The following is a 48064-nucleotide window of genomic DNA, read 5'->3' on the forward strand; positions in this document are numbered from 1 at the left end:
CCCCCCCCCCCCCCCCCCCCCCCCCCCCCCCCCCCCCCCCCCCCCCCCCCCCCCCCCCCCCCCCCCCCCCCCCCCCCGCTCCTACAGGGATTTTGGGGATGGCGGGGATTGCAGCGCCCACAAAAAAAGGCGACGCCCCTCACAGGGCGTCGCCTTTGTTTTAACTGCCGCTACCGCTTATTCCGACAGTTTGTACGCAATCACATAGTCACCTTGCTTGGTGCCCAGCGAGCCGTGACCACCCGCAACAACGAGCACGTATTGCTTGCCGTCCTTGCCGGTGTAGGTCATCGGTGTGGTTTGCGCGCCGGCTGGCAGGCGGCCTTCCCACAGCTGCTTGCCGTTTTTCACGTCGTAGGCGCGCAGGTACTGGTCGAGGGTGCCGCTCAGGAAGGCCACGCCACCGGCAGTGGTGAAGGTCCCGCCCAGGCTCGGTACGCCCATGCTCAGAGGGATCGGAACCGGCGAGCTGTCGCGCACGGTGCCGTTCTTGTGCTTCCAGATGGTTTTGTGGGTGGTCAGGTCGACCGCCGCCACGTAACCCCACGCCGGTGCCTGGCACGGCAGGCCCATTGGCGACAGCAGGGCTTCGAGGATCACGCCGTATGGCGCGCCTTTGTTGGGCTGTACGCCTTGGGTTTCGCTGACGCGAGGGCCTTGTTTGGCGATTTCGGCGGCCGGGATCAGTTTCGATTTGAACGCCATGTAGCTCGGGTTCACGAAAGCAATCTGACGCACCGGGTCAACCGACATGCCGCCCCAGTCGAACACGCCGAAGTTACCCGGATAAACGATCGAGCCTTGCAGCGACGGCGGCGTGAACATGCCGTCGTAACGCAGGGATTTGAAGTCGATCCGGCACAGCATCTGATCGAACGGGGTCACGCCCCACATGTCGCGTTCCTTGAGGGTCGGCGGCACGAAGTTCAGGTCGGACATCGGTTGGGTCGGCGAAGTGTGGTCGCCTTCCACCGCGCCTTGCGGCACCGGGATTTCATTGATTGGCACGATCGGTTGGCCGTTGCTGCGGTCCAGCACGTAAATGCTGCCTTGCTTGGTGGACGCAAGCACCGCCTGCTTCACACCGTCTGCGGTTTTCAGGTCCATCAGGGTTGGCTGGCCACCGACGTCCATGTCCCACAGGTCATGGTGAGTGAACTGGAAGTGCCAGCGCACTTTGCCGGTGGCGATGTCCAGCGCGGTCAGGCCGGCGGAGTGCAGTTCCGATTCAGGGGTACGCGCGCCACCGAACTGATCCGGGGTCTGGTTGCCCATCGGCAGGTACAGCATGCCGAGTTTTTCGTCGACGGCGAACATGGACCACATGTTCGGTGAGTTGCGGGTGTAGACCTTGCCTTCGGCAATCGGCGTGGTGTCGTCCGGATTGCCGCTGTCCCAGTTCCACACCAGTTTGCCGGTGTGCACGTCGAACGCGCGGATGACGCCGCTTGGCTCGTCGGTGGAAACGTTGTCGGTGACGTGGCCGCCAATCACCACCAGGTCTTTGGTGACCGCCGGTGGCGAAGTGGAGTAGTAACCACCAGGGGTGAAGCTGCCGATGTTGGCGGTCAGGTCGACCTGGCCACCGCTACCGAAGTCTTCGCACATCTTGCCGGTGTCGGCGTTCAGGGCGATCAGGCGGGTGTCGGCGGTCGGCAGGAAGATCCGGCGCGGGCAGACGCTGGTCACTGGCGCGTTGGCAGTGCCGGTCGGGCTCTGCTCGGACGCGTAGGCGGCATCATCGTGATAGGTCACGCCACGGCAGGTCATGTGCGCCCAACCCTTGAAGTTCGCCGCGTTCTGCGTGGAGAGCTTCGGATCGAAACGCCAGATTTCCTTGCCGGTGTCCGGGTCCAGTGCGATCACCTGGCTGTGCGGCGTGCAGACATAGAGCATGCCGTTGGCTTTGAGCGGGGTGTTTTCGGCGGTGGTTTCGCCCGGGTCGTTCGGGCCAGGCAAGTCACCGGTGCGGAAAGTCCAGGCGGGAACCAGTTTGCTGACGTTCTGCGGGGTGATTTGCGCCAGTGGCGAGTAGCGATCGCCATGGGCACTGCGGCCGTAGGAGTTCCAGTCGCCATCCGGCATGGCCGGGGCGGTGTTGCTCATGCCAGGCACGGCGTCACGGTCCAGTTGGCCTTTGATTTCACCGGGGTTGGTGAACAGGCTGGCCAGCGCGGCGATACCGGCGATGACCACGGCAGCACTCAGCACACCGGTGCCGACCGGGTTGAAGTCGCCGCGACGCAACGGGCGACGAAACCATGGCAGCAGCATGACGATGCCGAGGGTAAAGAGCAGCGCCAGACGCGGCACCAGTTGCCACCAGTCCAGACCGACTTCCCACAGTGCCCAGACGGTACTGGCGAACAGCACCATAGCGTACACGCTCAGCGCCGCATAACGGTCGGCCAGCAGCAGCCCACCGGCCACCATCAGGCCGATACCGGCCAGCAGGTAATACAGCGAGCCGCCGAGCATGCTCAGCTTGATCCCCCCGGCCAGCAAGGCCAGGCCCATTAGTAGAAGCAGAATGCCGAGCAGGGTCGGCAATAAACGGCTTCGACTCAAAGCACCATCAGTGCTCATAGTGTGGTTCTCCGTGACGTTTTAAGTAGTCCCGCGCAAGTTCACTGTAGATGACGATCTGGCGCGGGCATGGTTCATCGAAAAAGTGTTTGGTTGATGCGGTCCTGATGGGAGCAGGCTTGCCAGTTCCCACAGGTTTTATGCGTTTGATCAGAACGATGACTGGATCTTGATCCCGCCAATCAGCGCGTCGTCGACCTTGTCCACGCCACCGGGATGGCGGATGTATTGCAGGTTCGGGCGCACGGTCAGCCAGTTGGTGACGTGCACGCCGTAATAGAGCTCGCTGCTGTATTCGGTGTCTTGCGGGGGCAGGAACGACGGATCGTCGAAGTCGAAGGCGGCGCGGGCCTGGTTGGTGGCCTCGGCGTTTTTGCGGTAGGCCGGGTTGACGTGGACACGGGCCAGCGCGAAGCCGATATCGTCTTTGGCGCGGGCATCGAACAGGCCTTTGTAGACGACACCGGCCTGGACATAGTTGTCGATGGCGTTGGTCTTCTTGTCGTGCATCGTGGCGTTGGCGAACACACTCAGGCCGCGTGAATTGTCGCTGGCGCGGCTGGTCAGTTGCTGCTGAATACCGAGCCATACGCCATGTTTGCTCGATGCACTGCGGTAAGCCTCGCCGCTCAGGGCGGCCGGCTGGCCATTGCCGTCCTTATAAACGTCGCTGGCCTTGGCGCTGCTGTAGTAGTAACCGGCGCGGTATTCACCCGGCAGGCCGTTGAGCTTCGGGGTCCAGACCAGTTCTACCGGCAGGATTGCGCCCTGAGTGCCGCTGCCGCTGAGCTTGAAACCGTTGCCGCGATCCAGATTGGACGGGTTTTGCTCGTAAGCCCCGACTTGTGCGTAAAGCTCGGGCGTCAGGTGATATTTGACGCGCATGGCCCACTGGCTGACGGGCCAGTTGTACCAGATGCCACCGACCCAGTTACCGACCTGGGAGCCGCAGAACGCCAGGTTCTGGAAGTCGCAGGGGAAGCTGTTGAAGTCTTCACCCTCGCCGAAGCGGCCGACCTTGATGTCGAGCTTCTGGTCGAAGAATTTCTGCTGATACCACATCTGCGTCAGGCGCCAGGTCTGGCCACGGCCCCAGACTTCTTGCGCCGAGGTGAAACCGCCGACACGCGGGTCGTTGATCCGGTCGTTGCTGATGTTGTTGCCATTGCGTTCGGTGATGGTCAGCTGAAATTCAGCGTCGTCCCAACCCAGAATCTTCTGCAAGTCCAGGTGAGTGCCCAAGGCAAACTGATCGCTGTAGCGCGCGGTACGGTCATGGTCGTAGCCGCCGTGCAAATTGCTGCCCATTTCACCGGTGTAATCGACTTTGAAGTCGTAGCCTTTTTCCGAAAGTTCGGTGCGAGTGCCGTTCCAGTCACCCAGCATCCATGGCGAGTCGCTATCGAAAGCTGGCGCGGCCTGGGTGCAAGTGGCAAGGCCCAGTGCGGTGAACCCGCTGATCAGGGCTTTTCGGCTGGACACGGCGGGAGAGACAGCGCTGTCTCGCGGAGTTTGAAAATAAGGCATAGAGAAGGAATTCTTGATCTTTTTCTAAAGGGGATGCGCTGAACGCAGCAGGAATGCAGCAGGGGAGAAGCGTTTCAGCAGGACGGGCGTAAGGATAATGTTCTGTAACACATTGAGAAAGGGCTTTTACTGACATGGATCATTTCGGATTTGGTAACAGTCGGCTGCGACCGGTCGCCGCAGTGCCAGGTGGCGCAAAAAAAGGCGGACTGAATAGTCCGCCTCGCCATGTTTCAGGGCCGTTAATTCAACAGATAGACCGGGAAACATTCACACAAATGCATCACCCGTCGACGGACATTGTCCAGCAGTGCCGCATTGGTCGGTTGCTCAAGCAGGTCGGCAATCAGGTTGGCCACTTCGGCGCATTCGGCTTCACCGAAGCCCCGCGTGGTCAGGGCGGGTGTACCAATGCGGATGCCGCTGGTGATCGCAGGTTTTTGCGGATCGTCGGGGATCGCGTTCTTGTTCAAGGTGATGTGGGCGCTCTCGAGCAACGCCTCGGCATCTTTTCCGGTGATGTTCTTCGCGCGCAGATCGAGCAGGAACATGTGGCAGTCGGTGCCCCCTGACACCACCCGCAGGCCGCGTCGAGTAAGGATATTCGCCATGGTCCTGGCGTTGTCGATGACGCGTTGCTGATAGTGCTTGAACTCATCGCCGAGGGCTTCGTTGAGCGCTACGGCCTTGGCGGCGATGACGTGCATCAGAGGTCCGCCCTGATAGACCGGGAATATCGTCTTGTCGAGCAACGCCGCATGTTCGCGTTTGGCCAGGATCAGACCGCCCCGTGGGCCGCGCAGCGTTTTATGAGTGGTCGAGGTGACGAAGTCGGCAATGCCGACCGGCGAGGGGTACAGGCCGGCTGCGATGAGTCCGGCGTAGTGCGCCATGTCGACCATCAGGTACGCCCCGATTTCATCGCAGATGTTGCGAAAACGCTGGAAGTCGATGGTCCTTGAATACGCCGAGGCACCGGCAATGATCATTTTCGGTCGGTGTTCCCGGGCCAGGGCTTCCATCTCGGCGTAGTCGAGGGTTTCGCTGTGTTTTTCCAGGCCGTAAGAATAGGCGGTGTAGAACTTGCCGGAGAAGTTTACCGAGGCACCATGGGTCAAGTGGCCGCCATCGGCCAGGGACATTCCCAGAATCGTGTCGCCAGGGTTGAGCACGGCGAGAAACACGGCCTGGTTGGCCTGGGAGCCGGAGTGCGGCTGGACGTTGGCATATTCGCTACCAAACAGTTTGCAGGCACGTTCGATGGCGAGGCTTTCAATCTCGTCGACCACTTTACAGCCACCGTAATAGCGCTTGCCTGGGTAGCCTTCGGCGTACTTGTTGGTCAGCACCGAACCTTGGGCTTCCAGCACTTCTTCGCTGACGTAGTTTTCCGAGGCGATCAACTCCAGGTGGGTTTCCTGGCGGTTGCGTTCGCGGCCGATCAGGCGAGCGAGGGTGGGGTCTAGATTCTGCAGGCTCATGGAGGGCATTCCTTTAAATGAGTGCTTCAGCCAAGGGGGCTGGCGCGTGACGCGGCAACACCCGTGACTGGCTTTTGCTGGTATCGGAAAGAAAAATGGACGTGTCTTTCAGACCGCTGCCGGTGATCAGCACCACGGCGGTTTGCGGCGTGTCGGGGTGTTCTTCGGCGTACTTGAGCAGACCGGCGAAGGCGCTGGCTGCCCCGGCTTCGGGGAAAATGTGCAACATTGATTACTCAGATGACTCGACGTTATCCAATGCCTGATTCACCGCCAGTTCCCCCAGCATGACCACTTGCGCGATGCCCAGCAGGGTTTTGCGGTGTGTCCCTTCCAGCAGCGCTGCAAAATCATTGAGCATGACCGTGGCCGAGCCTAATGACTCGCAGGCGTTGGCCAGCAAGGATTCGGTGTTGTATGCCGGGTTGGCGAGGAACATGCGTTCGGGTTCGTTGGCCGTGGTCATGATTTCAGCGGCCGGTTTGAGGTCGTGGTCGAGGGCGGGCTCGACGGCAGCGTGGAGTTTTTTTGAATCGAGTGATTCGTAGGGGGATGCCGGGTCTGTGACCGGCGAATTAGGTGTAAGTTTGAACATCTGCTGTATTCCTAAGTTGAGTGCCAACCCTTTTGCTGGAATTGATGCCGGTGGTGCGGTTGTACCAGCCATGGGTTTCGCAGGCGTCGAGGCATTGTTCGAGCGCTTCGTCGTAAGTCAGCGAGCGGATCTGCTGGTTGCCGTAGCTTTTCATGGAGATTGCCGCCGAACGCCCGGTGGTGTGATAGGCCAGTTGTTGTTCGCGTTCAAGCAGGCACACGCTGCCGTGAGCCGCCAGTTCATAGGCGGCGGATACTCCGGCAATCCCGCCGCCGACCACGATGAAGTCGTAACGAGCGGTCATGGTCGGCTGCCCTCGACGACGGTGCCGGCTTTGCTTTCCCGGGTGTAGGTCAGTACGAAATGTGCCACGAGCCCGAAGATCAGCCCCCAGAATGCAGCGGCCAGCCCCAGGAAGCTCATGCCCGAGGCGGTGACCAGGAAGGTGATCAGCGCCGCTTCACGTTGTTTCTCGTCAGCCATGGCTCCGGTCAGCCCGGCGCTGATCGCCCCGAACAGGGCCAGGCCGGCGAGGGAGGCGATCAGCTCTTTGGGCAAGGCAGAAAACACCGAAGCGAGGGTCGCGCCGAAGATGCCCATCAGAATGTAGAACACCCCGCAGGCGATCCCGGCGATGTAGCGCTTGTCGCGATCCTCATGGGCTTCGCGGCCGGTGCAGATAGCGGCGGTGATGGCCGCCAGGTTTAAGCCATGGGAGCCGAATGGCGCCATCAAAATCGAGCCGATGGCCGTGACCGAAATGATCGAACGCGCCGGGGTGTTGTAGCCCGAGGTGCGCAACACCGCCATGCCCGGCACGTACTGCCCGGTCAGGGTGACGAGGGCCAGCGGCAGGCCGATATTGATGATCGCGTGCCAGCTCCACTGCGGGGCAATGAAGATCGGGTGAGCGACATCGACGGTGATCGAACCTGTGTTGAGTCCACCGAACGAGGCGGCCACGGCGCAGCCGACAATCAATACCGACAGGATGGCGTAGCGCGGTGAGAAGCGTTTGAAGATCAGGTACGCCGCGATCATTGACAGCACCATGCTCGGCTGCAGCTTGATCGAGGTGAACAGTTCGGCGCCGAAACGAAACAGGATGCCGGCGAGCATGGCGGCGGCGATGGCTTTGGGCAGGCGATTCATCAGTTTGTCGAACGCACCGGACAAGCCGACCACCGCGATAATCACCGAAGCCACCACATAGGCGCCGATGGCCTCAGGCAGGGAGACCGTGGGCAGCATCGACACCAGCAACGCCGCACCCGGTGTCGACCAAGCCGTAATCACCGGAATCCGCAAACGCCAGCTCAATAACAGACCGGTAATGCCGCTGCCGATGGATATGGCCCAGATCCAGGACGACACTTGATCATTGGGCAGATGCGCCTCCCGGGCCGCCTGAAACACGATGATCAGCGGGCCGGCATACGAAATGATCACGGCGATGAAGCCTGCAATGACCGCTGACAGGGATAGATCCTTTCTGAGAGTGTCCATGATGTCTCGACTTGGCGTGGCGGGCACGCGGTGATTCAGAATTGAGATTGAGTCGATTGCTTCGATTCGAGATGAGTGTATTTGAATGAATTGAGTTGATTCAATAGGTGGGTGAGTTGTTACGAGATGCTTTTTGGTTATTAAGGTGTATTTGTCAGGTTTTTTTTAAATAACTAATTGATTTGTAAATATATTTATTGGTTTGAAAATATTTTGCGTGAAAGATGCTTTTCGATTCGTTCGCCGAATCAATCGACTCAATTTATTGATTGAGTCCATTTATTAGTTGCCTGACCACCCTGTGATATGCTCGGATATTCATCATTTCTACGATGGTAGCGGTCATTCATGTGGGTTCCTCAGCTAAGCGAATTCAACCAGCCGATGTATTTGTCGATTGCCGATGCGTTGGCGCGCGATATCAGCAACGGCGTGTTGAACGAAGGTGATCGTCTGCCGACCCTGCGGGAGCTGGCCACCACGCTGAATGTCACGCCCGGTACCATCAGCCGTGCCTATAGCGAAGCCCATCGGCGGCGTCTGGTGCAGGGGGAAGTAGGGCGGGGCACTTATGTGCTCAACCAGAAACAGTTGGAACTGCCGGCCAGCAACAGTGCCGTTTCGCTGAATCTTGGGCAGTCTGAGTTATTGGACCTTTCGATCATCAAGCCTTACAGCGAAACCCTGGAATACTGGTTGCGCGGAGCCTTGGTGGGCATGGCCAAAAGCACGGATTTTGCCGATGCCCTCGATTACGCACCCGATGGCGGTCATCCGGCTCATCGCGAGGCGGGCGCGCAATGGCTGCGCCATTCGTTGCCCGATGCACAATGGCAGCAAGTGGTGATCACCGCCGGCGCCCAGCATGGTTTGATGGTCGCGATGAGTGCGTTGACCAACGCCGGTGATCTGGTGCTCTGCGAGGAGCTCTGCTACCCCGGCATCATTTCCCTTGCCCATGGACTCGAACGACGCCTGCGTGGCGTACCAATGGACGATGAAGGGATCATTCCCGAAGCTCTGCGCGAACTGTGCCTGCGTGAGAAACCGGCGATGCTGGTCTGCGTGGCGACGTGCCAGAACCCAACGGCGGCGATCATGTCGCAAAAACGTCGGGCACAAATCGCGGCGTTGGCCGAGGAGTTCGACTTCATTATCCTGGACGATGACATCTACGGTTTTCTGGCCACCGACCCGTCGATCAAGCCGCTGTCGGCGTTTGCCCCGGATCGTTCGGTGTACCTGACCAGTCTGTCGAAGTCGATCATGCCGGCCTTGCGGATTGGCTATCTCTACAGCCCGCCGAAACTGCTGTCGCGCCTGACCTCCATGGTGCGCAGCAGCGTCTGGATGCCGTCGCCATTGACCGCTCAGTTGGCCAGCAACGTGATCACCGAGGGGCTGGATAAAAAGCTGATCCGTATTCAGCGCAACGAAGCCGCCGGGCGGCAGGCGATCGCTCAGGAAATCTTCGCCAATTTCGAACTCAAGACCCAGCCGTATGCCTACCACGTCTGGTTGACGTTGCCCGAGCCCTGGACCAGCGACGAATTCACCATGCTGGCCCGTGCCAACGGTGTTCTGGTCCTCAGCGGCACCCAGTTCCAGGCCGAGCGTAACGGCATTACGCGCTGCGTGCGACTGGTGTTGATGTCGCCCACCAGCCAGGACGAATTGCGGTTTGCCCTGACCAAGCTGGCCAGCCTGATCGATTCGGATCCGCGTCGTTATTACTGAGCCGGGCGCTATCTCCTGACGTTTGTCCCTCGGATGATGGCCAACTCACCTACAGTTAATTCAGTCTCTGACGAATGCCTCTGTCCGGAGCCCTTCCACCGGACGAAAGCCTCCGTTAAGGTGCGCGGCTTCCCATCCTTTCATCGTTCGAAGGCCCGGCATGACCGAACACAACCCTGATCCCCTGCACGGCGTGACGCTGGAGCAAATCCTCAACGCCCTGGTTGCGCACTACGAATGGTCTGGGCTGGCCGAGCGTATCGATATCCGCTGCTTCAAGAGCGACCCAAGCATCAAGTCGAGCCTGACCTTTTTGCGCAAAACTCCGTGGGCGCGGGAGAAGGTCGAGCGTCTGTACGTGAAACTGATGCGCACCAAGCGCCCGGTCTGAGCATGGTCATACCCTCGACCGCGAGGCGTCGTTGTGTGGTCGTGGCGGCGATTCTGGGCTGGGCGGGCTTGAGCATTCAGATGTACCTGATTCTCTATGCCCGCTGGAGTATCGCGGCCAGTCTGCTGGGTGGGCTGGTGAGTTTTTTCAGCTTTTTCACCGTGCTGACCAACACGCTGGTGGCGGTGGTGCTGACCTGCGAACTGACGTCCCGCGAGTCAGCGGCGCGACGCTGGTTTTTGCAGCCGTGGGTGAGCAGTGCCATTGCGGTGAGTATCGCGGTGGTCGGCGTGGCGTACAGCCTGTTGTTGCGCCATTTATGGCATCCCGAAGGCTGGCAATGGCTGGCCGATGAGTTGATGCATGACGTCATGCCGTTGCTGTTCCTGGTGTATTGGTGGTTCTGTGTACCCAAGGGGACGTTGCGGCTGCGGCACATTGCCTTGTGGGTAATCTATCCGCTGGTGTACTTCGGCTATACGTTGTGGCGCGGGCATCTGCTGGCGGTTTATCCCTACCCGTTCATTGATGTCGACAAGCTGGGTTATCCACAGGTGTTCGTGAATGCCGGAGGATTGTTGGCGGGGTTTGTGCTGATTTCACTGCTGGTGATCGGGTTGGATCGGTGGCGCACGGATCGCAAGTGAACACTGACTGTGGCGAGGGAGCTTTTGTGGCGAGGGGGCTTGCCCCCGTTCGGCTGCAAAGCAGTCGCAAAATCAGCAAATATGCTGTGCCGGTTAAAACTCCGTTGCAGGTTTTAGCGCCGCTGCGCGACGCAACGGGGGCAAGCCCCCTCGCCACAGAAAGCATGCACAGCGTTTATTCCTCGTCGCTGTCTTCCAGCCGCCAGTAGCCGACAGCCTTCACAAACTGCTCGTCCAGCCCGTGCTCATCGAGCAATGCCCGGCGGATCTGCCGCGACACTTTGGTTTCGGTCGCCACCCACGCATACAGATTGCCAGCGGGCACTTTGATCTGTTGCACGGTGGTCAGCAGGTTGTTTTTGCCTCCTTCGCGCAGCACCCAGATCACATCGACCTGCGCGGCGCTTTCCAGGCGTTGTTGTTCGGCGCCGTTTTCCACTTCCACGATCACCAGTGCGCGTCGATTGGCCGCCAGGCCTTCGAGGCGGCGGGCGATGGCGGGCAGGGCGGTTTCGTCGCCGATCAGCAGGTAGCTGTCGAAGATGTCCGGCACGATCATCGAGCCACGCGGCCCGCCGATGTGCAGGAACTGGCCGGGTTTGGCCTGCTCGGCCCAGGTCGAGGCAGGGCCGTCGCCGTGCAGCACGAAGTCGATGTCCAGTTCCAGCGTGTCCAGGTCGTAACGACGGGGCGTGTAGTCGCGCATTGCGGGCATCGGCCCGTTGTCCTTGCCGGCGCCGAGTACCAGGGTTTCCAGCGCTGCCTGTTCCGCTGCGTTTTGCGGGAACAACAGTTTGACGTGGTCATCCGTGCCGAGGCTGACGAAGCCTGCGAGTTCCGGGCCGCCCAGGGTGATCCTGCGCATGCGCGGCGTCAGGTCGACCACCCGCAGCACTTGCAGGCGACGGCGTTTGATCTCGTGGCTGACACGGTGAATGGTTTGGGATGGCACGATAACGTCGGTCATTCGACTTTCTCCGAAACGGGTTGAACGGTGGGGCCGTCGACGATGGCTTTGGCCGTGTTGTTGAGCAGGTCGCGCACCCGCAGGATTTCTTCCGGGCTCCAGCGACCATGGTGCATTTGCAAGGCATGACGCAGGTTGTGCACCGCTTCATGGATCTCGGCCGGGCGGTCCTGGCCGCGCAATGAGCGCTTGCTGACTTCGATGCGCATGCGCACACCGTCCAGGGCAATCGCTTGCTCGCTTAATGACAGACGTCCGGCGTCGGTGATGCTGTAGCGTTTTTTGCCACCCTCGGCGTCGCCCAGGATCAATTCGCTTTCTTCAAGGAAGGTCAGGGTCGGGTAGATCACGCCAGGGCTGGGGCTGTAGGCGCCGTCGAACATGCTTTCGATCTGGCGGATCAGGTCATAGCCGTGGCACGGCTGCTCGGCGATCAGCGCCAGCAGCAGCAATTTCAGGTCGCCAGGGGCGAATACGCGTGGGCCGCGACCGCCGCGCTCGCGGCCGGGACCCGGGCGTTTCTCGAAGCCGTCGCGGCCGTCGCCGTGTTCGCGGTGGGGGGAATGATGGTCTCTCATTTTTGCTTTCTCTCGTCGTGTTTAGATACAACTTAAGATATATCTTTAGGCTGGCGCAAGCGTTCTTGACCAACGGTCGAGACTGGAGGGCTTGGGGAAAGGCGCGAGTGGGGAGCGCACGGGAGTGACGAGGATGCTACGAAGGTTTGATTTTTAGAGTAATTGAACTAATTATGAAGTTCTTCCGTTTAGTGCTGGTCTATTCGTGTGCGAACAGTAGTATTGGTCTTACGGAAGTTTAAATCAGTTCTTGTCTGTGTGTTTTTTCATTTAAAACTGTGTGTAGTATTTCTCTGAGGGCAAAACAATAAAGTTACTGTTTCTTTAACTTTTTTCCTGCTGTTCGAGAGCCGTTGTTACTACATGTTCTTCGGAAGTTACGTACTTACTTTCTCAAGCGATTGGTCGATCATTCTCCGGCGTCGAAAGTTAAGCCAAAACGCCATGCTTCGTGCCGGGTGTTGGCTTGTTGTGACTTTCCACGGTCCGATCCTTTGAAAAAGACAGGTACTCAACAATGTTCAAGAAGTTTGCAATCGCCGTTCCGATGACCCTGCTGGCCCTGAGCTCTTCGGTAGCGTTCGCTGCGGAAGAATCGCGCACCTCCATCAACATCAGCGCCACCATTCCAAGCAAGGTATTCCATGCTCAGCCGCGGGACCCGAACTTCGGTAAAGATGAAAAAATGGCCTACGTACTGGGGGCCGGTACGCTGACTCCAATCCGTGCGACTTATGATGTACAACACACCAACGGTTCGGTCGGCGCCTACGTCGAAGGCGGCCCACAGCCATTGTCCAACGGCATCAACACCATCGCATTGAGTTACATGTTCAATGGCACAACCCTGACCGGCGTGTCGCAGGAAGTGGTCGGTGACTCCGAGTCCAACGGCGGCATGCAAGCTGACCTGGTGATTGCCGCTGCCAAACCAACCGACACCCAGAATGGCCTGTACACCGCCAATCCAGTGGTGATCTTCGATGCCATTCCTCGCATTCCGTAATACCGTTATTAACTAAGGTTCATCCTTAATTCATAACACTTACCGATCGGCGGGCAAGTTTTGCCTGTCGATCGGGTTTCAACGAATTTATCTTCAGAGTATTTCGTTCATGTTCCCGATGACGCCCATCGCGACGGCGCTTGCCCTATGTTTTTGTGCAACTGCCCTGGCCGCGCCCACGGAAAACGGCCATACACCTCGAAGTCTGTTGGCGCAGGCCAAGGGATTGCCGACCGAATTCGAAGAGCATTTCTTTGATGTGCCACTGGCGGTGCGCGTGGAACTTGACCAACAGTTTCTCGGTGAGGCGATGGTCGTGTTGACCCGCGACGATCGCATCACCCTCGTTGACTTCGCCGATGTCAGCGACAGCATGATCAAGCCCAGTGAACGCGACATCTGGGCCAACTATCTGAAACAAGGAGTGGCGCTCGGCGGCTGCCAGGCCAATTGCCCCGAGCAACTGCTAGCCGTGCACTACAGCCTTGAAAACTCACTGGTGTCGATCCTCACCCAAAACGCTGAGCGCGACGATCAGGTACAGCGTTATTACAACCTGCCCGAAAATGGCAGCACCGGGTTGATCGTGCGTAACCAGCTGAACCTCAACGGCGGGCAGAACCAGGACCTGGGTGGGCGCTACGGCCTGGAAGCCAGCAGCAGCCTGGGTAACTGGACCCAGGCCGTCAATATGCAACTGTCTCGACTGGGCGGTCTGGATAACAAGCTGTATCACGCGGTGCATGAGCTCTTTACCCAGCGGGAGCTGGAGGGCAATTTTCTGCGCCTGGGCTATTTCACACCGACGTCCGAAGGCCTGACCCGTCAGCCGCGTGCCTTCGGCGCGAGCCCCGACACCGCATTGGGCGTCATGTACGGCAGCTCCGACAGCCTGGCCATCAACAACCCGAAACCGGCGGTCTATCCGATCTACGTCACCGCCAATCGACAGGGTTCGGTGGAGATCTACCGCGACGGTTTGCTGATCAACACCCAGGCGGTGCCTGCCGGGTTGCAGACCCTCGATACGCGTCCGCTGCCCGGCGGTATTTATGAAGTGGAAGTGCGTCTGATCGAAGACGGCCAAATCACCTCCAGCACCCTGGAGCTGGTCTACAAACCCAACAACTGGCGTAACCATGACGAGCGCTGGCGCTATAACCTGTTCGCCGGCCGCGAATCGAAATTGCTCAGTAACTGGGAAGAGCAGGCCGACGGCGACATGACGGCGGGGGCCGCGTTCAACTTCCTGCTGCACCCGCGAGTCATCCTGGGCCTGTCGGGTCGACAGGTGCGCGACGCTCTGCAGTACGGCACGTCGGTCGATTGGGCAATCGTCAACAACGCCAGCGTCTATGCCAACGTCTACAAAACCGAGGACTACGGTACCGGCTTCGACGTGCAAGGGCTTTATTCCTATGGCAGCGGCAGCATCGTCGCCAGCCATAACAGTAGCTGGCTCGATACCACCCGGCTGTACGACACGCTGCCCGATGGCACGCGGGTGCGTCAGCGCAATGTATTTATTGGCCAGACCAGCAACTCTTCCCTGTCGATAAACCATCGACTCAACAGCAAAAGCTCGGTCAATGCCCGGGTGTCCCACAGCGAAGGCAACACCAACGGGACGGGCGTGGATCTGGGCTGGACCCAGCGCACCCAACTGTTTGGCAGTGACGCCAATTGGCGCCTGTCGCTGTTTGATCGACCAGGCAGCGTGAGTTCGGGAGACGACCGCAATCGGGGTATCGATTTGAGTGTCAACATCGCGTTGGGTGGCCCCGGTGAACAGCTTTCCGGCAGCATAGGCACTCGCACCGACCGTGATGGCGGGCGCGATAACAACGCTTCGATCACCTACCGCAAAACCCTTCAGGACCATCTGCTGCAAAGCGTCTCCGCCACGGCCATCACCGACACCTACGGCATCGGGTTGAATGCCATGGCGACCATGAGTTCTGACCTTGTCAACGGCGACGGCTTCATCCAGCGCTCGTCCTTCAACAACGACCTTACCGGAGGCTTGAACCTCGACAGCACCGTGGCCGTCGGCGGGCAAAAAATGGTCATGACCAGCCAATATCACCGCAACGGTGCCGGCATGATCATCGACGTGGAGTCGGACATCGAGGACATCGCCTTGCGCGCCGATGACTTGAGCGGTGGCAGCGCGGTGCTCAAGCCCGGGCGCAATTTCGTGCCGATCACCGCGTACAAAAGCAGCTCGGTCAGTTTCGATTTCGAGGGCAACCACGTTCCCGCCGCCACCATCCAACCGGCCCGTTCCAGCTATCACCTGAACAAGGGCGGTGTGGAATATCGCCAGGTGAAAGTGATGAAAACCCTGACCGTCCTCGGGCGCCTGATCGACCCGCAGGGCAACCCACTCAAAGGCCATCACATCATCAACCACGCCAGCCGTGGGGTGAGCGAAGTGGACGGTTTCTTCTCCATGGAAATGAACGCCGGTTCGCCAACCCTGGAAGTGCGCCACGGCAGCCAGTTGCTGTGCCAGTTCCGCCTGGACCCGAACAGTGGACGTACCGAAAACAACGTGCTGATGATCGGCGATTTGCGTTGCACGCCGGATACGTTGGCGGATGCGACTTATCTATCTGAAAGACGGGGTTAGTGGGCGTGGAGGATAGAATCAGCGTGATACGCCTACTCAAACGGACGGCCAACGTTTTGATGTTGTCTGGATTGCTGGGGGCAGTGAGCGAAGCGGCTGTCATGGAGATAGAAGCGAAATTCAGTCCGGATCCATCCAACCCGCTGGTCAATAAATTTATCAATACAACGAAGTTCACCGGGTTCTGCCAGGGTAACGAACCGGCGTGTGAGCGACGAGGACTGTCCAGTTTCAGGACACCCATTACATTCACTGCAACCAGACCAATCCGGGTCCATGAGACCAATCGCCGCGAAGCCGCAATGTTCCGCATCCCGGCGGAATGGCGAACATTGACAGTTACCAAAATGGGGGGTGCAAACACTGAAACGGCGGAAGTGAAAGTACGTATGCCTGGTTTCGCGGTTAACTATCGCCTCAGCCACGATGCACGCGATTTGGTTGGGCGTCCAGATTTGGGTTCTCACGCCGCTCACGGACTTCTGTGGCAAGGAGGGCTATGGTTGAACCCTCCGTCACCCTGTCAGTGGGCGATAATGGCGAGTACAAATATGAGGGAGCATGAAACGTTCTGGCTTACTCCGGCGGGTAGCACTTGTCATAAAGCACCTAACTACATTATTCCAGAGTTTGATTATAAGTCTTTTGACTTTGCTTACGAGCTTCAAACCCCTGAGCCCTTGAAGTTGTCGCAAGGTACTTACACCGGAAGTATTCAGTACTCCGTTGGCCCGGGTAAGGATTTTGATATGGGTGATGTCATGTTGCCCAGTGAAGACTCTCTAACGCTGAACTTCACACTTACCGTTGAGCATATGCTCAAGGTTGAAGTTCCACCCGGTGGTCATCGTGTGGAATTGGTCCCGCAGGGTGGCTGGCAATCCTGGCTGCAACAAGGCCGAAAGCCGACGCGTTTATTCAAGGACCAAACGTTTAATATCTCGGCCAGTTCGCGTTTCAAAATGGAGCTGGAGTGTCAGTACACCCAGGATGGCAATACCTGCTCTTTGCAAGAGCCAATTTCGGGCCACGTTGTTCCATTGAATATCAGCGTAAGTCTTCCACACGGCTTGACCGATGCAAGTGGGCAACCAGTGACCCGTCGACAACTACTTCGTAATGGTAGTGGTACCGAGCTGTTTCAACCCGGTTTTTATGTGGAGCGAAGGCCGGGGACTCTGCACTTCGAAATCCCCTCCCGCGAAGTGGCTGAGATGATTCGGCCGGGCCGATCACGATATTATTCCGGCAATGTAACGGTTATCTGGGATTCGGAAATTTGATTGTTTTCGATATTCAAGTTTATTGAGTGAGGTACTGAAACATGAAGAGCTTGTTAGCCTTAATGGGTTTTTGTTTGTTTGCCCAAACGGTTCATGCCGCACCGAGTATCAATATCGGCACCGTTTACGATTATCTGGACGGTGATAAGAGCACCTATCTGAAGCGTGTATTCAATGGCGGCGACAGCACGGCGTTCGTCAAGGTCAACATTCTCGAAATTCTCTACGACGCCGACGGCAAGTCGCAGGAAGTGCCGCTCAAATCCAACACCGACGGCAAGTCCCGCGATGGTTTGATGGCAAGTCCCGCGCGACTGATCGTGCCTGCCAATGGCATGCAGGGCACCCGTCTGCTGTTCATGGGCGAACGGGACAGGGAGCGTTATTTCCGGGTGCGATTCGTACCCGTGGTGCCGGAGAAGGAGGACGAATTCGCGGTGTCCGGCGAAGAGCGGGAGGACTACAAAAAATCCCTGTCGGCCGGGGTCACCGTACTGGCAGGTTATGGCGCGGTGTTTTTCGTACGGCCAAAGGAAACACGCTTCGACAGTGCGATTGAAAACAACACAGGCACGTATCGGATCCGCAACAACGGCAACAGCGTGGTGGTGGTCGATGAGTTCAAGGATTGTTCGGTTAAAAACGAGCAGGACTGCCAGCCCACCACCAAGCATCACATCCTCGCGGGCCGTACCTTTGAGTTCGAAAAACAGGCCGGTCGCGAATATCGCTTCACCCTGGTTGAAGGTGAACGCAGTAAAAAACTGGACGTGAAGGGATAACCCATGAGCAGGAAGCTGACCCAGGTCTTTTTGTCGGTTGTCGCGATGTGGACGAGCGCTGATGTCTTCGCCGCCCGGGAAGAGCACACCTTCGAAGTGTTCGTGACGATTCCGACCCAGGCGTTTTATGTCATTCCATCGGACCCGGGCTGGATCCATCGCGAACAGCAACTGCCCTGGAACTTGACGTCGTCGACACTGGGTGGCTTGCGCAAGTACTTCGATGTGAAGAACGAAGCGGGCTCGATCGAGGCGCGGCTGGAAGGCCGACCGTATCTGTCCAACGGCACCGACGCCCATGACATTGCCTTGCGGGTGCTGTTCAACGGCAAACAGTTGAGCGAGCACGAGAGCAGCGAGGTGGTGTCCATGGCCGAGGCCGCGCCTGGTAAACGCGTGGTGCTGGAAATCCTCCCGATGCCGCCTGCCGATGGGGTTTACAAGCCCGGCAGTTACTTTGGCAGCGTCAACATGATCTTCAACGCGGTGATGCCGGGTGCTTGATCCCGAGTCTGGAAAAGGAGTGCAGCAATCATGGAAATACTCAAGAAAATCATCCAGCTGAGCGGCTTGGGATTGGCGGGTGCGTTCATGCAGACCGCGGTCGCCAGCACCGTTGAAATGACCGCGGTATTTCGTCCCGATCCGGCGAAACCGATGCAAAACACCTTTATCAATACGACCCCTCAGGGCGGGTATTGCGGAGATCATCCCGAGTACTGCGAGGAGGGCGTTTTCAGCATTTTGTTGCCTGTTCGCTTCCGGGCGGCGGCAGATATACCGGCGCTGCATGAGCAACGTCGGGGCGCGATGTTCCGGGTTCCTTCATCCTGGCGAGACGTCACGGTGGTGCACGACGTGACCGGAGAGTCCGAGACGCTCAGGATGCGCGTGAACGGGATCGGGGCCGCTTACACGATCAAGACGCCTCTGCCCACAGGGGGCTGGCAAAGTACCTGGGTCAATGCGCCTCCCCCTTGTGGATATGGCGGGGTGGGTTATGGCACTGCCTTGTACTATGCGTTCTTCTGGCGAGTGCCGGCCAATGCGGGTGTATGTGCCAAGCAGGCACAAAAGGACATTACCCAGGACTACCAGTTCGCTTATGAAAACACGGGGTTCAGCTACGAGCTGGCCACGCCCAACCCGCTCAAGATGTCGGCAGGCACCTATCGTGGCGTGCTGAACTACACCGTCGGGCCGTATCAGGATTTCGACATGGGCGATGTCATGTTGCCTGACGACGATTTGATCACCCTCAACTTCACGTTGAATGTCGAGCACACCTTGAAGGTGGATATTCCCCCAGGCGGCAATCAAGTGGAACTCGTTCCGTCAGGGGGATGGCAGGCCTGGCTGACCCAGGGGCGAAAACCGACCCGGTTGTTTCGTGATCAAACCTTCAACATTTCTTCGTCCAGCCGTTTCAAGATGCAGCTTCAGTGTCAAATCACCGGATTAACCGATTGCATGATTCTCGACCCCGTTTCGAAGCGACCTGCCGTGGTGAAACTGAGCGTCACCTTGCCCAACGGTTTGACGGATATCTTCGGGCAACCGGTCACGCGGCGTCCTTTGCATGTCGGGCAGGCGAATGCCCAGAAATTCCAACCCGGTTTCTACGTGGATCGCGCGCCAGGTACCCTGCATTTCGAGATTGCACCCAATTATGTGGATTACATGATCCAGCCCGGGGTGTCGTCCAGATACTCCGGAAACATCACCGTGATATGGGACTCCGAAGTGTGATAACAGTGGAAGACGCCCTGAAGGCATGATCGCCTTCAGGGCGGGGGCTGATTATCCGGCGTTTTGCAGCGCCGCTCGGGTCAACCGACGGCTCAGCTGTTTTTCCTCGTAGCCGATGTCGTTGAGCAAACCGCCATAGACCTCGTCCGTCATTTCCTCGCCGGTGAGCACAAGGCTTTCCGGGACGTTGAGTTGACTGGCAAGGTCGAGTAACCGCTGCTTGAGCGCGCGTCGTTGCACAATCAACTGCTCTTTGGAACCGGCCCAGGCGCGTTGGGCCTCGCGCAGTTCATCCAACAGGTCGGTCCTGTGTTCATACATCCGGGCATTGCGCCGGAACTCCGCGGGATAGGTATCACGCAGGTATTTCTCCCAGTACGGCTGTTCGATCATTCCATTGACCAACCCGTCGCCGGCTTCCATCGACATTACCGTGTCGAACGCCGTGTCGAGCATTTCAGCGTTCACCCTGGCCAATTCGGGATACCGCAACAATGTCGATTGCCACGGCAAATCGAGACGTTGCGCCAGGCCGCTCTCATAGGCGAGGTACACTTCAATTTCGTCGCCGCCCGGACGTTTGGCGAAATCGGCCCGTGCAATATCTTCCACCCGCGCAAGACGGGCCGCCCCTTTTGCCAACCTGACCAACCTGCTTTCCAGCATGGCGCCCGATGTCGACAAGGCATAGGCTTCGGAGGCAAGCACCTTGATGCCCATGTGGTTGAACATCTGGGCTCCTGCATCGGCGCAGGTCGTGGGCGACGTTGCCATTTCGAACAGATCGGCGCGCAACTCGCTGTCCAGGTCGACGGCTTCGACCATTCGCCATACCCGGCTGCTCAGTTGATTACGCAATTCACCGCCGGCCCGGTAATCGGCCGAGGTGGTCTGTTTCTGGATCAAGGCGAAAAACCCTTCAGAGCCAGGCTCGGACATCAGGTCGTGCCAGGCTTCCTGGCGGAAGGTCCCCAACCCGGAGACTTCGGCACTCCACCACTCCGAGTCATCCTTCATCGGCCATTGGGCCATCGCGTCGGTGGCGGCGTCGGTATAGACCTGTGTGGGCGAGATGCCGACCGAGCGTCGATACGCCTGGAACTTGACGACATTGACCTGCGACAGGTTCATTTCGAACAGGCGGGTCCGCGCCACGATAAACGCATCGTCAGAGCCGGGCACGACGGTGGGAATGATCCTGATCGGGTTTTCCTGCAGATCCAGAAAAAATCCTCGAGGCCGACGCTTGTTGGGCGCAAAGAGCCCGTCGGGCCACGTGGTGGCCCCCGTGTTGCTCAGACTCAGGATGCTGAGCCTGGGCATGCGCTCAACGTTCGGCAGCATCCCCAGCCTTGGGTTGTCATCGAGCCTGAGTGTTTCGATACGGGTCAGGTTTCGCAGCTGCCCGACGGACGCCGGCGTCAGCCTGATGTCGTTGTTCATCAGACGTAGCGTGCGCAGGTAATGCATCTTGCCGATGCTGTCGGGCAACTGCGTCAAGCCGCAACCGCGGGCGCTCAGTTGTCGCAGGTGAGGGAAGTCTTTCAACAGGCCGGAGGCGTTCTGGGAGAACGTCGTGCGGTCCAGGTTCAACGTGGTGATCTGATCGAGGTAGTGCTTGATGTCCGGCAATTCCTTCCACCAGCGCTCGAGGTCGACAGGGTCGATTTCTGTGGAAAGGTCCAGTGCATAGCCACCATCGGAAATGGTGCTGCGTTCACCGAATACGGTGGGCTTTCTCCTGAAACATTCGATGAGCCGTTCGCTGATGTGCAGCCCGCCACCGCGGACGAACCCTTGGCGATCCGGGCCCCAGCTATCAGGTTGCCGATATCGCCATTTATTGAGCAGCACCTCAAGATCATGCAGTTCACGGTCCAGTCGTGTCAGGGTCTGATGCCCTTGTTCCGGCGAGCCAAGGGATTGCACAAAGGTATCGACTTCTCGTTCGTTGAAGTGGGGGTAGAGGTCTTGCGCCCTTTCCGTGAGGGTGGCTTTGCGGGTGGACAAGCCAGGGCCGCGCAACAGCATCATGTCTTCGTGATCCGCCCGCGGACGGATCGGTGGCGCGAGGAGCACGGTGCGGCGTTCGGCAGGTGTCTGGGTCTTGACCATGACCCATTGTTTGAAAAAACGGCCCTGGCCAGGTCGATAACCCAATTGCGTCTGTTTGTTTTTCGGCAAGGCGTTGAGCACCGCTTCGAAAAAAACGGCGGCTTCCCGCAATTTGTGGTTTTGCGCGTCCCAGACTTCGAAGCGGTTCACCTCATCCCTGACCAGTACCCGGACGGTTGACGCATCCTGCGTGCCCACGCTGCAACGCAGGGGGCCGACGTCGCTGCCTTCGCGTACTTCGATGCGTAACTCATTGAATGTGTCGGAATGAATCCTGAGCGCATTGAGCACCAGGCTTTCGGTTTCCGGCACCCACTGTGCGTCGTCGTAAAACCCTTCATAGGCATGGTTTGCCCGGACTTCGAAGTCTGCTTCACGGGCGCGGATCTTGATGTTCAAAGGCAGGCGCTGCTCTTGTCCCATTCGCTTGAGGTCAGGGCTGTCGGCACGGCTCAGCAGGGTCTTCACCGCACGGGACGGCAGCTGTGCAAACTCATGGCGCACGAGCCTGACCTGCGGATCTTCCGATGCTTGTGCGCCTTGGTACAGCTGATTGACGATGTCTGGAAGCAGGCGATTGGCTTCGTCCGCCAGCCGATCGCGCAGCGCTTGCACCTGTTCGCTTTTCGCCATTGGCCGGCCGAGTACTGCTTGCAGTTCCGCTTCATCGAGGAAATTGACCAGGCTTGGCGCAAACTGGTCGCTCAACAGGTGCGACAGGCTGGTGGACAGCGTCTGCCCCGCCGTTGCCTCGGGATTGCCGTACTGGCGAAAGGGGCCGGTCAGGTCGTCGTTGTGATAAACCTTCAGCGATTTATCCGCAGGCCAGCCGTCCAGGTAGGTCGCCAGCGGTTCAAACCAGTAGGAGGACGGAGCCAGCGCCAGCCCTGTGCGAATCCGTTCAATGTTGTGCCGGGCCTGGCGCTGCAGGTGCAGGCGTTCGAGGCTGTCGTCCAGTAGCGGTGGCGCAGCCGTGTTGTCGATGTACATCCGGCGCAGTGCGCCGTCGTCGGTGCCGCTGGCAATGCGCACGCGTTCGAGATCCGCGTCGGTCAAGCCGTCGACGGAGTGGCCGAGACGGCGCAGCAGTTTCGGCGTACTCCATGCTCGCGGGTTTTCGCCTTCGTGAGTCCAGGCGCCGAGGCCGTTGTGTCGCAACTCGGGTGAATACGCATTGGCGCGGTGTGGATGCTTGACGCGGTAGTTGCCGGTTTGCGGGTCTTTCTGCACGGCGAAGTGTGTTTCATCCAGCGGCAGGATGTCCTGGCCCTGGTGGGTATGCAGGCCCAGTTCGTCAGGACCGGAGTCGGCCGACAGCTTCACATCCGGCAGTTCGTAAGGCCGCAGATCGGGATGCCACAGGCGTGGCTCGCCATTGGGCAGCGTGACCGGTTTCATGCCTTCGATCAGTGGCGAGAGTTTCAGACGCACGACCTCGCCAATGTTTGCCCCGGCGGCGAACGCCGCCAGTTGAATGGCATCTTCCACCACACCCACGATGTGCTCGACGGCTTCGTTCCACAGCCCCAACGTCATGTCGACGAAGCCTTCGATGACATCGTTGGCGATCTGATAGGCGGTGTAGGCCATCATCAATTCCCCCAACCCCGGCACGAACGGTGTGACGACCATCAGGGCGACGTTGAAGATGTTCGAGACTATTTTCTTGAAATTCTCCCACCAGGCCCATCGGGCATTGCGATCGGTGTCGGCGGTGGACACGGCGATGTGTCGGGCGTCATTGAGGATTTTGTTCAGCTTCTGCTCAAAGCGGTATTTCCAGAATTCGCCGCGGATCGGTGTGGCGCTGAAACGAAGATTGGGCTGCTCGACCGGCACTTCCCGCCAGCTGGGCCCTGGATCCAGCGGATCTTTCTGATGCCATTTCACCTCGAACAGACGCTGCTGCAACCCGCCGAAAAAATGCCCTCGCTCCGGCTGATCGACGAACCGGCTGAAGAACTGGCGATAAGTCATTCCAGTGGATGAGATGAGCGGGTTGTCCCGCAGCTGGCGAGTCAGTTCATTCATGAAGGCGACCGTTGAGGGGTACTCTTTCAACGGATGTTCAGGGTCTTGTGGGACATACGCGAATATCGGCACGACCTCTCGCCTGTGCTCACGGTACAGGTCCGGTGTGATCAGTACGATCCCGGCCAGCCGGCTGTCCAGAATGGACAGTTCAGCGAAATGCATTACCCGGCCCTTGCGGGTGAGGTTGCGCTGGCCATCGAGCATCTTCAGGATCAGGTCGCTCGCGTCGGCATCAATGTCGCCGGTCATCAGCGCTTGTTGAACGGCTGCCTTAAAGGCAGCTTTCTCGCTGTCGATGATTTTGAGTTGCAGAAAACGCCTGGCGACGGCATCGCCGGGTAGCAAGCGGTCTTCAAGGTATCGGGCATAGCGCGCACCAATGTCCAGCTCACGACACAGGGTCTGGAACTGTGCGATGGACATTTTGCGTTTGACCGGCAGGACGTCGAACAGACCGCGCTCATCGGGCTGGCTGATGAAATCGGAATCCGGCTCGCAGGTTTCGCTGCGTGCGAAGTTGTGCAGGGCAGCGTTCAGTAGGGAGACGGTTCGGGTGACGACACCGCCTGTGACGTCGATGGCATACCAGGGGCGTTCCTTGGGTAAGTAAAGATGCAAGTAAGTGGTTCTGACATCGACATCGACCCCGTACTGTTTCATCAATGCATCGGTGAGCAAGGGTTCAGCGAAGTCATCAACGTTTTGTAACTCTTCGAGAAACCGATCCACCTTGTTCTGGGCAGACCAGAGTTCAAGGTTGGCATCTTGTAACTGTGTGTGAGCAGATTGAGTGGCGGTCCTGATCCATTGTCCGGAACGGGTTTGTGTGAGGCTCAGTTCCCGCGCCCTGCGCAACGAAGCATCCTTGAATGTCGGGTGAATTCGACTCTGGATGAAAGCGTAGTGACGGCCCTTATCGTCGTCTGCCCCTCCTGGGCGGGCAGTTTTACGTCCTTGTAAATCTGACATTGTTTTTATCAGCCTTGAGCAGTTATGGAAGGCAACAGCCTATCCTTCGTCGCTCAAAGTAAAAGTCTGAATTACTGCGCGGAACACCTGTGGAGAGTGCCGAAAGCATTGGAATTTTCCATGCCGAAAATAACTATTTACCACCCGGTCAGCGGCGGGAGACCTCCACGGGCAAACATCCGGTGCCACTCCCCGGTTGCAGATACGGCATCAGGATGGGCGCCATGCCCTTGAGCACTTGCACGGGCAACGCCGAGGTAAATTTGAAGGCTTCGGCCGAGCGCCCCGGCACGTAGGCGGTCAAGGTGCCGAAATGGCTATCGCCGATGTAGAACACGAATGTTGCGGTGCGGTTGATCGATTTCGAGCTCAGAATCCGCCCTCCCGGACCGATGGCTTCGATGCGGTTGTCGCCGGTCCCGGTTTTACCGCCCATGGCCAGTGGGGTGCCGTTGGCCAGTTTGAAACTGCCTGCCACGCGTTTGGCCGTGCCGGCATCCACCACTTGCGACAAGGCCTCGCGCATGGCGGTTGCCACCTCGGAAGGCATTACGCGTTTACCGACGGCCGGATTGTTGATCAGTTGGGTTTCATAGGGCGTACCGGCCGCGAAGTGCAGGCTGTCGATACGCAGCGTCGGCAGGCGTACACCGTCGTTGAGGATGGTGCCGATCAGCTCCGCCAGTGCGGCGGGGCGGTCGCCGGAGCTGCCGATGGCGGTGGCCAGCGAGGGCACCAGGTGATCGAACGGGTAGCCGACTTTCTGCCAGCGTTGATGAATGTCGAGGAACGCCTCGATCTCCAGCATCGTGCGGATGCGGCTGTCACGGGCGCCCTTGTGTTTGCTTTTGAACAGCCAGCTGTAAACCTCCTGGCGTTCGAATTCGCTGGCTTTGACGATCTGGCTGAACTTGGCGTCGGGGTTGTTCAGCAAGTAGCCCATCAGCCACAGATCCAGCGGGTGGACCTTGGCGATGAAGCCCTGATCCGGCAGGTCGTAGCTGCCCGGGCCGTAACTCAGGTACAGGCGTTCGAGGCGTTCGTCGGTGAGTTTTTCCGTGAGCTTGGCGCCCTTGAGGTGTGAGCGCACGAAGGTGTTGAAGCTCTCCTGGTCGGCCTGCGGGAATAGGTAGCGATGCACGGCCGCCATGCGGATCGGTGTCGGGTGCATGCTGTCGAGGAAGGTCTCGAGGCGGGTCTGGGTGTCTTTGTTCTGGTACTTCTTCCAGAACCGCAACAGGAATGCGGTGCCTTCACGGTCGGCGAACTGGGCCAGGTATTCCTGACGCCGCGGGTCGCGGTCGTCCTTGAGCAATTCTGCGCTGCTGTTGGGGCCTGCGTAGGTGCTGTAGCGCACCAGGTCGCGCATCAGCCGGATGAACGGCAGGTTGATCGACTCACGAATGGCATCGCGCAGGGACGGCATGCGGCCGTTGTCTTCCTTGCGGAAGTTAACGAACGTGTGCAGCCCGCCACCGGTGAAAAACGCCTCGCCGGGGCTGGCCGAATATTTGCGATCCAGTGCGGCGCCGAGCATTTTTGGCAGGCTGCGGTCGGTGTTCTGAATCATGTAATCGACGGCCCAGCTGCTCAGGCGATCCTGTTCGGCGACTTCGGTTTTCTTCAGTTCGGCAACGGTCATGCCTGCGTAGCGATCGTGCAATTCGGAGATGATCTGCAGGTAAGTGGTGAGCACACGCATTTTTGCGGTGGAGCCCAGTTCCAGCTTGCTGCCTTCATTGATGTCGAACGGTTGGTCGGTGCTGTCGGTCTGCACCCGTACCCGCGAGCCGTCCGGGGTCAGTTCGAACAGGGTGAAGCTGTAGCGCACCTGCGTGGTGCTGGTGGGGGTGAGCAGGCGTTCGCCGATCAGGCCGATTTCCGCTGCATAGGCTGGGTCGGCCAGATGCTTGAGGTATGCGGTGGCCTGGGTTTGCAGCTCGCCTTGCAGGGTGCTGGTGGCGGAAAGGTCGAGGCGGTCGAGGTCATACAGCGGCCGATTGAGCAAACTGCCCAGGCGACTGCGCGCGACACTGATGCCTTTGTTGGTTTCGATCGGTTGGATGGTGGGCTGGGTCTGCCAGTCGCGGTAGGTCACTTGGCTGGCCAGTGCTGCCGCCGCGAGCGGTGCATCGATCACCCCATTTTGTGACAGCAGGCGAATATGGCTGTCGGTCAGGCTGGCCAATTCATCGCGGCCCTTGGTCAAGTAGTGCGAAGGGCGGCGTTGAGCAATCATCAGCGACAGCATTTCACGCAGGGCCAGGCCTTTTTCCGCCAGGCTTTTCTGATCGGTGTCGGTGCTGGCCAGCCGTTCGTTGGCCTTGTTGAAGTCGGCGCCGTACCACACACGCAAACCTTCGGCCATGCCGTGCACTTCACCGTGGCCCGGTACCGCGGACAGCGGAACACTGTTGAGGTAATCGCGAATCACATTTTGCCGTGCCTGAAGGGTTTCCGGCCCCGTCTGATAGGCCCGCACGCTGGCGGAAATCATTTGGCGGATTTTTTCCGCGCCCGACACGGTCAAGCCGTCGGGCGAGTGTCGATATTTCTCAAGCTGTGTCGCCAGCGTACTGCCGCCCGCCGATTGGCCGGGCAGACGCAACAGCTTGGCTACCTGGGACCACGCCGCCATGCCGAACCGCGGCCAGTCCACGGCGGGGTTGGCCAGGGGCTGGTGCGGATCGAGCAGAAAGCGGTTTTCGATGAACAGCAAGCTGTTGACCACCACCGGCGGGATCGCGGCAAAGCTTGAATAGAGCTGTTGTGGATACTTGAACTGATACAGCGGGGCCGCACGGCAATCGGTGATTGACAGCCCGGCCTGGATTTTCTCGGTATAGGGAATGAAAAAGCCCTTGTCGCTGTACTTCATCAGCGCAGGCGAAAAGCGGGTTTGCGCCGCTATGACGTAATCGCGCTTGAGCAGGCGCGGCAGAAATTCATCCAGGGAGCTGTAGCCCAGACGCTGATCGAACGGGCCTTCGCCAGGGTAGCGAATCGCGTCGCTGGGGCCGGGTTGCAGTTCGTATTTCAGCGAGGCGGCATATTTGCTGATTTCCCGGGCCTGGAACTTGGAGGTGCGCATTTCCTTGGCCGCGGCCAGGCCCAGGACAATCAGGATAATCAGCAGCAGCAACCAGAACGCCCCCCAGCCGTGCCGTGAGCGACGGGGTTTTTCAGGTAAAGGCGCTTCATCCACACGTTCAGTCGGAACCACAGTGTCACTCGAATCGGTTTGCCACAAAGCGCCCATAGTCGACTGATCCATTCACGCAGATTGATCGGACTTGTTTGAAGCTTAGACGGTGGTTGGCGTTGGTGAAAAAATTGTGAACAACCAAATATCAGATGCGCACGATTACCTATGGAGAAGGGCTGTTGTGGCGAGGGAGCTTGCTTGTGGCGAGGGGGCTTGCCCCCGTTGGACTGCGCAGCGGTCCCAAAAACCAGCAACACCGGATTTTTTCAGACACACCGCATGTACAGGATTCACGACTGCTGCGCAGCCGAGCGGGAGCAAGCTCCCTCGCCACAGGGTTATGGTGCTGCTGGGTTCATAGCCAACAGGCATCCCATAGTGGGTAATCGCCAATTTTATTGACCAACCCTGCGCGCAATGGATTGGCAACAATGTAACGAGCGAATGGCAGGAGTCCTTCTCCATCGCGGATTGCCCGGTCGTGGTAGCCGCTTTGCCAAAAAGCCCCTTCATTGTTTGACGCTCGGTTGATGGAGAGTGTGCTGCGAGATTTGGTGGCTTGCATGAGTTGCGCCAGGGAGTGTTGTTCGAGTTGTACCAACCAATGGAAGTGATCTGGCATGACGACCCACGCTATTGAGTTGACCCACTTCTGGTCGTGGGCCCGCTTGAGTTCGGTAACTAACAGACGTCCCAACCGCCAATCAGTGAATATTCGGCGGCGTTGGTGCACAACCGCTGTGATGAGATAGGCCCGACCCTGTTCTGAACATCGTCCATGGCGTAGCAGATGTGAATTTGGTTGTGGATGCATTCCTTGCGCCCTTTTGAAGTTCCCCCTTTGACCCTAGTCCCTATCTCCAAACCTGAATCTGCAACATTTGACTGAAATTTCCGAAAACCATGCAGGATCCAATTGGGAATAGCGCTTTTGTGGCGAGGGAGCTTGCTCCCGCTGGGCTGCGAAGCGGCCCCAATTCCGGACTTGTCTGATAAATACGATTCACCGGGTTTGCGACTGCGCGCAGTCGAGCGGGAGCAAGCTCCCTCGCCACAAGGTAGGTGTCGTCTGAAAGGGTTGAGCTAGACGCATCGAGGAGGTAAATGCTGCCTAGGTAGGGGCATGACGATGCACCATTGCTGTGCAATACTCCGTGCGGTTTCAGTGGCGAAAAAACCTGCATAAGCCAGGTAATGCCACTCCGTTCTGCGGGAATTACCCGTTAGTTATCGCTGAATATTGTGTTTTATATAGTGAAAACACCTGTCGTTAGCTTTTTATACTGCACGCCCCGCTGATCTTGGAGGTTTTGTCCTACAAGACGTGTCTGTCCACAAGACAGGCCCGGTTTCACCAGGCGCTGGCCTATCGGTCGGCGCTTCGACACTCGGTGGTCATATCCAATAACAAGACGAGGTTGCACCCCTATGCCAGTCGGCAATCACCTGCCTCACGGCGAGACCGCTCAGGGCGGCCCGCTTAAACGCGAACTGGGCGAACGGCATATTCGCCTGATGGCACTCGGTGCCTGTATCGGCGTCGGCCTGTTCCTGGGTTCGGCCAAGGCCATCGAAATGGCCGGCCCGGCCATCATGCTCTCCTACATCATCGGCGGTCTGGCGATCCTGGTGATCATGCGTGCCCTCGGCGAAATGGCCGTGCACAATCCGGTCGCCGGCTCGTTCAGCCGTTATGCCCAGGATTACCTCGGGCCTTTGGCGGGTTTTCTGACCGGCTGGAACTACTGGTTCCTGTGGCTGGTGACCTGCGTCGCGGAAATCACCGCAGTGGCGGTGTACATGGGCGTCTGGTTCCCCGACGTGCCGCGCTGGATCTGGGCACTTGCCGCGTTGGTCAGCATGGGCTCGATCAACCTGATCGCGGTGAAAGCCTTCGGTGAGTTCGAATTCTGGTTCGCCCTGATCAAGATCGTCACCATCATTGCGATGGTGGTCGGCGGTATCGGCGTGATCGCGTTCGGCTTCGGCAACGACGGCGTCGCCCTGGGAATTTCCAATCTGTGGGCCCACGGCGGCTTCATGCCCAATGGCGTGCAAGGCGTGTTGATGTCCCTGCAAATGGTGATGTTCGCCTACCTCGGCGTCGAGATGATCGGCCTGACCGCCGGTGAAGCGAAGAACCCACAGAAGACCATCCCCAATGCGATCGGCTCGGTGTTTTGGCGGATTCTGCTGTTCTACGTCGGCGCCTTGTTCGTGATCCTGTCAATTTACCCGTGGAACGAAATCGGCACCCAGGGCAGCCCGTTCGTGATGACCTTCGAGCGTCTGGGCATCAAGACCGCCGCCGGCATCATCAACTTCGTGGTGATCACCGCGGCGTTGTCGTCCTGCAACGGCGGCATCTTCAGCACCGGGCGCATGCTCTACAGCCTGGCGCAGAACGGCCAGGCCCCGGCCGGTTTCGCCAAAACCTCGAACGGCGGTGTGCCCCGTCGTGCGTTGCTGTTGTCGATCGGCGCGTTGTTGCTGGGCGTGCTGCTCAACTACATGGTGCCTGAGAAGGTTTTCGTCTGGGTTACCGCGATAGCCACCTTCGGCGCGATCTGGACCTGGGTGATGATCCTGCTGGCCCAGCTCAAGTTCCGCAAAGGCCTGAGTGCCAGCGAGCGTGCCGGCCTGAAATACCGCATGTGGCTGTACCCGGTCAGTTCGTATCTGGCGCTGGCCTTCCTGGTGCTGGTGGTCGGCCTGATGGCGTACTTCCCGGACACCCGAGTGGCGCTGTATGTGGGCCCGGCGTTCCTGGTACTGCTGACGGTGTTGTTCTACATGTTCAAGTTGCAGCCGACCAATGTGGCGCAAGGCGCGGTGCGTTCGGCTTCGTAAGTTGTAACGCCAGCCATGCAAAAGCCCCGGTCAGAATGATCGGGGCTTTTGCATTTAAACGGCTGCCACGGGTATCGGCATGTTCAACCGCTTATTGAAATCCAGCCAGGCCCCCAGCAACGCCATCAACCCGACCCCCAACATTGCGCTGAATAGCTGCATCGCCAATACGTTCCCACCCAAGGCATTGAGCATGTCCGCCAACGGCGCCAGCAACACACCAAAACAAAACACCTCCAGAGAATATCGGCCCATGCGACAGCTTTGTCGCGCCAGCCAGTGGTGCGTCCAGCCCGTGTCCGGCAACAACCTCGCGGTGACGTAGGCGAGGGCGAGGAAGTGCAGCAGACGCGCCGGTGAGAGGTTGGTCTTGCTGATCGGATAGAGCCATTCGTCGAGCCATTGGGGCATGAACGCGTCATGCACGGTCGGCCATTTCCACGACAGCGCGATCATCCCGGTCATTACCAGATAGGTCAGAGCCGCGATGAGAACCGGCTGTCGAGTCAGCGGTCGAGGTTGCGGCGCCCGAGGCCTTTGCCGGTGAATCGCCGCCGCGCCCCCGAGAATAAACAGCAGCTGCCAGGCCATCGGATTGAAAAACCACACGCCCCCGTCGGTGCCCGCCAGGTTCCACTGCAACCATGGCGCCAGCAGGTACAACGCCACCGACAGCCCCACCACGTATTCAGCCTTGCGCAGCAGCATCGGCAGTACCAGCGGCAGGCCGAGCAGCAACAGAATGTACAGCGGCAACGGGTCCATCAGGTTCGGCTTGAAGCGCAGCAGCAACTCGTCCATCAACGCCTGCTGCGGATTGCTGAGGAAATACTGCAAGCCCATTTCCTGCACCAGATCGCGGGTTTCCACGTGGCTGTTGGCGAAAAACACGATGCCCATCAGCAGCGCCAGCAAAAAGATGTGCACTACATAAAGCACCCAGGCGCGTCGCAGGATTTTCACCGTGGCGACCATGAGCCCGTCGCGCCGGGCGATCTTGCCGTAGGCCAGCACGGCCGCGTAACCGGCCAGGAACACGAAAATCTCCGCCGCATCGCTGAAGCCGAAGTTACGCACCGTGAACTGCGCGAGCGGGTTCTGCGGCACGTGGTCCCAGAAGATAAAGATCAGGGCCAGGCCGCGGAAAAAGTCGATTCGGTGATCGCGTCCAGACGTCATGAAGGCGGGCTCTTGAACGGGCTGTTGAATAAGGAGTTGCCGGCGCAGCAAAAGAGGGTGCGCCGCACATTGGCGGCGCGCAGGGTGCCGTTATTCACAGGCAATTGCAAAAGGCTGGATATTACCGAATGTCTCAGATGCTTATAGCGAACGGATCGAACGGCGTGGCCGTCGGTCTGCCGGACTGTCCGCGCACCAGAACTCCCCATGATGGCATCTGGCGAGCATCTACACTTCGGTTCTCAGGAGTGTGAAACGTGAAGGTTTCGCTGATTGTCCCGGTGTTCAACGAAGAGCAGGCGATCAGTCTGTTCCACCAGGCGGTGCGTCGTGAGTTGAAACTTGACCCTTATGAAGTCGAGATCGTGTTCATCAACGACGGCAGTACCGATCAGACGGCTGAGCAGGCCAAGGCGCTGGCCCAGGTCGATGAACAGGTATTGCTGATCAATTTCTCGCGCAACTTCGGCAAGGAGCCGGCGTTGTTTGCCGGGCTGGAGTACGCCACTGGCGATGCGGTGATCCCCATGGACGTGGACCTGCAGGACCCGATCAGCGTCATTCCACGGTTGATTGCCGAGTGGCAAAAAGGTGCCGATGTGGTACTCGCCAAGCGCCGGGACCGTGCCAGCGACAGTTACCTGAAACGCCACAGTGCGGCAATGTTCTACCACCTGCTGAACAGGATTTCCTACACCCGTATCGAAGAGAACGTCGGGGATTTCCGCCTCATGGATCGCAAGGTGGTCAATGTGATTCGCGCACTCCCCGAGCATCAGTTGTTCATGAAAGGCGTTCTTTCGTGGGCCGGTTTCACCACCGTGGTGGTGGAGTACGAGCGGGCCCAGCGGGTGGCGGGACGCAGCAAATTCAACGGCTGGAAGCTGTGGAACCTGGCGCTGGAAGGCATTACCTCGTTCAGCACCGTACCCTTGCAGTTGTGGACTTACATCGGCGGCGGCATTTCAATCTTCGCGGTGCTGTATGCGGTGTACATGGTGCTGGACAAGATTTTCTTCGGCAACAGCGTCCCCGGTTACCCTTCATTGATGACGGCCATATTGTTTCTGGGCGGTGTGCAACTGATCGGCATCGGCATTCTTGGAGAGTATGTCGGTCGCATCTACATCGAAGCCAAGCATCGGCCCCGGTATGTGATCAAAGACGTCATCGGCGGCAAAGACCGGGTCGGGCTTTAGCATGGGCAGACTGAGCGATTTTTTCAGCGGCGAAATCGGCCGTCGTCGGGTCTGGCTGTTTTTTCAACTCGCGACGCTGATCTATGTCATTCCGCTGATCCTCGCCGACTATCCCTACATCGATGACAACTGGCGTTCGCTGTCCGCCGGCACGGACTGGGTGGGGCAGGGGCGGTTATTCACCGAGCTGTTTTACAACGCGCTGACCTTCAGCGATGCCGCACCGAACATCTTTCCATTGCCGCTGTTGATCGCCTCCCTGGCCATGACTTTTGCGTTGACCAGCCTGACGTTTCATTACTACCCGCAGCCGACGCTATCCTGCTGCATGGTGGTGTTGCCGCTTTGGTACAACCCGTTCTTCCTGCAGAACCTGTCGTATCAATACGACGGACCGGCCAATGCCTTGAGCCTGGTGGCGGTGATCTATGCGATCACGTTTCGTCATCCTTCGCGCATCCTGCAATGGCTGGTGCCGTCCTTCCTGATTGCCCTGGGGCTGGGGCTCTATCAGGTGAGTATTAATGTATTTCTGGGCCTGTGTTGCCTCGAACTGCTCAGGGGCGCGAACGATAAATGGGCCTGGCCGCAATGGTGCGAGTTGATCGGCTGGAAACTCGCCCAGGTGTTGCTCGGCGGCTTGATCTACAGCGTCACCGCTTATCCATACATGGATCAGACCCGTGTTTTGTTCCTGAACTGGGCGGCAGCACCCTGGCTGCAACTGGAAATCAACATCGGCCGCGTGCTGGAAAAAGTCGTGCTGCTGTTTCACGGTGGATTCACCTGGGTGTTCGCCGTGCTGCTGTTGTGCGCCATCGCGGGCAGCGTGCAGCTGGCCCGGAGCGTGGTGGCACGCCAGGACACGGCGTTGAGAAAAGTGCTGATGGGCCTGGCGTGTGTGCTGACTGTGCCGACCGTGATTTTTCTAGTGTCGGGGGCTGTGTTGTTTTTCCGGGATTTCAATGAAGGCGCCAGAACCTTGATGGGGTTCGCAGTGCTGTTGGTGCTGCTGTTCTATTTGAGCCATCTGGCGCTGGCACATATTCATGAGCGGCTGACGCTGCTGTTGGTGGTTCCGCTGCTGGCCATGCTTTCGCTGTCCTACGCCTATGGTCGCGTACTGTCGGTGCAGAACACCTTCGCTTCCAGCGCGTTGTTTTCCCTGGGGCATGACATTGCATCCCATCGGCAACTGCGCGAGGCCAAGCGCATATACATGTCGGTGAGTTATTCCGATCACTGGCTGGTGGAGTCTGCAGGCTCGTTCAAGCAGATGCCGGTTTTGCATTATCTGCTGAACATCAACTTCTACATGCTGGCGGAAAACCTGCCGAAAGCGGGCATCACCAACGTGGTCGCGGAGCGGGAGCGACGCAACGCGACGTTGATGGGGTATCAGGGTTATCCACCGCTGGTGGATAACAAGTTCTACAACCTCTATCTGTTGGGTGACTACGGTTTCATCGTGATGAAAGAGCCGACGCCGATCGCCACGCTTGCGTGGTGAAACGGTGAGCGCTCCCGCGATCTATCTCAAACGCTTGCCATCCGGGGTTGCCGACGGTGCGGGTTTGCTGGGGGTGCTGGCGATCGCATTGTTGGCGAGATTTCACGCCATCACCGTGCCGGTCATCTGGTACGACGAGGCTTACAGCATACTGCTGGCCGAGGGCTCGCCTGCGTACATCTGGGCCACGACGGCTCGGGATGTTCATCCGCCGCTTTACTATGTCTTGCTGCATTACTGGATGGTGCTGTTCGGTCATGGTGTGTTGTCTGCGCGGTCCCTGAGCGCACTGGCTGATGTCGGCACGCTGTTGCTGGGCATTAAATTGATGAGCCTGTTGGCGACGCGAAGGGCGATCTGGATAGCCGCAGTGTTGTTGGCGTTGCTGCCGATATCGGTGCGCTACAGCCAGGAAGTGCGAATGTATACCTTGCTGGGGTTTTGGCTGATGGGGGCGACTGTGGCGCTGGTGTGCTGGGTCAAGGCGCCGGATCAAAAGCGTTACCCGGCCGTTTACGTGCTGCTGATGACGGCGGCTTTTTACACGCACTACTTCGCCGCATTGTGCGTGTTGGTGCATTGGCTTTTTTGGTGGCGAGTGCGCAAGGTCCAGGACACGGTCCCCGTACGTGCGTGGATACTGGTAAACAGTGCAATCGTCGTGTTGTACCTGCCGTGGGCACCGCCTCTCGTCAGTCAATTGCTGCGAATGGACGGGCTCGAATGGATACCGCCGCTGACCTGGCCGACGGTGCTGACCTTCGTTTGGCAACTGGTGGTGATGGAGGGTTCGACCAGTGACTTATGGCGCGCGACACCCTTGGTTTTGATCATGGTTTGCGCCGCTGCCGTACTGTTCAAGGCACGCAACGAGCGACCCTTCAGTGTTTTGCTGGTGGGCTATTTTTTTGTGCCGGCGCTGACCGTGTTTCTGGTGTCGCTGATCGTGCCGGTTTTCAATGCCAGGTACCTGGTATTCGCCGCCGCTGCGTTGCCCCTTATCGTTGCGCTCGCACTGGACACATGGAGCCAACGCCACGCTGTCCTTGCTGCTGTCGCCATGATTTTTATTGTCTTGGTGGAAGTGCACGGGCTGTCGGCGATTTACGCACAAACGGATGAGATGAACGGCACCAGCATTCGCAGAGACGCGAAACTGGACGCCGTGGTCGCAGGTCTTGGTCGCGAGGTGCGTCCGGGTGACGAGATCATTGTGGATAACCTGTATTGGTACTTGCCGTTCACCTACTACAACGCCACCGGCATTCAACCAAGGCTATACGTCGTCAAATCGCCGACCGGCACCCTGTGGGGAACCGCCGAATACGGTGGTTGGGCACTCATTCCCCGCCACCTGCTCTGGATTCTCTTCAATGACTTTTCGACCCTGAAACTGAACGCCAAGAGGGTCTGGTGGGTAACGGGTTATGTGCGCCCTGAACATGACGCCTTGTTTCCCGAACACTGGAAACAGGTGCTGACGTTGAAAGAGGGAGATAGTGAGGCTCGTTTGTTCATTCTGGAGGGAGCGCCAACCGTTGAGGTCGGCGCGCAAAAACACCCTATGCGGCAGCCGTTTCGTTAGGCTCAAAACTGTCCGCCCGTGCCATCTGCCACATCCGCGAATAAAACTCGCCGTTCACTTCGCCAGTGAGCAATTCCCCCGGTTTCAAGAACACATGCAGCTGCGAGAACAGCTTGATCTCGGTCGCCGACATGCGTCGCACCAGATGCTTGGCCGACAGCTGTGAAGGATGGTCGAGGCCTGCGGCGGCGAGCATTTCGGCCAGGGCCTTCAGCGTATTGCGATGGAAGTTGTACACGCGCTGGGCCTTGTCCGGAACGACCAGCGCGCGCTGGCGCAGGGTGTCCTGGGTGGCGACGCCGGTCGGGCATTTGTTGGTGTGGCAGCTTTGTGACTGGATGCAGCCGATGGCGAACATGAAGCCGCGCGCCGAGTTGGCCCAGTCGGCACCGATGGCCAGGACGCTGGCGATGTCGAAGGCACTGACGATTTTGCCGCTGGCGCCGAGTTTGATCTTGTCCCGCAGGTTCAGGCCCACCAGGGTGTTGTGCACGAACAACAGGCCTTCACGCATCGGTACGCCGATGTGGTCGGTGAATTCCACGGGCGCGGCGCCGGTGCCACCTTCCTTGCCGTCGACCACGATGAAGTCCGGGAGGATGCCGGTTTCCAGCATGGCCTTGGCGATGCCCATGAATTCCCACGGGTGGCCCAGGCAGAACTTGAAGCCCACCGGTTTGCCGCCGGACAGTTCACGCAGTTGCGCGATGAAGTGCATCATTTCGATCGGCGTGGAAAACGCGCTGTGGCGCGACGGCGAAATGCAGTCTTCGCCCATCGGGATGCCACGGGTTTCGGCGATTTCCTGGGTGACTTTGTGCTTGGGCAGAATCCCGCCGTGGCCGGGTTTGGCGCCTTGGCTCATTTTGATTTCGATCATCCGCACTTGCGGGTTCTGTGCCTGGGCGGCGAAGCGTTCCGGGTCGAAGCGGCCATCGGCGGTGCGGCAGCCGAAGTAGCCGCTGCCCAGTTCCCAGGTCAGGTCGCCGCCGTTTTCCCGGTGATAGGGGCTGATGCTGCCTTCGCCGGTGTCATGGGCGAAGTTGCCGAGTTTGGCGCCCTGGTTCAACGCGCGAATGGCGTTGGCGCTGAGGGAACCGAAGCTCATGGCCGAGATGTTGAACACCGATGCCGAGTACGGTTGGGTGCACTGCGGACCGCCGACCATCACCCGGAAACTGCTCGGGTCGCTCAACGGCGCCGGGCGCATCGAGTGGCCGATGAATTCGAAACCCGACTGATACACGTCGATCAGCGTGCCGAAAGGTTTGTCGGCGCTCTCGTTCTTGGCCCGCGAATACACCAGCGAACGCTGGGCCCGGGAGAAGGGCAGGGCATCGCTGTCGGATTCGAGCAGGTACTGGCGGATTTCCGGGCGAATGCCCTCCACCAGATAACGGATATTGCCCAGGATCGGGTAGTTGCGGCGCACCGCATGAGGGCTTTGCAGCAGGTCGAACAGGCCCACCAGGCTGAGGACGCCGGTGACGGCGGCGATCGGCCAGAGCCAGTCGTATGCCAGGAAGGGCAGGCTGGCGAGGGTGAATATCACACAGACGGCAAAGAAGGCGTAGCGGCTCAGGAGTGACAGGCTCATACGGTTTCCTTGGGTTCGGACTCGGTCATATAGGACCGTGGTATACAGGCTTTTGTGGCGAGGGAGCTTGCTCCCGCTCGGCTGCGCAGCAGTCGCAAAACCTGCTGACGGGATTTGTCTGACTGAACGCATTGCCTGTTTTGGGATCGCTTCGCGATCCAGCGGAGCAAGCTCCCTCGTCACAGAGATTTCCTGTGTTAGCACAGAGCGTCAGGCATTCTGCGCCTGGAGAATAAACGAAAACAGCCTGGATTGAGATTTGATCCCTTGCTCGGCTGGTCAGACAGCCGCTTTCGATTGGCGCACCGGCAGCTCGACCCGAAACGTGGTACCCACGCCGACTTCGCTGCGTACCGAAATGTCGCCCCGGTGTTTTTTCACGATGCCATAGGACAGGGACAACCCGAGCCCTGTCCCCTGGCCCACCGGTTTGGTGGTGTAGAACGGGTCGAATATCTTCTGCAGGCATTCCGGTTCGATGCCTGATCCGGTGTCCGCGACTTCGATCGACACCGTTTCACCTTCAAGCCCGGTACGCAGGGTGATGGTGCCCCGTTTCGGCCCCATGGCCTGAGACGCGTTGACGATCAGGTTCATGATCACCTGATTGATCTGCGACGGCAGGCATTCGATGTCAGGCAGCGTTTGATACTCCTTCACCACATCGGCCTTGTACTTGAGTTCATTTGCGACGATGTTCAGCGTCGACTCGATGCCCTGTTGCAGGTTGGTCCACTGCCATTCCTGATTGGAGTCGACGCGGGAGAAGTCCTTCAAGTCTTTGACGATCTGCCCGACCCGATTGATGCCGTCCTTGGACTCCTTGATCAGCAGCGGAATGTCTTCGCGCAGAAACTCCAGCTCGACCTTTTCCCGGAGCTGGCCGAGACGTTCGAGGACCTCGCTTGAGGTAATGGCCGCCTCCGCCTCCCGATAGGCATCGAGCATGGTCTGCAGTTGCTTGAAATAGCCATCGAGGGTGCCGAGGTTGGAGGAAATGAAGCCGATGGGATTATTGATTTCATGGGCGACACCCGCCGCCAGTTGCCCCAGCGAGGCGAGTTTTTCCGACTGCACCAGTTGGCTTTCCAGCTGTTTGCGCTCGTCGATTTCCCGCTGCAATGCTTCGCTGGCCTGCTTGAACTGGGTCGTGCGCTGATCCACCAGATGCTCCAGATGACTCATCTGGATAGACGCCCGTTCGGTCATGTCCCATTTGGTGAGCAGGGTGTTGGCCATCTGCTGGACTTCGATATTGTCGAACGGTTTTTTCAGAATCAGCAGGCGGTCGTGGGCGTGCAGGCGCTCCAGCAGTTCATCCCACGAATAGTCGGAATAGGCGGTACACACCACCACTTGCAGGCTCGGGTCTTCCTGCCACAGGTGTTCGATGGTCTGTGCACCGTCCCAGCCCTCGGGCATGCGCATGTCGACGAAGGCCAGGGCGTAGGGGCGGTTTTCCTGTAAGGCCTGGACGAGTTTGCCCAGGCCCTCCTGACCGCCGTACGCCGAATCCAGTTCGAACAGCGGTTGGGTGGATTTCACTTCGCTGCCGAACAGCGCGGCCTCCATTTCGTCCAGTTCTGCATGTTTGGCCGAGGTTGGGGTGAGGATTTTGCGAAAGTCATCATGGATGGACGGGGTGTCGTCGATCAGCAGAATGCGGCGGTTCGATAGGTCGCTCATGCTTCCTCCATGACGGGGTTCAACGGGATCTGCAGGGTGAACAGGGCGCCCTTGCCCGGTCCGTCGCTGTGGGCGGTGAGATGGCCGTTCATTTCGATCGCGGCCAGCGCACAGCTGTGCAGGCCGAAGCCGTGGCCTTCCTTGCGGGTGGTGAAACCGTGGGCAAAGATCCGCGTCATGTTTTCCGGCGCAATGCCTTCGCCGTCATCCTTGACGCTGATTTGCAGGATCGTGTCCTCGACGACTTTTACCCCAAGGGTGATCTGTCGGGCTCGGTTGCTGAGGTCGGACATGGCGTATTTGGCGTTGCTGATCAGGTTGATCAGGATCAGCAACAAGCGGTGCTTGTCGCCCATCACTTGCGGTACGTCGCCGTACTCCTTGACCACCGTGACGTGATGCCGGGTCAAGGCGCCTGCGTTCATGCGCAGGGCGTCCTCGAGCAATTCGCTGATGTACAGCGGTTCCACCAGGTTGTTGGCCCCCGCGTAGGACTGCTGGGTGGCGACGATGTCTTTGATGTGATCGACGCTTTTGCTCAACTGCGCGAGTTCCTCGGTCATGCCTTGCTGTTCGAGGGCAATCGCCTCCACCAGTTGATTCAAATAGCCTGGCAGTAGTTTTCCTTTTTCGTTCTGGGTCAGAAAAGTGCCGAGGTCGCTTTGATGCTCGTTGATCAGCTGCATCGCCTTGCCCAGCCCCTGGGCCTTGCTGCTACGCAGCCGGCGGCTGACCAGATCGGCCGAGATGTTCACGCTGTTGAGCACGTTGCCGACGTTGTGCAGCACGTTGGTGGCGATTTCGGCCATGCCGGCCTGACGCGCGGTGTCGAGCAATTCGCTCTGGGTATCCTTGAGTTCGCGGGTGCGCTCTTCGACCCGTTGTTCGAGGACTTCGTTGGCGGTTTGCAGTTCCTTGTTGACCCGCTGAGTCTCCCCGAAGCTGCGCATCAGGCGAATCGCCAGGTACACCAGCACCAGCACCAGCAGCGTCGAAAACACCAACATGTAGAAGTGGTAGCGCTGGTCGATGGCATCGGATTGCTGCTGGTCCTTGTTCAGCAGGCCGGTAATGTCGTCCAGTCGTTCGGCCACGGGAATGGCCTCGATGTTTTCCAGTAACCGATTGACCACCGGTTGCTCACGCAGGATCAGGGTGACGTGGTTACTCAAAATATCGATCGGGCTGTGAAACTGCTCCGGCAATCGTTGCTTGTTAACCCCCAGTTTGTTCATCCCCAGCAGAATATCCGCCGCTTTATCGTCGGAGGTGACCTGGGCGAATTCCAGGCTGCTGAGCAGCAAGTCGTAAGTGTCGGTGGCGATGTTCTGCAGTTGCAGCTTGTCTTCATCGGGCAGTTGGGCAAGCGGTTGCTGGATGTCGTCTTCGGCCGTGGGCAGGAACGCCAGTGAGTTGCGCAGCACCGCGTTGTGGGATTTGAATTGCTCCACCAGCCGGGTTTTTTCCTGGATGGCGGCAAGGTATGCCTCATGACTGGCACGCCAGGTCGGCGTGTCGTTGCGGCCGTGATTGGACTCCATGCTCTCGAACCGCTGCCACAGGCGCGTCATCTCGCTCAGCGGTGTCACCAGTGGATCGTAGTTGTGACTGATGGCGATCCTGGCCTTGAGAATCTCGGTTTCCCATTGCGCGTTCAACTGTTTGATCCGACCGATCAAGTCCCGGGATTCGGCGTAGGTCGACGTCTCGTTCGAGCTGGACTTGAGGTACAGGAACAACAGCGTCGAGGCCAGCAGTACGGCCACGGCTGCGAGCAGTGCCAGGTTGCGACGGGGGAAAGTTTTCATAAAGGTTTGCCTCCCCATTCACCGGTCAGGGTCTTGAGGAATTTGATGATCAGGTCCTTGTCCTTGTCGGAGGGCACACGACCGAGCTGGAACTTGAACATCACGTCTACCGCTTCTTCGAGGGTTTTAGCCGAGCCGTCGTGAAAGTACGGCGCGGTCACGGCGACATTGCGCAGGCTCGGCACCTTGAACACGTTGCGGTCCTCTTCGGCCTTGGTGACCAGATAGCGGCCCAGATCGGCTTCGGTGGGGTTGCCACGAGCCTGAAAGTAATCACCCATGACCCCGAATTTCTGGAACATGTTGCCGCCGATGTTCACCCCCTGATGGCAGGCAATGCAGCCGTAGTCTTTGAAACGTTGGTAACCGTATTTCTCGTCAGTCGTGAGGATCTCGGTATTGCCCGACAGGTATTGGTCGAAGCGCGAGTTGGCACTGATCAGCGTGCGCTCGTAGGTGGCCAGGGCACTTTGCACATTGTTCATGGTGACGCCGTCCGGGTAGGCCTTGGTGAAAGCGTTTTTGTAATCCGGGTCGGCGGAGAGCATCTGGACCACTTGTTCCCAATGACTGCCCATTTCACTGGGGCTCTGCACCACTTCGTGGGCTTGGGTTTCCAGAGAATCGGCGCGGCCATTCCAGAATTGCCGGAAGTTCAGGCTCGCGTTGAACACGCTCGGGGTATTGATCGTCAAGGGATCGCCCTTGAAGCCAGTGGACAATGCCTTGTCGTCGGCGCCGCCGATTTCCAGACGATGGCAACTGGCGCAGGACAGGCTGTTGTTGACCGACAGCCGTGGTTCGTTGAACAACCGGCGACCGAGTTCGACTTGCAAGGGATTCTGCTCGGGCACTGCGGGCAAGGGTTTGAGCGGTTCGTCCAGCGGTGCGCCACTGGCTATCAGACAACAACCGAGTAGAGGCGCAAGGAGCAAGTAGCAGAAGGAACGTGACATCTTGTGATTCCTTGGCTCAGGGCCTGTGTGTCGTTGCACATCGTTCAGGAGAGGGGCTTTACGGAGGTCAGGTATTGCACGAAGGCGTCCGGCTCCACGGCTTTGCTGAAGTAGTAACCCTGGCCTTCCTCGCAATGGAGCGCCTTGAGAAAATTCAGTTGTTCGAGGGTTTCCACCCCTTCGGCAATGACCGTCAGATTGAGGCTTTTGCCCAGGCTGATGATGGCGCCGACCAGAGCCGCGTCGTTGCTGTCACGGCCCAGGCCACGAATGAACGATTGATCGATTTTCAGTACATCGATGGGAAACCGTTGCAAGTAACTCAGGCTGGAATAGCCGGTGCCGAAGTCATCGATGGCCAGCCGTACCCCCAATGCCTTGAGCCGACTCAGCGCGACCATCGTGGCATCGACGTTCTGCATCAATACGCCTTCGGTAATTTCCAGCTCCAGCAAGGCCGGGTCCATGCCTGTGTTCTGGAGTATCTGTTCGATGCCGTCGACAAAATCCCGCTGGCGGAAATCGATGGCCGACACGTTCACCGACATGCACAGATTCGGCAGGCCTTTTGCCTGCCAGGTACGGGCTTGCCGACAGGCCTGGGCCAGCACCCATTTGCTTAACGGCACGATCAAGCCGCTGTCTTCGGCCACTGCAATGAAGTCTGTCGGGTAGATCCAGCCGTGCCCCGGTTTTTGCCAGCGGATCAACGCCTCGGCGCCGACCACCTTGCCGCTGCCCAGGTCGAGTTTCGGTTGGTAGTGCAGGACAAACTCGTTCCGCTCCAGTGCCAGGCGAATCCCCGACTCGATGGTCTGCTGTTCCCGCGCGCGCTGGTTCATCTCATCGATGAAAAAGCTGAAATCGTTGGGGCCGCTTTCCTTGACGTTGCGCATCGCGGTTTCGGCTTTCTTGATCAGTGCGATGGCATCGAAACCGTCATCGGGATAGATGCTGATGCCCAGGCTGGCCGTCACGCTCAAGTCGTGCCCGGCGACGTGCTGGGGCGCACGTATGGCGTTCAACAGTTTTTCGGCGATGCCCTTGGTCTGTTGGGGGTGGTGGATGTCGGCCAGGATCACCACAAATTCGTCGGAGCCGTAGCGAAACACCGAGTCGGAGGCGCGCACGCAGGCCACCAGGCTTTGCCCGACACGCTTGAGCATCTCGTCACCGGTCGGGTGGCCCAACGCATTGTTGATCCGCTTGAAGCGGTCGAGCCCCAGAAACATTACCGCCAGTTGTTTGTCATGGCGTCTGGACAAGGCCAGGGACTGGTTCAGCCGGTCACCCAGCAAGGTGCTGTTGGGCAGCTCGGTCAACACGTCGTACTGCAACAGATGAGACACCTTGAGCAGTTCATGGACCCGGGCTTCGATGGTTTGCTCAAGGCTCAGTACTTTCATCGCCGCGTCCTGCGCCATCTGCCACTTCCAGGTCAGGGCGCTGGCCATCTGGCGGATTTCCAGGCTGTCGAAAGGTTTTTTCAACACCAGCAATTGATCGCCGAACTCCAGCCGTTCGGCCATGGCTTCCCAGGTGTAATCGGAGAACGCCGTGCACAGCGCGATTTGCAGGTTAGGGTCGACCTTCCAGAGCCGCTCGATGGTTTCCAGACCATCCCAGCCAGGCGGCATGCGCATGTCGGTGAACGCCATGGCGTAAGGGCGACCTTCTGCCTGGGCCCGCTTGACCAGTTTGAGTGCTTCCTGGCCCTGATAGGCGGAGTCGAGCTGGAAGACCAGCCGAGTCGTTTGCGGGGTGTCGAACAGCGCGGCTTCAGTGCCGGCGAGGGTGAGTTCATCGTCGGTATCGGCGCCCAGAATCTTGCGGAAGTCCTCATGGATCGAGGGCGTGTCATCGATGATCAGAATGCGCCGGTTGGCCTGGATGAACGGAGTTTTCATTCCTTGTCCTCCGTGGCACGTTGCGAATCACCCGGCATTGCTCCGGGATTGTGATTCGCGCACACGATGCTCCCGGCTTTCAACAGTTCGGCGGCCTGCTGGCTGCTGACCGCTTTGCTGAAGTAGTAGCCCTGGGCATTCATCGGTGAACCGGTGGCCATCAGCGAAGTACGTTGCTCCTGGGTTTCGACACCTTCGGCGATGATGCCGATCCCGACGTCGCGGGCGAAATTGATAATGGCCCGCAAGGTGGTGGCGCTGGCCGCGTCGTGGGCGGCGGTGTCGATGAACGCCTGAGCGAGTTTCAGGTGATTGACCTGGTAAGTCTTGAGGTAGTCGAACGAAGAGTATTCGGTGCCGAAGTCATCGATGGCGATCTTCACCCCCAGCTCACGCAGGCGTGGCAGGATATCGTTGTGCGTCCACTTGGTCTGGGCCAGGGTCGCTTCGGTGACGTCGAAACGCAGGTCCCACGGGCACAGATCCCAGCGGGCAGTGGTGCGCAACACGTCATAGATCAGCTCGGGACCACTCTTGAGCTGGGCCAGGGACAGTTTTATCGCCACCACCGGTGGTGCCATGCCTTCATCGCGCCACTGGTGCATTTGCCGACAGGCGCGCTCCAGCACCCAGTGACCGAGGGCGATGATGATGCCGGTCTTTTCCGCCGCGGGCAGGAATGCCGGGGCTTCCAGTAAACCGCGTATGGGGTGATTCCAGCTGACCTGCGCTTCCATGCCGAGGATCTTGCCACTGCTCAGGTCTACTTCCGGCCAGTAACGCAGTTCGAGCTCGTCGCGTTCGATGGCGGTTTTCAAGTCGTTGGCGATGGTCATGCGCTCGACCACTTCCTGATTGATTTCCTCGGAATGGAAGTGGTACTGGTTGCGGCCCTTTTCCTTGGAGCGATACAGCGCCATGTCGGCCTGGGTCAACAGGCTGTCGGCGCTGAGGCTGACCTGGGCGTAGCTGCTAATGCCGATACTGACCGAGACCCGCACGTCGTTGCCGGCCAGGGAGTAGGGCAGCACCAGTGCATCGCGGACCTTGGCGGCCAGGGCTGCTGACTGGGTCGGATCGCCGACGTCCAGTTGCAGAATCGCGAACTCGTCGCCCCCCAGACGGGCGACCACGTCGTTTTCCCGCACGCAGGTTTTGATCCGTCGGGCGACCTCCTGCAGCAACAGGTCACCCACCGGGTGGCCCAGGGTGTCGTTGATGCGTTTGAAGTGATCCAGGTCCAGGTAAAACATGGCGAACGGGGTGGCCCCGCGCCGGGCGGCGGCGAACGCCTGATGCAGGCGCTCGATCAGCGTCGCGCGGTTGGCCAGCCCGGTCAGCCCGTCGGTGCGGGCCAGCAGGGCGATCTTTTCCTCGGCCAGTTTGCGTTCGGTGATGTCGATGATGATGCCTTCGACTTCCAGCAAGCGGCCTTCATCGTCGCGCACCGGGATGTAGCGGTTTTCGACCCAGCGCCAGTCACCGTCGCCGGTGCGCATCCGGAATTCGATGGAAGCACCGGCTGCATGGCGGTCCAGCACCCGCGCCATGGCGGTGTCGACTTTCTCTTGATCGTCGGGATGGATCAGCTCCTGAGCCCAGTTGGAAGAAGCCACCAGGGCCGCCGCGATGTGGCCGTATTTGGTGATGTTGTGGGAGATATACATCAACGGAAACGACGGTTCGCCCCGCAGCCGATACAGAATGGTCGGGCTGTTCTGCACAATGATGTTGGCGTCGGACAGCTCCCGGGTGCGCTCCTCGACCGCTTGCTCCAGCAGGGACATCTTCAGTGCCGCGTCTTCGGTCATTTGCCACTTGGCGGTCAATGCGCTGGCCATCTGGCGGATTTCGATGGCATCGAACGGTTTTTTCAGGATCAGCAGGCGATCGCCCAGATCCAGGCGCTCGTCGATGTCTTCCCAGGAATAGTCGGAATACGCGGTGCAGAGCGCCACTTGCAGCTTGGGATCGACCTGCCACAGGCGTTCGATGGTTTCCAGGCCGTCCCAGCCCGGCGGCATGCGCATGTCGATGAAGGCCATCGCGTAGGGCGAGTCATTCGCCAGCGCGGTCTCGACCTTGTCCAGCGCCTCACGGCCCTGAAACGCGGATTCGATGATAAAACCTTGCGAAGATACCGACACGGGGGTGCCGAACAGGGCGTTTTCAGCGCTGGCCAGACTGTCGTCTTCGATCGATGACGGGCTGAGAATCTTGGCGAAATCCTCGTGGATCGACGCGGTGTCGTCGACGATGAGAATCCGACGATTAGTCCGCGCAAGCAGCGTATTCACTGACATGCGCCTGTACCGACAGCAGTTTGGTGCGATGAGCTCATAGAGGGTATCCCTTCCCTGAGTGCAGGACGGAGCGGGCATCGTTTGGATCCGAGTGACCTGAGCATAGTCGTCCGGTCGGATATTCGCCCGGTTGACTGAAACGAATCATTTGCGGAGTCGGTCGGAAAATCATCTAGCCTGTAGCTCAGGCTCGGGAAAGTCAGAGGAAGTTTTTTCGCGCCTGACATAAAGAGGCTGGTTTCACTTGAGGTATCGCCATGGAAGAGCAGCTCCCCACGACTGTGACCGATAAACCCACGTTACTGCTGGTCGACGATGAGGAGTCGATTCTCAACAGCCTGCGCCGCCTGCTACGCAGCCAGCCCTATGAGGTGCTGCTGGCCACCAGCGGTGCCCAGGCCCTGGAAATCATGGAGCAGCGGTCGGTCGATCTGGTGATGAGTGACGCGCGAATGCCCAATATGGACGGCGCCACGCTGCTGGCCCACGTCCATCAGCGCTACCCCGACACCACCCGGATCATGTTGACCGGTTATGCCGACCCCTCGGCCATTATCAAAGCCATCAATGAAGGGCAGATCCATCGTTACATCAGCAAGCCCTGGCACGATGAGGAAATGCTGCTGACGCTGCGGCAATCGCTGGCCTATCAGTATTCCGAGCGTGAGCGGTTGCGTCTGGTGCAGGAGACCTGGGACCAGAACGAAAAACTGAAGCTGCTCAACACCACCCTGGAAAAACACGTCGCGGCCCGCACCAGCGAGCTGCAACAGACCGCTGACATGCTGGACCTGGCTTACGAAGAGCTCAAACGCAGCTATGTCACCGGCACGGAAGTGTTTTCGTTGCTGGCCAACCTGCGCCTGCCACCTGCCAAGCAGACCAACCGGCAGATCATCGAACTGGTGCGGGTGTACTGCAAACTCCATTACTTGGACGAAGCCACCAGTCGAGACCTGACCATGGCGGCGGCGCTCTACAACATCGGTAAATTGAGCTGGACCGACAGCATGATGAGCACGCCTTCGGATCTGCTGCATCACAATGACCGCGAGCGCTATCGGGGTTATCCGAAGCAGAGTGAGTCGCTGCTGATGACGCTCGACCCGATGAAAGATGCCGCGCGGCTGATCCTGCATCACCAGGAGCGTTGGGACGGCAGCGGTTTTCCCGATCGGCTCAAGGGCGAGGCCATTCCGCTCGGTTCACGGTTGCTGAAACTGGCGGTGGATTTCATCGAGTTGCAGCGTGGGCTGATCCTCGAACGGCAGATGAACAGCGATGAAGCCCTGGTGTATATCCGCCAGTACGCCGGTCGGCTCTATGACCCGGAACTGGTGGAGGATTTCATTAAGGTCTGTGCTGCTTACCTGAGCGATGTGACGCTGGCCGATCCGACGGTCAAGGTGCTGACCACCCGGGACTTGGCGGCGGGCATGATCCTGGCGCGCAACCTGAATGCCGACAACGGCATGCTGCTGCTCAATGCCGGCAAGGTGTTGAACGGGCCGCTGGTGGAGAAGCTGATCGCGTTCGAGGCGATGGAAGGTGCCAAGTACAGCATTTTTGTGAAAGTGCCGGAGGAAGTGGCGATTCTCGAGACGAGTTGAGTCTGTAGGAGCGGGGGGGGGGGGGGGGGGGGGGGGGGGGGGGGGGGGGGGGGGGGGGGGGGGGGGGGGGGGGGGGGGGGGGGG

Annotated in this window: 31 protein-coding genes and 2 pseudogenes; 14 read left to right on the top strand and 19 right to left on the bottom strand. The window is 59.0% G+C overall.

Translation table 11 applies throughout. From position 1 onward, the window contains the following. Window positions 1-177 precede the first annotated feature (177 nt). From AC07V0_RS28370 to AC07V0_RS28400, 7 genes and pseudogenes are all read right to left on the bottom strand, one after another. Window positions 178-2586, bottom strand: a complete 2409-nt coding sequence (locus tag AC07V0_RS28370) for a glucose/quinate/shikimate family membrane-bound PQQ-dependent dehydrogenase (RefSeq protein WP_495020112.1) — start codon at window positions 2584-2586, stop codon at window positions 178-180. A 150-nt stretch (window positions 2587-2736) separates the two neighbouring features. Continuing rightward, a complete protein-coding gene (locus AC07V0_RS28375) occupies window positions 2737-4113 on the bottom strand; it encodes a carbohydrate porin (protein WP_495020113.1) in 1377 nt (458 codons plus the stop codon). Window positions 4114-4355: 242 nt separating this feature from the next. Continuing rightward, window positions 4356-5594 (bottom strand): serine hydroxymethyltransferase, encoded by a 1239-nt coding sequence (gene glyA, locus AC07V0_RS28380; protein ID WP_018926660.1) that lies wholly within the window; start codon window positions 5592-5594, stop codon window positions 4356-4358. 13 nt (window positions 5595-5607) lie between these two features. Further along, window positions 5608-5814, bottom strand: a pseudogene (locus tag AC07V0_RS28385) (threonine synthase); the annotation flags it as partial. Window positions 5815-5826: 12 nt separating this feature from the next. Next, window positions 5827-6189, bottom strand: a complete 363-nt coding sequence (locus AC07V0_RS28390) for a DUF6124 family protein (RefSeq protein WP_086946068.1) — start codon at window positions 6187-6189, stop codon at window positions 5827-5829. Between the two features lie 30 nt (window positions 6190-6219). Continuing rightward, window positions 6220-6493 (bottom strand): annotated as a pseudogene (locus AC07V0_RS28395) (FAD-dependent oxidoreductase); the annotation flags it as partial. Continuing rightward, a complete protein-coding gene (locus AC07V0_RS28400) occupies window positions 6490-7695 on the bottom strand; it encodes a benzoate/H(+) symporter BenE family transporter (protein WP_086946069.1) in 1206 nt (401 codons plus the stop codon). The gene AC07V0_RS28400 and the pseudogene AC07V0_RS28395, both read right to left, overlap by 4 nt. A 348-nt stretch (window positions 7696-8043) precedes the next feature. Between AC07V0_RS28400 and AC07V0_RS28405 the strand changes: the two genes are divergently transcribed. From AC07V0_RS28405 to AC07V0_RS28415, 3 genes are all read left to right on the top strand, one after another. Next, window positions 8044-9432 carry an aminotransferase-like domain-containing protein gene (locus AC07V0_RS28405; RefSeq protein ID WP_086946070.1) on the top strand — a complete coding sequence of 463 codons (1389 nt, stop codon included), beginning with the start codon at window positions 8044-8046 and terminating at the stop codon, window positions 9430-9432. Window positions 9433-9592: 160 nt separating this feature from the next. Continuing rightward, window positions 9593-9823, top strand: a complete 231-nt coding sequence (locus AC07V0_RS28410) for a VF530 family protein (protein ID WP_018926655.1) — start codon at window positions 9593-9595, stop codon at window positions 9821-9823. Window positions 9824-9825: 2 nt separating this feature from the next. Then, window positions 9826-10470, top strand: coding sequence for a Pr6Pr family membrane protein (locus AC07V0_RS28415; RefSeq protein WP_495020114.1), 645 nt, complete (start codon window positions 9826-9828; stop codon window positions 10468-10470). 175 nt (window positions 10471-10645) lie between these two features. Here AC07V0_RS28415 and AC07V0_RS28420 read toward each other — a convergent pair whose 3' ends face one another. Continuing rightward, on the bottom strand, window positions 10646-11437 hold the full coding sequence (locus AC07V0_RS28420; RefSeq protein WP_086946072.1) for a siderophore-interacting protein: 792 nt from the start codon (window positions 11435-11437) through the stop codon (window positions 10646-10648). Further along, on the bottom strand, window positions 11434-12015 hold the full coding sequence (locus AC07V0_RS28425) for a PadR family transcriptional regulator (protein ID WP_064616276.1): 582 nt from the start codon (window positions 12013-12015) through the stop codon (window positions 11434-11436). Before AC07V0_RS28425 ends, AC07V0_RS28420 begins: the two co-directional genes overlap by 4 nt. 517 nt (window positions 12016-12532) lie before the next feature. Here AC07V0_RS28425 and AC07V0_RS28430 point away from each other — a divergent pair. The 6 genes from AC07V0_RS28430 (at window position 12533) to AC07V0_RS28455 (ending at window position 19467) form a co-directional block, all read left to right on the top strand. Then, entirely contained in the window at window positions 12533-13021 is a 489-nt protein-coding gene (locus AC07V0_RS28430; protein WP_018926651.1) for a CS1 type fimbrial major subunit, read from the top strand. A gap of 109 nt (window positions 13022-13130) precedes the next feature. Beyond that, complete coding sequence (locus AC07V0_RS28435) at window positions 13131-15653, top strand: CS1-pili formation C-terminal domain-containing protein (RefSeq protein WP_495020115.1); 2523 nt, start codon at window positions 13131-13133, stop codon at window positions 15651-15653. Beyond that, window positions 15653-16936, top strand: a complete 1284-nt coding sequence (locus AC07V0_RS28440) for a hypothetical protein (RefSeq protein WP_495020116.1) — start codon at window positions 15653-15655, stop codon at window positions 16934-16936. The genes AC07V0_RS28435 and AC07V0_RS28440 overlap by 1 nt, the downstream gene beginning before the upstream one ends. Window positions 16937-16977: 41 nt before the next feature. Next, complete coding sequence (locus AC07V0_RS28445; RefSeq protein WP_457327278.1) at window positions 16978-17718, top strand: molecular chaperone; 741 nt, start codon at window positions 16978-16980, stop codon at window positions 17716-17718. A 3-nt stretch (window positions 17719-17721) separates the two neighbouring features. Further along, window positions 17722-18222, top strand: a complete 501-nt coding sequence (locus tag AC07V0_RS28450) for a CS1 type fimbrial major subunit (RefSeq protein ID WP_495020117.1) — start codon at window positions 17722-17724, stop codon at window positions 18220-18222. A gap of 30 nt (window positions 18223-18252) precedes the next feature. Then, the gene (locus AC07V0_RS28455; RefSeq protein ID WP_495020118.1) at window positions 18253-19467 is read left to right on the top strand and encodes a hypothetical protein; all 1215 of its coding nucleotides are present in this window, start codon (window positions 18253-18255) and stop codon (window positions 19465-19467) included. A 51-nt stretch (window positions 19468-19518) separates the two neighbouring features. Here the strand turns inward: AC07V0_RS28455 and AC07V0_RS28460 are convergent, their stop codons facing one another. From AC07V0_RS28460 to AC07V0_RS28470, 3 genes are all read right to left on the bottom strand, one after another. Continuing rightward, window positions 19519-24471, bottom strand: a complete 4953-nt coding sequence (locus AC07V0_RS28460) for an NEL-type E3 ubiquitin ligase domain-containing protein (protein ID WP_495020119.1) — start codon at window positions 24469-24471, stop codon at window positions 19519-19521. A 262-nt stretch (window positions 24472-24733) separates the two neighbouring features. Further along, window positions 24734-27844 (bottom strand): transglycosylase domain-containing protein, encoded by a 3111-nt coding sequence (locus tag AC07V0_RS28465; RefSeq protein WP_495020120.1) that lies wholly within the window; start codon window positions 27842-27844, stop codon window positions 24734-24736. Between the two features lie 301 nt (window positions 27845-28145). Next, window positions 28146-28604, bottom strand: coding sequence for an REP-associated tyrosine transposase (locus AC07V0_RS28470; RefSeq protein ID WP_082920823.1), 459 nt, complete (start codon window positions 28602-28604; stop codon window positions 28146-28148). 614 nt (window positions 28605-29218) lie between these two features. Between AC07V0_RS28470 and AC07V0_RS28475 the strand changes: the two genes are divergently transcribed. After that, a complete protein-coding gene (locus AC07V0_RS28475) occupies window positions 29219-30640 on the top strand; it encodes an amino acid permease (RefSeq protein ID WP_457327282.1) in 1422 nt (473 codons plus the stop codon). A 54-nt stretch (window positions 30641-30694) separates the two neighbouring features. Here the strand turns inward: AC07V0_RS28475 and AC07V0_RS28480 are convergent, their stop codons facing one another. Beyond that, a complete protein-coding gene (locus AC07V0_RS28480; RefSeq protein ID WP_495020121.1) occupies window positions 30695-31819 on the bottom strand; it encodes an OpgC family protein in 1125 nt (374 codons plus the stop codon). A gap of 257 nt (window positions 31820-32076) precedes the next feature. Between AC07V0_RS28480 and AC07V0_RS28485 the strand changes: the two genes are divergently transcribed. Genes AC07V0_RS28485 through AC07V0_RS28495 form a run of 3 tightly spaced genes read left to right on the top strand, consistent with a single transcriptional unit; the run spans window position 32077 to window position 36113 of the window. Next, window positions 32077-33018 (top strand): glycosyltransferase family 2 protein, encoded by a 942-nt coding sequence (locus AC07V0_RS28485; protein WP_018926640.1) that lies wholly within the window; start codon window positions 32077-32079, stop codon window positions 33016-33018. A gap of 1 nt (window position 33019) precedes the next feature. Then, window positions 33020-34528, top strand: coding sequence for a glucosyltransferase domain-containing protein (locus tag AC07V0_RS28490; RefSeq protein WP_495020122.1), 1509 nt, complete (start codon window positions 33020-33022; stop codon window positions 34526-34528). Continuing rightward, the gene (locus AC07V0_RS28495; protein ID WP_495020123.1) at window positions 34518-36113 is read left to right on the top strand and encodes a glycosyltransferase family 39 protein; all 1596 of its coding nucleotides are present in this window, start codon (window positions 34518-34520) and stop codon (window positions 36111-36113) included. The genes AC07V0_RS28490 and AC07V0_RS28495 overlap by 11 nt, the downstream gene beginning before the upstream one ends. Here the strand turns inward: AC07V0_RS28495 and AC07V0_RS28500 are convergent. The 6 genes from AC07V0_RS28500 to AC07V0_RS28525 all read right to left on the bottom strand — a co-directional run bounded on the left by AC07V0_RS28500 (window position 36091) and on the right by AC07V0_RS28525 (window position 46370). Then, complete coding sequence (locus AC07V0_RS28500) at window positions 36091-37710, bottom strand: FMN-binding glutamate synthase family protein (RefSeq protein WP_018926637.1); 1620 nt, start codon at window positions 37708-37710, stop codon at window positions 36091-36093. The two genes, AC07V0_RS28495 and AC07V0_RS28500, sit on opposite strands and share 23 nt — an antisense overlap. 279 nt (window positions 37711-37989) lie before the next feature. Further along, the gene (locus tag AC07V0_RS28505) at window positions 37990-39396 is read right to left on the bottom strand and encodes an ATP-binding protein (protein WP_086946077.1); all 1407 of its coding nucleotides are present in this window, start codon (window positions 39394-39396) and stop codon (window positions 37990-37992) included. Then, entirely contained in the window at window positions 39393-41204 is a 1812-nt protein-coding gene (locus AC07V0_RS28510; RefSeq protein ID WP_086946078.1) for a DAHL domain-containing sensor histidine kinase, read from the bottom strand. The genes AC07V0_RS28505 and AC07V0_RS28510 overlap by 4 nt, the downstream gene beginning before the upstream one ends. After that, on the bottom strand, window positions 41201-42160 hold the full coding sequence (locus AC07V0_RS28515) for a cytochrome-c peroxidase (RefSeq protein WP_018926634.1): 960 nt from the start codon (window positions 42158-42160) through the stop codon (window positions 41201-41203). The genes AC07V0_RS28510 and AC07V0_RS28515 overlap by 4 nt, the downstream gene beginning before the upstream one ends. Window positions 42161-42204: 44 nt before the next feature. Then, window positions 42205-44067: a putative bifunctional diguanylate cyclase/phosphodiesterase gene (locus AC07V0_RS28520; protein WP_064616301.1), complete on the bottom strand. Its 1863-nt coding sequence runs from the start codon at window positions 44065-44067 to the stop codon at window positions 42205-42207. After that, on the bottom strand, window positions 44064-46370 hold the full coding sequence (locus AC07V0_RS28525; protein ID WP_018926632.1) for a GGDEF/EAL domain-containing response regulator: 2307 nt from the start codon (window positions 46368-46370) through the stop codon (window positions 44064-44066). The genes AC07V0_RS28520 and AC07V0_RS28525 overlap by 4 nt, the downstream gene beginning before the upstream one ends. A gap of 257 nt (window positions 46371-46627) precedes the next feature. Between AC07V0_RS28525 and nosR the strand changes: the two genes are divergently transcribed. After that, window positions 46628-47980 (top strand): response regulator c-di-GMP phosphodiesterase, NosR family, encoded by a 1353-nt coding sequence (nosR, locus tag AC07V0_RS28530; protein WP_019581571.1) that lies wholly within the window; start codon window positions 46628-46630, stop codon window positions 47978-47980. The last annotated feature ends 84 nt before the right edge of the window (window positions 47981-48064 follow it).

The sequence above is a fragment of the Pseudomonas sp. GW821-FHT01E10 genome (genome assembly GCF_059422365.1).

Coding starts and splice junctions, on each gene's coding strand:
- AC07V0_RS28370 (WP_495020112.1), bottom strand. CDS start 2,586: ATGAGCACTGATGGTGCTTTGAGTCGAAGCCGTTTATTGCCGACCCTG.
- AC07V0_RS28375 (WP_495020113.1), bottom strand. CDS start 4,113: ATGCCTTATTTTCAAACTCCGCGAGACAGCGCTGTCTCTCCCGCCGTG.
- glyA (WP_018926660.1), bottom strand. CDS start 5,594: ATGAGCCTGCAGAATCTAGACCCCACCCTCGCTCGCCTGATCGGCCGC.
- AC07V0_RS28390 (WP_086946068.1), bottom strand. CDS start 6,189: ATGTTCAAACTTACACCTAATTCGCCGGTCACAGACCCGGCATCCCCC.
- AC07V0_RS28400 (WP_086946069.1), bottom strand. CDS start 7,695: ATGGACACTCTCAGAAAGGATCTATCCCTGTCAGCGGTCATTGCAGGC.
- AC07V0_RS28405 (WP_086946070.1), top strand. CDS start 8,044: ATGTGGGTTCCTCAGCTAAGCGAATTCAACCAGCCGATGTATTTGTCG.
- AC07V0_RS28410 (WP_018926655.1), top strand. CDS start 9,593: ATGACCGAACACAACCCTGATCCCCTGCACGGCGTGACGCTGGAGCAA.
- AC07V0_RS28415 (WP_495020114.1), top strand. CDS start 9,826: ATGGTCATACCCTCGACCGCGAGGCGTCGTTGTGTGGTCGTGGCGGCG.
- AC07V0_RS28420 (WP_086946072.1), bottom strand. CDS start 11,437: ATGACCGACGTTATCGTGCCATCCCAAACCATTCACCGTGTCAGCCAC.
- AC07V0_RS28425 (WP_064616276.1), bottom strand. CDS start 12,015: ATGAGAGACCATCATTCCCCCCACCGCGAACACGGCGACGGCCGCGAC.
- AC07V0_RS28430 (WP_018926651.1), top strand. CDS start 12,533: ATGTTCAAGAAGTTTGCAATCGCCGTTCCGATGACCCTGCTGGCCCTG.
- AC07V0_RS28435 (WP_495020115.1), top strand. CDS start 13,131: ATGTTCCCGATGACGCCCATCGCGACGGCGCTTGCCCTATGTTTTTGT.
- AC07V0_RS28445 (WP_457327278.1), top strand. CDS start 16,978: ATGAAGAGCTTGTTAGCCTTAATGGGTTTTTGTTTGTTTGCCCAAACG.
- AC07V0_RS28450 (WP_495020117.1), top strand. CDS start 17,722: ATGAGCAGGAAGCTGACCCAGGTCTTTTTGTCGGTTGTCGCGATGTGG.
- AC07V0_RS28455 (WP_495020118.1), top strand. CDS start 18,253: ATGGAAATACTCAAGAAAATCATCCAGCTGAGCGGCTTGGGATTGGCG.
- AC07V0_RS28465 (WP_495020120.1), bottom strand. CDS start 27,844: ATGGGCGCTTTGTGGCAAACCGATTCGAGTGACACTGTGGTTCCGACT.
- AC07V0_RS28470 (WP_082920823.1), bottom strand. CDS start 28,604: ATGCATCCACAACCAAATTCACATCTGCTACGCCATGGACGATGTTCA.
- AC07V0_RS28475 (WP_457327282.1), top strand. CDS start 29,219: ATGCCAGTCGGCAATCACCTGCCTCACGGCGAGACCGCTCAGGGCGGC.
- AC07V0_RS28480 (WP_495020121.1), bottom strand. CDS start 31,819: ATGACGTCTGGACGCGATCACCGAATCGACTTTTTCCGCGGCCTGGCC.
- AC07V0_RS28490 (WP_495020122.1), top strand. CDS start 33,020: ATGGGCAGACTGAGCGATTTTTTCAGCGGCGAAATCGGCCGTCGTCGG.
- AC07V0_RS28500 (WP_018926637.1), bottom strand. CDS start 37,710: ATGAGCCTGTCACTCCTGAGCCGCTACGCCTTCTTTGCCGTCTGTGTG.
- AC07V0_RS28505 (WP_086946077.1), bottom strand. CDS start 39,396: ATGAGCGACCTATCGAACCGCCGCATTCTGCTGATCGACGACACCCCG.
- AC07V0_RS28510 (WP_086946078.1), bottom strand. CDS start 41,204: ATGAAAACTTTCCCCCGTCGCAACCTGGCACTGCTCGCAGCCGTGGCC.
- AC07V0_RS28515 (WP_018926634.1), bottom strand. CDS start 42,160: ATGTCACGTTCCTTCTGCTACTTGCTCCTTGCGCCTCTACTCGGTTGT.
- AC07V0_RS28520 (WP_064616301.1), bottom strand. CDS start 44,067: ATGAAAACTCCGTTCATCCAGGCCAACCGGCGCATTCTGATCATCGAT.
- AC07V0_RS28525 (WP_018926632.1), bottom strand. CDS start 46,370: ATGTCAGTGAATACGCTGCTTGCGCGGACTAATCGTCGGATTCTCATC.
- nosR (WP_019581571.1), top strand. CDS start 46,628: ATGGAAGAGCAGCTCCCCACGACTGTGACCGATAAACCCACGTTACTG.